This is a genomic window from Prosthecobacter fluviatilis, from assembly GCF_042655725.1.
In the GTDB taxonomy this organism is placed as follows: domain Bacteria; phylum Verrucomicrobiota; class Verrucomicrobiia; order Verrucomicrobiales; family Verrucomicrobiaceae; genus Prosthecobacter; species Prosthecobacter fluviatilis.
In genome coordinates, this window is sequence record NZ_JBHSMQ010000001.1 from 173,015 (window position 1) to 230,685 (window position 57,671).

Annotated in this window: 42 protein-coding genes (1 of these 42 cut by a window edge); 22 read left to right on the plus strand and 20 right to left on the minus strand. The window is 61.7% G+C overall.

From position 1 onward, the window contains the following. The 3 genes from ACFQDI_RS00650 to ACFQDI_RS00660 all read left to right on the plus strand — a co-directional run. Positions 1 to 735, plus strand: partial view of an efflux RND transporter periplasmic adaptor subunit gene (locus tag ACFQDI_RS00650; protein ID WP_377162336.1) — the 3' portion only. 216 nt of this gene lie to the left of the window's left edge; the window shows 735 of its 951 coding nt (coding positions 217-951); the start codon falls outside the window, past its left edge; it ends in the stop codon at positions 733 to 735. Between the two features lie 96 nt (positions 736 to 831). Further along, the gene (thrC, locus tag ACFQDI_RS00655) at positions 832 to 2,202 is read left to right on the plus strand and encodes a threonine synthase (RefSeq protein ID WP_377162337.1); all 1,371 of its coding nucleotides are present in this window, start codon (positions 832 to 834) and stop codon (positions 2,200 to 2,202) included. Between the two features lie 43 nt (positions 2,203 to 2,245). Then, entirely contained in the window at positions 2,246 to 2,824 is a 579-nt protein-coding gene (locus ACFQDI_RS00660; protein ID WP_377162338.1) for a hypothetical protein, read from the plus strand. Here the strand turns inward: ACFQDI_RS00660 and argA are convergent. The 9 genes from argA to ACFQDI_RS00705 all read right to left on the minus strand — a co-directional run bounded on the left by argA (position 2,817) and on the right by ACFQDI_RS00705 (position 14,070). Further along, the gene (argA, locus tag ACFQDI_RS00665) at positions 2,817 to 4,163 is read right to left on the minus strand and encodes an amino-acid N-acetyltransferase (protein WP_377162339.1); all 1,347 of its coding nucleotides are present in this window, start codon (positions 4,161 to 4,163) and stop codon (positions 2,817 to 2,819) included. The genes ACFQDI_RS00660 and argA overlap by 8 nt on opposite strands. A gap of 64 nt (positions 4,164 to 4,227) precedes the next feature. Next, complete coding sequence (locus ACFQDI_RS00670) at positions 4,228 to 5,148, minus strand: ABC transporter permease (RefSeq protein ID WP_377162341.1); 921 nt, start codon at positions 5,146 to 5,148, stop codon at positions 4,228 to 4,230. Further along, on the minus strand, positions 5,145 to 6,113 hold the full coding sequence (locus ACFQDI_RS00675; protein WP_377162343.1) for an ABC transporter permease: 969 nt from the start codon (positions 6,111 to 6,113) through the stop codon (positions 5,145 to 5,147). Before ACFQDI_RS00675 ends, ACFQDI_RS00670 begins: the two co-directional genes overlap by 4 nt. Continuing rightward, on the minus strand, positions 6,110 to 7,906 hold the full coding sequence (locus tag ACFQDI_RS00680; protein ID WP_377162345.1) for an ABC transporter substrate-binding protein: 1,797 nt from the start codon (positions 7,904 to 7,906) through the stop codon (positions 6,110 to 6,112). The genes ACFQDI_RS00675 and ACFQDI_RS00680 overlap by 4 nt, the downstream gene beginning before the upstream one ends. Then, positions 7,903 to 8,820 carry a Kelch repeat-containing protein gene (locus ACFQDI_RS00685; RefSeq protein ID WP_377162347.1) on the minus strand — a complete coding sequence of 306 codons (918 nt, stop codon included), beginning with the start codon at positions 8,818 to 8,820 and terminating at the stop codon, positions 7,903 to 7,905. Before ACFQDI_RS00685 ends, ACFQDI_RS00680 begins: the two co-directional genes overlap by 4 nt. Positions 8,821 to 8,847: 27 nt before the next feature. After that, on the minus strand, positions 8,848 to 10,998 hold the full coding sequence (locus ACFQDI_RS00690; RefSeq protein ID WP_377162349.1) for a TonB-dependent siderophore receptor: 2,151 nt from the start codon (positions 10,996 to 10,998) through the stop codon (positions 8,848 to 8,850). 128 nt (positions 10,999 to 11,126) lie between these two features. Next, the gene (locus ACFQDI_RS00695) at positions 11,127 to 12,329 is read right to left on the minus strand and encodes an MFS transporter (RefSeq protein WP_377162351.1); all 1,203 of its coding nucleotides are present in this window, start codon (positions 12,327 to 12,329) and stop codon (positions 11,127 to 11,129) included. A gap of 69 nt (positions 12,330 to 12,398) precedes the next feature. Next, positions 12,399 to 12,683 (minus strand): hypothetical protein, encoded by a 285-nt coding sequence (locus tag ACFQDI_RS00700; protein WP_377162353.1) that lies wholly within the window; start codon positions 12,681 to 12,683, stop codon positions 12,399 to 12,401. Position 12,684: 1 nt separating this feature from the next. After that, positions 12,685 to 14,070, minus strand: a complete 1,386-nt coding sequence (locus ACFQDI_RS00705; RefSeq protein WP_377162355.1) for an MFS transporter — start codon at positions 14,068 to 14,070, stop codon at positions 12,685 to 12,687. Between the two features lie 202 nt (positions 14,071 to 14,272). Here ACFQDI_RS00705 and ACFQDI_RS00710 point away from each other — a divergent pair, with 202 nt between their 5' ends. Together ACFQDI_RS00710 and ACFQDI_RS00715 are read left to right on the plus strand one after the other, a co-directional pair. Next, the gene (locus ACFQDI_RS00710; RefSeq protein ID WP_377162357.1) at positions 14,273 to 15,001 is read left to right on the plus strand and encodes a peptidoglycan recognition protein family protein; all 729 of its coding nucleotides are present in this window, start codon (positions 14,273 to 14,275) and stop codon (positions 14,999 to 15,001) included. A gap of 5 nt (positions 15,002 to 15,006) precedes the next feature. Continuing rightward, positions 15,007 to 15,933: a hypothetical protein gene (locus ACFQDI_RS00715; protein ID WP_377162359.1), complete on the plus strand. Its 927-nt coding sequence runs from the start codon at positions 15,007 to 15,009 to the stop codon at positions 15,931 to 15,933. A 7-nt stretch (positions 15,934 to 15,940) separates the two neighbouring features. On the opposite strand, the gene ACFQDI_RS00720 is transcribed toward ACFQDI_RS00715, so the two are convergent. Next, positions 15,941 to 16,867 carry a dihydrodipicolinate synthase family protein gene (locus ACFQDI_RS00720; protein ID WP_377162361.1) on the minus strand — a complete coding sequence of 309 codons (927 nt, stop codon included), beginning with the start codon at positions 16,865 to 16,867 and terminating at the stop codon, positions 15,941 to 15,943. A gap of 66 nt (positions 16,868 to 16,933) precedes the next feature. On the opposite strand from ACFQDI_RS00720, the gene ACFQDI_RS00725 reads away from it, so the two are divergent. Then, the gene (locus ACFQDI_RS00725) at positions 16,934 to 18,253 is read left to right on the plus strand and encodes a PQQ-binding-like beta-propeller repeat protein (protein WP_377162363.1); all 1,320 of its coding nucleotides are present in this window, start codon (positions 16,934 to 16,936) and stop codon (positions 18,251 to 18,253) included. 248 nt (positions 18,254 to 18,501) lie between these two features. On the opposite strand, the gene ACFQDI_RS00730 is transcribed toward ACFQDI_RS00725, so the two are convergent. Both ACFQDI_RS00730 and ACFQDI_RS00735 read right to left on the minus strand, forming a co-directional pair. Beyond that, positions 18,502 to 20,706: a M60 family metallopeptidase gene (locus ACFQDI_RS00730; protein ID WP_377162365.1), complete on the minus strand. Its 2,205-nt coding sequence runs from the start codon at positions 20,704 to 20,706 to the stop codon at positions 18,502 to 18,504. Positions 20,707 to 20,744: 38 nt separating this feature from the next. Then, positions 20,745 to 21,347, minus strand: coding sequence for a helix-turn-helix domain-containing protein (locus ACFQDI_RS00735; RefSeq protein WP_377162367.1), 603 nt, complete (start codon positions 21,345 to 21,347; stop codon positions 20,745 to 20,747). 113 nt (positions 21,348 to 21,460) lie between these two features. Here ACFQDI_RS00735 and metH point away from each other — a divergent pair, with 113 nt between their 5' ends. Continuing rightward, positions 21,461 to 25,267, plus strand: coding sequence for a methionine synthase (gene metH, locus ACFQDI_RS00740; protein ID WP_377162369.1), 3,807 nt, complete (start codon positions 21,461 to 21,463; stop codon positions 25,265 to 25,267). A gap of 815 nt (positions 25,268 to 26,082) precedes the next feature. On the opposite strand, the gene ACFQDI_RS00745 is transcribed toward metH, so the two are convergent. After that, positions 26,083 to 28,260 (minus strand): transglycosylase domain-containing protein, encoded by a 2,178-nt coding sequence (locus ACFQDI_RS00745; protein WP_377162371.1) that lies wholly within the window; start codon positions 28,258 to 28,260, stop codon positions 26,083 to 26,085. A 141-nt stretch (positions 28,261 to 28,401) separates the two neighbouring features. On the opposite strand from ACFQDI_RS00745, the gene ACFQDI_RS00750 reads away from it, so the two are divergent. Further along, positions 28,402 to 29,514: a hypothetical protein gene (locus ACFQDI_RS00750; protein WP_377162373.1), complete on the plus strand. Its 1,113-nt coding sequence runs from the start codon at positions 28,402 to 28,404 to the stop codon at positions 29,512 to 29,514. Beyond that, positions 29,511 to 30,515, plus strand: coding sequence for an Ig-like domain-containing domain (locus tag ACFQDI_RS00755; protein WP_377162375.1), 1,005 nt, complete (start codon positions 29,511 to 29,513; stop codon positions 30,513 to 30,515). The genes ACFQDI_RS00750 and ACFQDI_RS00755 overlap by 4 nt, the downstream gene beginning before the upstream one ends. A 16-nt stretch (positions 30,516 to 30,531) precedes the next feature. Here ACFQDI_RS00755 and ACFQDI_RS00760 read toward each other — a convergent pair whose 3' ends face one another. Continuing rightward, positions 30,532 to 31,095 carry a DUF2726 domain-containing protein gene (locus tag ACFQDI_RS00760; protein ID WP_377162377.1) on the minus strand — a complete coding sequence of 188 codons (564 nt, stop codon included), beginning with the start codon at positions 31,093 to 31,095 and terminating at the stop codon, positions 30,532 to 30,534. A gap of 143 nt (positions 31,096 to 31,238) precedes the next feature. Here ACFQDI_RS00760 and ACFQDI_RS00765 point away from each other — a divergent pair, with 143 nt between their 5' ends. Next, positions 31,239 to 32,525, plus strand: a complete 1,287-nt coding sequence (locus ACFQDI_RS00765; RefSeq protein ID WP_377162379.1) for a Y-family DNA polymerase — start codon at positions 31,239 to 31,241, stop codon at positions 32,523 to 32,525. 84 nt (positions 32,526 to 32,609) lie between these two features. Here ACFQDI_RS00765 and ACFQDI_RS00770 read toward each other — a convergent pair whose 3' ends face one another. Together ACFQDI_RS00770 and ACFQDI_RS00775 are read right to left on the minus strand one after the other, a co-directional pair. Next, positions 32,610 to 33,437, minus strand: coding sequence for a PEP-CTERM sorting domain-containing protein (locus tag ACFQDI_RS00770; protein ID WP_377162381.1), 828 nt, complete (start codon positions 33,435 to 33,437; stop codon positions 32,610 to 32,612). Positions 33,438 to 33,806: 369 nt separating this feature from the next. Then, on the minus strand, positions 33,807 to 35,912 hold the full coding sequence (locus ACFQDI_RS00775) for a TonB-dependent receptor (protein ID WP_377162383.1): 2,106 nt from the start codon (positions 35,910 to 35,912) through the stop codon (positions 33,807 to 33,809). A gap of 115 nt (positions 35,913 to 36,027) precedes the next feature. On the opposite strand from ACFQDI_RS00775, the gene ACFQDI_RS00780 reads away from it, so the two are divergent. The 5 genes from ACFQDI_RS00780 to ACFQDI_RS00800 all read left to right on the plus strand — a co-directional run bounded on the left by ACFQDI_RS00780 (position 36,028) and on the right by ACFQDI_RS00800 (position 44,538). Further along, positions 36,028 to 36,669: a response regulator gene (locus ACFQDI_RS00780; RefSeq protein WP_377162385.1), complete on the plus strand. Its 642-nt coding sequence runs from the start codon at positions 36,028 to 36,030 to the stop codon at positions 36,667 to 36,669. A gap of 294 nt (positions 36,670 to 36,963) precedes the next feature. Next, the gene (locus tag ACFQDI_RS00785; protein ID WP_377162387.1) at positions 36,964 to 38,280 is read left to right on the plus strand and encodes a sensor histidine kinase; all 1,317 of its coding nucleotides are present in this window, start codon (positions 36,964 to 36,966) and stop codon (positions 38,278 to 38,280) included. A gap of 607 nt (positions 38,281 to 38,887) precedes the next feature. Further along, complete coding sequence (locus ACFQDI_RS00790; RefSeq protein WP_377162389.1) at positions 38,888 to 41,815, plus strand: DUF2309 domain-containing protein; 2,928 nt, start codon at positions 38,888 to 38,890, stop codon at positions 41,813 to 41,815. A 30-nt stretch (positions 41,816 to 41,845) separates the two neighbouring features. Next, entirely contained in the window at positions 41,846 to 43,144 is a 1,299-nt protein-coding gene (locus ACFQDI_RS00795) for a proton-conducting transporter transmembrane domain-containing protein (RefSeq protein WP_377162391.1), read from the plus strand. Positions 43,145 to 43,152: 8 nt separating this feature from the next. Continuing rightward, the gene (locus tag ACFQDI_RS00800; protein WP_377162393.1) at positions 43,153 to 44,538 is read left to right on the plus strand and encodes a proton-conducting transporter transmembrane domain-containing protein; all 1,386 of its coding nucleotides are present in this window, start codon (positions 43,153 to 43,155) and stop codon (positions 44,536 to 44,538) included. Here the strand turns inward: ACFQDI_RS00800 and ACFQDI_RS00805 are convergent. From ACFQDI_RS00805 to ACFQDI_RS00815, 3 genes are read right to left on the minus strand one after another with little or no spacing between them, the layout of a single operon-like run. Further along, positions 44,532 to 45,146, minus strand: coding sequence for an RNA polymerase sigma factor (locus tag ACFQDI_RS00805; protein WP_377162394.1), 615 nt, complete (start codon positions 45,144 to 45,146; stop codon positions 44,532 to 44,534). The genes ACFQDI_RS00800 and ACFQDI_RS00805 overlap by 7 nt on opposite strands. Next, positions 45,124 to 45,582 (minus strand): Spy/CpxP family protein refolding chaperone, encoded by a 459-nt coding sequence (locus ACFQDI_RS00810; protein ID WP_377162396.1) that lies wholly within the window; start codon positions 45,580 to 45,582, stop codon positions 45,124 to 45,126. Before ACFQDI_RS00810 ends, ACFQDI_RS00805 begins: the two co-directional genes overlap by 23 nt. Continuing rightward, entirely contained in the window at positions 45,579 to 45,854 is a 276-nt protein-coding gene (locus tag ACFQDI_RS00815) for a hypothetical protein (RefSeq protein ID WP_377162398.1), read from the minus strand. Before ACFQDI_RS00815 ends, ACFQDI_RS00810 begins: the two co-directional genes overlap by 4 nt. Positions 45,855 to 45,939: 85 nt before the next feature. On the opposite strand from ACFQDI_RS00815, the gene ACFQDI_RS00820 reads away from it, so the two are divergent. From ACFQDI_RS00820 to mscL, 6 genes are all read left to right on the plus strand, one after another. Further along, positions 45,940 to 46,977 carry a patatin-like phospholipase family protein gene (locus ACFQDI_RS00820; protein ID WP_377162400.1) on the plus strand — a complete coding sequence of 346 codons (1,038 nt, stop codon included), beginning with the start codon at positions 45,940 to 45,942 and terminating at the stop codon, positions 46,975 to 46,977. After that, positions 46,931 to 48,418 (plus strand): phenylacetate--CoA ligase family protein, encoded by a 1,488-nt coding sequence (locus ACFQDI_RS00825; protein ID WP_377162402.1) that lies wholly within the window; start codon positions 46,931 to 46,933, stop codon positions 48,416 to 48,418. The genes ACFQDI_RS00820 and ACFQDI_RS00825 overlap by 47 nt, the downstream gene beginning before the upstream one ends. Before the next feature lie 4 nt (positions 48,419 to 48,422). Then, on the plus strand, positions 48,423 to 49,694 hold the full coding sequence (locus ACFQDI_RS00830) for a thiolase family protein (RefSeq protein WP_377162404.1): 1,272 nt from the start codon (positions 48,423 to 48,425) through the stop codon (positions 49,692 to 49,694). 35 nt (positions 49,695 to 49,729) lie between these two features. Further along, a complete protein-coding gene (locus tag ACFQDI_RS00835; RefSeq protein ID WP_377162406.1) occupies positions 49,730 to 51,766 on the plus strand; it encodes a 3-hydroxyacyl-CoA dehydrogenase NAD-binding domain-containing protein in 2,037 nt (678 codons plus the stop codon). Positions 51,767 to 51,792: 26 nt separating this feature from the next. Further along, positions 51,793 to 53,649, plus strand: coding sequence for an acyl-CoA dehydrogenase family protein (locus tag ACFQDI_RS00840; protein ID WP_377162408.1), 1,857 nt, complete (start codon positions 51,793 to 51,795; stop codon positions 53,647 to 53,649). A gap of 91 nt (positions 53,650 to 53,740) precedes the next feature. Next, positions 53,741 to 54,148, plus strand: coding sequence for a large conductance mechanosensitive channel protein MscL (gene mscL / locus ACFQDI_RS00845; protein ID WP_377162410.1), 408 nt, complete (start codon positions 53,741 to 53,743; stop codon positions 54,146 to 54,148). 4 nt (positions 54,149 to 54,152) lie between these two features. Here the strand turns inward: mscL and dnaB are convergent, their stop codons facing one another. Continuing rightward, positions 54,153 to 55,664, minus strand: a complete 1,512-nt coding sequence (gene dnaB, locus ACFQDI_RS00850; protein ID WP_377162412.1) for a replicative DNA helicase — start codon at positions 55,662 to 55,664, stop codon at positions 54,153 to 54,155. Positions 55,665 to 55,926: 262 nt separating this feature from the next. On the opposite strand from dnaB, the gene ACFQDI_RS00855 reads away from it, so the two are divergent. Then, a complete protein-coding gene (locus ACFQDI_RS00855; RefSeq protein WP_377162414.1) occupies positions 55,927 to 57,642 on the plus strand; it encodes a tetratricopeptide repeat protein in 1,716 nt (571 codons plus the stop codon). The last annotated feature ends 29 nt before the right edge of the window (positions 57,643 to 57,671 follow it).

Consider the following 57,671-nt stretch of genomic DNA (forward strand, 5'->3'; position numbering starts at 1 on the left):
CCCGGCCTGGTCCAGTCGGTCAAAGTCGTCGTCAATCAGGTCGTCAGGGAAGGGGACCCCCTGCTCATCCTCGACGATCGCGAACTGCGCGCCTCCCTCCTCAAGCAGCAGGCCGCCATCGCCATCGCCCAGGCCAATCTCGCCATCAACCGCGCCCAGCTCGCCAAGGTGCAGGACATGCTCGACCGCATGACCTCCATCCCCGATCAGCGTGCCATCAGCCAGGACGATCTGCGCAACCGCACCAACGACGTTCTCGTCGCCAAGGCCCAGTTGCAGGCTGCGGACGCACAGCTCATCTCCGCCAAGGCCGATGTGCAGCAGACAGAGCTCCTCATCGACCGCCTCACCGTCAAGGCGCCCAGATCCGGCACCATTCTGCAGGTCAACATCCGTGCCGGCGAGTACGCCTCTCCGGCAAACAAGCAGCCCGCGCTCGTCCTCGGAGACATCTCCACCCTCCATGTCCGTGCCGATGTGGACGAGCAAAACGCCATGGAAGTGGCTTCTGGCCTCGATGCCAGCTTCTCGCTCAAGAGCGACTCCTCAAAAAAATTCAAGGCCCAGTTCGTCCGTATCGAGCCCTACGTCATCCCCAAAGTCTCCCTCACCGGCGCCAGCACAGAGCGCGTGGACACCCGCGTCCTCCAGGTCATCTACAAGCTCGACAAGCCCAAGGACCAGCCCCTCTACGTTGGCCAGCAGGTGGACATCTTCATCCCCCGCAGAAAGTAGCCCCGCTGCCCGGCCCGCCGGCTGCCCGCCTCCAGGCAAGAGACTCGTTGTGTCTCCGCAAATTCCACGCAAGAATGCCTACCCTCATTCATTCGCATGCACTATCTCTCCACCCGCGGCCAGACGCAGCCGCACACGTTCTCTGAAGCTGTTGAAGCCGGTCTTGCGCCGGATGGTGGCCTCTTTTTGCCGGAGAGTCTGCCCAGCATCGCGGACAAGCTTCCCGCGTGGTCAAAGCTCAGCTACCCCCAGCTCGCGGCGGAGTTTTTCACCCTCTTCGCCCCCGAGATCAGCAATGCCGAGTGGCACCAGCTCACCGCAGAGGCCTACCGCCGCTTCGATTCCCCGGACGTGGCCCCCCTCAAAAAGATCACGGACAAAACCTACGTCCTGGAGCTCTTCCACGGCCCGACGCTCGCCTTCAAAGACTTCGCCCTTCAGCTCCTCGGCCTGCTCTACAAGCGCCAGGTCCAGCACAGCGGCAAGCGCCTCTCCGTGCTCGGCGCCACCTCCGGTGACACCGGCTCCGCCGCCATTCACGGCTGCCTGGGGCGCGATGGCATCACCATTTTCATTCTCTATCCAAACGGCCGCGTTGCCCCCCTGCAGGAGCGCCAGATGGCCTGCACCGGTGCAGACAATGTTTTCGCCATTCCTGTCCCAGGTACCTTCGACGATGCGCAGCGCGTGGTGAAGGACACCTTTGGAGACACCGCTTTCGCAAGTTCGGTCAATCTCTCCGCAGTCAATTCCATCAACATTGCCCGCGTTCTGGCGCAGTGCGTTTACTACATCTGGGCCTGCCTCAGGCTGCCGGAGGATGTGCGTGCCACGGCGGAGTACGTCGTGCCCACCGGAAACTTTGGCAACGTGCTCGCCGGATGGCTCGCGCAGCAGATGGGCATGCCCGCTGGCAGCTTCCGCGTCGCCACCAATCAAAACGACATCCTCCACCGCTTCTTCTCCAGCGGTGAGTACAGCCAGAGTGAGGTGCACCCCAGCCACGCTCCCAGCATGGACATCCAGGCCGCCTCCAATTTCGAGCGCTTCCTCTATTACATCCTCGGTCAGGACTCGGCACGTGTGCGTGAGGTCATGTCGCAGATCAAGTCGGGCGCTCCCTTCACCATTCGGCTCCCGCACACCTCCCTCCGCTCCACCCGCATGGACGACGACACCATTGTCAAAGTCATCGCCCAGATGTGGAAGGACTGGCAGTATGTGCTCGATCCCCACACCGCCTGCGCTTTCACAGACATGGCGCAGGACCGCGTGAGCGTTGTTCTCGCCACAGCCAGCCCGGCAAAGTTCCCCGAGGTCGTCCGGCAGGCCACCGGCAGCGAGCCCACGCACCCCACGCTCGAAGCCCTGAAGTCCAAACCGCTCAAAACCTGGCCCATGGCGGCAGACGTGTCCGCGGTAAAAGACTTCATCCGGCAACAAACAAGTCACGGAACCAAGGCTTGACGCACGGGGCGGCGGGTGGGTTTAATCAGAAAAAGAAACGCCCATGAGTTCGTCGCCCTTTTCTTTCGACATTGCCGGCCTGTTTGACCTCTCCCCCTATCTCGTCAAAGGCGGCTCTGCAGGCAATGGAGTCACGCTCATGATCGGAGACCTCTACTCCTGGCTACTGCTCGGCGGCGGGCCTCTGCTCGTCATCGCCGCCTTGGTCCTGGTGAAGGTCATGTATGGACGGGTGAAGTACTTCGCCCTGGAGTTTGGCAATGGCGGCTTCTTTGGGCGCATCAAGGCCATCGGGCCTTCCATCGTCTTCGGCGCGGCATTGTTTTTGCTCGGCATCGCCGTCACCTGGCTCGGCTGGCAGGTCATGGGCTACTCCGTCACGCTCACCGCCCAGGGGCTCCGCGAGGTCTCGCGCAGCCAGTCCGTCCAGTATGAATGGTCCGACGCCACCAGCGCCTCAGAGCGCATCAAATCGACGGAATTCTGGGTCGCTTTTGCCAAAAACGGCCGCAAGTGCCGCGTGAGCTTTCAGCAGCGCTTCATCGGCGAAAAACTGCAGGACCAGGCCATCGCCATCGCGGAGCACGCGCTCGCCTACTCAAAGATCCCCCGCATCAAGTAGGGCCGCCGCTCTGTTTCAGAGATTTCACCAGTACCTTCGAGTTCCGGCCGCTCTTGTCGTACTTCTCGCGCCGGCTCAGCGGCAGGGCATCCGGCCCCGTCACGGTGTAGCCCATTTTTTCCTCAAAGAAGCGGAACGCTTGCGTGCTCAGCGCCACGATGACCTCGCAGTTTCGCAGGCGCGCCTGCTCCTCGGCAAAGGCCACCAGCTTCCGCCCATGGTTCTTGTTCTTGTGCGAGCGGCGCACAAACAGGCAGGCCAGCTCCGCGATCTTCCGGCCATCCTCTTCGTAGGCATGCACCGCCACGGAGCCGATCGGGTTCCCGTCGAGTTCGAGCACGAAGAAGTCTTTGATCTTTGACTGGATCTGGTCACGCGTGCGCGGCACCAGCGCAGCATCGTCCACGCTCTGCTGCATCATCGAGAGCAGGGCAGGGACATCCGAGGAGCGGGCCTTGCGGATCTGCTGGTAGTCATCCGCGTGGATCATGGTTCCCACGCCCTCGTTGGAAAAGAGCTCCGCCAGCAGCGCTTCATCCTGCGTGCCGTCCACGATGTGCACCCGCGGCACGCCCTCCTGGCAGGCCAGGGCGGCGTAGCGCAGTTTGGACAGCATGCTCACGTCATGCTTGGAGTCCTTGCGCTTGTGCATCTCCCGGGCCTCCGCCACGGAAAGCTGCTCCAGGCGCGTGCCATCTGCGGCCGTGATGCCAGACTCGGCCACAAAGATCACCTTCGCCGCCCGCAGCGCGATGGCGACTTCCACCGCCACAGCATCCGAGTTCAGTCTCAGCGTGGCTCCTCGGCCATCATAGCCCAGCGGCGGCAAGATGGGAATGATGTCGGCCTTCAGCAGGGCGCGCAGAGACTCCTCGTCCACTCGCTCGATCCTTCCTGTGAATTCCAGGTCCACCCCGTCAATCACTCCCGCAGGATGCACCGCCAGCGCATTGGAAATCGCCACCGGCATTTCCAGCGCCGTCAGGTCGGCCATCAGGTCGCTGCACTGCCGCATGATGGCGTCCTTGGCTATCTCGATGCCCGCCGCGTCCGTGCGGCCCATGCCATCGTCGTTGTACAGGGTTATGCCACGCTTCTCGGCCAGCGCCCGCACCTGGGCACGTGCTCCAAAGACCAGCACCACCTCAATGTTCAGGGACTGCAGCACCGCCACATCTTGCAGCAGGCTCGCAAAGCCCGGCTGCGTCATCAGCGCCCCGTCAAACGCGATCACAAAAACGCGCTGCCTGAACTGCGGTACGTAGCGGAGGATGCCGCGCAAGTCTTCAAAGCGCTGCTGGGGTTTGGCGGAGTCGTTGTTCACTGTTTGAGCAGTCAAGATAGCACAACATCAGCTGTCTCGTCCCAAAGTTTGTCATCTTCCCGGTCGGAAATCTCGACGGTCACCGCTCTGAGCCCGGTTCTGGAGCTCTGCGCGGATCAAGCACATCACGCAAGGCATCGCTCACCTCATGCACGGCGGTGGAAAATAGCAGCACCGCCGCAAAGGAGGCGGTCATCTGCCACCACACATGCTGGCCAGTCTCGATCCGGGCTTCTTCCAGCATGGTCCCCCACGACGGTTGATCCACCGGACCGAGACCGAGAAAACTCAGGGAAACCTCCGCACCGATGAAACCGGCCACCCGCAGGCCGAACTCCACCAAAATCAGGTGCGTGAGGTGCGGCAGCGCATGCCTGCGGGCGATGCCAAAGCTGCTGGCGCCAAGCGCCCTGGCCGCCAGGATGAATGGCAGCGAGCCAAGCTTGATCATCTCTGCCCGCACCACCTGGCATACACCAACCCAGCCTGTGAGTCCCAGTGCCAGCAGCATGGCTGGGGCTCCATGCAAAGACACACCAAAAATGCTCTGCTCCCTCAGCAGCAGCGAAAGCGCGAGCAGCAGCAGCAGCCTGGGCACCGTGCTCAGCGTGGTGCAAAGCCATATCACCAGCGCATCCACCCATCCCCGCCTCCATCCCGCAAGCATGCCGAGCAGAAGACCTGTCCCCACGGCAATCGCGGCACCACCGCAGGAAATGATCACGGAAAGACGGGCACCCAGCCAGGTCTTCAAGGCCACCGAGCGTCCGAGGCGGTCGGTTCCAAACCAGTGCTCCCATGACGGCGGTGCAAATGATGGGCCGGCACGACGGGTCCAGTCCTCGTCCGGCCAGCCGAGGGAGCCCAGCAGCGCGGCCATGATGTAGGCCAGCACCACGATCAGCATGACACCCGGCCAGCCACGGAGGCGAAACACCTTCCGCAGCCGGTTCCAGCCCGGAGTTGTCATGGTCGCATTGCTGTAAGATGCCGCGCTCATGAAATCCGGATTCGCGGATCAATTCGCGCGGAGAGAACATCCGCCACGGTTTGTCCCAGGAGATGCAGCACGGCTGCGATGAAGGTCATGACATTGATCACCGGAAAATCACGCGCCGAAATGGCATCCACCATCATGCCCCCGAGACCGGGGATGCCAAAGACACGCTCCAGAAACAGCGACCCGGTCAGCAGAAAGGGGAGACGCGGCAGCCATCGTGCCAGCAAAGGCCCCAGTGCCGGGCGCAGCGAATGCACCGTACACAGCCGCCAGCCTCCCACGCCCTTGGCCAGGGCTGTGCGCATGAAGTCCTCATTCATTTCCTTGAGCAGCACGGCTCGGCAAAAGCGCACATCCGCTCCCAGGCCGATGACTATTCCCAGCAGCACCGGCAGGATCAGTCCACGGCCGCCTGCCCAGCCATGTACCGGCGCCCAGCCCCATTCAAAGGCCACAAAATATTGCGCCGCCAGAATCAGCGCCACCCCGGGGATGCTCATGTTCAGCGTGCAGGCACCGAGCAGCCAGCGGTCCCAGTGCGTGCGCCAGACAAATGCTCCCAGCATCCCCAGCACCACAGATGCCGCGGCAGAGCCCAGCATCACGGGTACGGTGATCGCCAGCGACGCACCCACGCCCTCTCGCAGCATGTGAGACACCGGCCTGAGCGCAGACCATGAGCGTCCAAAGTCGAGCGTGAACAGCTTGCGGCAATGACCGATGAACTGCGTATCAAACGCAGCCGCCATGTTTCCTGACAACAGGCGGTCCCACGCCACAAACAGCGGCTTGTCTAGGCCGTGTGCCCAGCGGATGTCGGCAAGCATCTCGGCAGATGCATGCTCCCCTCCCAAACGCACGGCAAAATCATCCGGCAGCAGGCGTGAAAGGCCAAAGGTCAGCAACAGCACACCAAACAGCACGGGTGCTGCTGCCATCAGCCTTTGGATGATGAAGCGTTTCATGGCGGCGGTTGCTGCTTCCACGGCACCCGGCGCTGCCCATCGATCCGGTGATATTTGATGAGACCCGCAGGGCCTGAGAAGGCATGGGGCTTGAAACTCGTGAGCCAGTCATGACGGACAGAAACCCAGTTGTAGGAGAGAAAGCCGATGCACGGAAGATCCTCCAGCAGAAGGTCCTCCATCTGGTGGCTTAGCTTGATGCGTTCGGGTGAGTCCGGCATGGCGGTCAGTGAATGGTACCACTTGTCGAATCTTTGGTTGTGATAATGAAAGCGGTTGTCCCCACCATCGCTGCCTTGGCTTGCAAAACGGCGGAAGAGGTCGGTCGGGTCCGGGTGCGTCATGCTGTAGCCGTCGCCAAAAAACATGGATGCCGGCCGCTCGTTCATCGTGGCGGCCAGAGAGCGCTCGTCAACGTGGTCCACATGCAGCTCCAGCCCCGCATCGGCAAGCCAGCGTGTGATCAACTGGCCGATCTGCCGCACGAGCGGCGAGGTTCCGCCCATCCTCAGTGTCAGCGGCGGGAGGGGGCCTCCATGCACCTTTTCGGCCTCGATTCGCTGCGCCTGGGCTCGTGGCAGATCAAACGTCATCCACCTGTCGCGCAGTTCCGGCCGGTGCTCTTTCATCCCCGGTGGCAGCAGCGAGCCTGGCAGGCCGCAGCGTCCGCCGAGGAAGAGGTCATTAAACTCCTGCCGGTTCATCGCGAGGCTGATGGCGCGGCGTAGCGGCAGGTTCTTCGCGATCACCGGATCTGCCATGTTAAAGCCGATCCATCGCAGAAACATGGATGGAAAAACATCTACCCGCAGCCCCTTCTGGTTCCAGGCCGGACGCAATTGCCAGTGCGCGTCTAGCACATCGGAGAAATGGTCAGTCGGTATGCCCAGGTGATCGATCCGGCCTTGTAAAAACAGCAGCCACGCAGGTTCGGAGGCTTCGATCACATGGAAATGCACCTCGTCCACCTGCGGCAGACGCCTGCCCGCATCTGCCAGCAACCCTGAAGCCGCATCATCTGGCGCGCCTTCGGCCGGATAGCTTTCCCGTCGGAAGGTTGGCGATTTTTTCAGCACCACACCTGTGCCCGGCTGCCACGAGTGCAGTCGGAAGGGACCTGTGCCCACGGGATGCCGCAGAAAATCCGCACCGTAGGTGCGCAGTGCATCTTTAGGCACAACGGCGGTCGCCGGATGCGCCAGGAGGTGAATGATCTGCGGCCACGCGCTTGTGAGCTGGATCTCCAGCGTGTGCTCGTCCACAGCATGCAGTCCAGGCACCTCCGGTTCCGGCTGGTGCTCGCGCACTGCCCGTCGGTACGCATCCAGACCCACGATGCGGTGCTCAAAGTGCGCCCAGAATGCAGAGGCATTGCGTGGGTCCGCAATGCGTTTCCACGAAAAGATGACATCCTCCGCGGTGACACCACGCCCCCGGCCTTCAGAAAAGCAGGGGTCGTCCTGAAATCGCGCATCTTCACGCAGGCGGATTCGGCACTTCAGCCCGTCGGCGCTCCATTGTGGCATCTCGGCGGCGAGGCATGGCACGACTTCATACGGCCGCTTCAAGTAGTGATATTGAAACAGTGGCTCATAGATGTTCGACGCCACGGCCGCCATGCCCGAGGCGAGACCGCTGACATGGATGGGATCGATTCCGGCCACCCTGTCCCGCAGCACGATGTGCTCGGAATCAGGGGAGGCGGCCTCTTCTTCACGTCCGCAGCCCGCCAGCACGACGGCAATCGCGGCGTGCTGCACCAGCTTCCACAGCGCCTGGCCCTTCCTGGTCACAGGCTGTGCGTCTGCACCGTTGTATGCGGCTCCTTGTACAGCTTGGTCCAGCCGCCGGCGACATGGATATGCCTGTCGATCAAGCCTGCGGCGAAGATGCCGCGTGGGTCCATTTCAAAGTCCAGTGCGGTCCAGCTGTCGATCGTCGGATCATAGAGGCAGACGGACTCCAGGAAACTCTTGTCGGCAGTCACACCGCCGAGCGCCAGCAGCTGTCCGTCCACTTCGATGAGGCTGTGCGCCACTCGTGGTTCCGGCATGGAGGCCACTTCCTCCACCTCGTTCGAGGCCGGGTCAAAACGCCAGACCTTGGCGTGGATGTCACCTTTGTCCCCATTCGGCGACCAGCCTCCTGTCAGGTAGATCAGGCCCCCAGCCTGTGCGGCAGGTGCATGCCGCACACCCAGTGGCAGGTCGGCCACCTTGTTCCATGCATCCACAGCCGGATCATAAGAGACGATGGAGGTCGTGTTCACATCTCCGTGGCGTCCGCCCAGCGCATACAGACGGCCGTTCACCACGCTGAGACCGGGTTTGACACGCGCTTCGGGGAGCGGCGCACAGGTGGTCCAGGTGTCTGTCTGCGGATCATAAACATCGACGCGGTCAGACGGCTCGTTTTCCAGCGGCTGCTCATCTGTGCTGCCGGCAGGAGCCACGAGGCCCGCCACCACATAGATTTTCCCATCGAGCACCGCGGCGACGACATTGTTGCGTGGCAGCGGCATGGGGCGGTGGGGCTTCCATTGGTTGGTCACAGGGTCATAGGACTCCACCGTGTCCACCGGGCGTTTGGCGGAAAGTCCGCCACCGAGGACATACAGCCTGCCGTCTATCACGGCTCCGGCGCAGCCTCCGCGGAGAGTTGGCAGCGGGGCGGCTTCGGACCATGCGGGATAGTTTGCTACTTTCATATGGGGGTGGGTTGGTGTTTGGATGGATCAGAACTCAAAGCCGAGTGTGGCATAGACCGTGAAGGGCTGGCCTGGAAACACACGTGAGTTGGCAAAAGATGACTCATAGTATTTCCGGTCAAAAAGGTTGATGAAGTTCACCCTCGCATAGACGGCGCTCAGCGGGCCGCTGGTCATCTCCCGGCGGTAGAAGAGGGCTGCATCAAAGCGGGTGTAGCCCGGCAGTTTGAACGTGTCATTGTTGTCGCCGGATTTGTTGCTCGCGGCAAAGATGCCGAAGCCGATGCCAAAGCCTCTCAGCCACCCATCCTGCTGGGTGTGCTTCAGCCACAGGCTGCCGCTGTTGCGCGGCACGTTCATAAATCTCGCCCCCACCGGCAGCGTGTCGGACCTGAGCACCCGCGTGTCGGTGTACGTGTAGTTGCCGATGATCTGCAGGCTGCTCGTCAGCTGGCCGGACACGTCAAATTCCACGCCCCTGCTGCGGAGCAGGCCACCGTTGACGGAAAAACCCGGGTTGGCCGGGTCGGCGATGGCGACGTTGTCTCGCGTCAGGTCATAGATGGTCGCGCTTGCCATCACACGCTCGGCGGGGGAGCGCCACTTGACGCCCGCCTCGTACTGCATGCCGGTTTCCGGGTCCAGCAGCCCGCCGCTGACGTTGCGGCTGGAGGTGGAGCTCGGAATGAATGAGGAGCTCACACTGCCGTAGATGCCCAAGGCGTGCACCGGCTGGTACAGCAGCCCGGCCCTGCCGGTGTAGGCCCGGTCAATGCGCTGCAACGTTTGTGGCGCCCCCGTCCGGCTGTAATCCGTGCTGTGGACGTAGTCCATCCGTCCCCCCACCAAAATCTTCAGCTGGTCTTTGCTGAACATCGATATTTCATCCTGCAGATACAGGCCCGACCAGATCCTCCGCGCATCCTGGCGGTTAAGGTCCGGTGTGGCGGGCAGCACTCCTCCATACACAGGGTTGAGAATGTTCACGGCGGTGTAGTTCGCGCGCACCAGACGGATGGTCTGCTTGCGGTCACGGTAGTCATAGCCCGCCATCAGCTTGTGCCGCGTCGGGCCCAGAGCGAACTTCACGATGCCCATGTTCATCCACTGCCAGGAGTTTTCGGAGAAGTCGGAGTTGTCATACAGCCGCGCTACCGTGCCAGCGCCCGAGGTGTTGGCGGAGCGGCGCACCGCGTTCATGTCGATGTCCCAGTGGTGATACATGAAGGCGCTGCGGAAGGTGAGGTTCTCGGAGGGGCGCCACTCGGCTGTCAGCCCCGCGAAGGCATCACGCTGCGTCTGGCCAGGGAGGTTCGGTTCTCCCAGGAAAGTGCTGATCGGCCCCACAGGCTTGCCTGCGGCGCTGAAAGCCACCCCCTCGTCCAAAGTTTTCTCCTTCTTCATGAACGAAGTGTCGAGCGTGATCGTCACCTTGCTTGAAGGCTTCCAAGTGATGCTTGGCGCGAGCCAGTAGCGCTTTTCGAAGACATAGTCTCGAAACGAGTTCTGGTCGATGTAACCACCGTTGATCCGGTAAAGCAGCGTCTTGTCCTTGTTCAAGGCTCCGGTGCTGTCCACGTGTCCCCGATAGCTGTCATAGCTGCCGATCGACTGCTCAACCTGCGTTCGGCTTTCAGCCGAGGGCTGCCGCGTCACCATGTTGATCAGACCGCCGGGCTGCACGACGCCAAACTCCATCGATGCCGGCCCCTTCAGAACCTCAAGCCGCTCCAGTTGCGGCAGATTGATGGAGGACATGCCTTCCACCAGAAAGCCGTTGTAATACATCTGAGTGGTCTGAAATCCGCGGATGACACCGCCGTCATTCGCGCTGTTGAACGACGCCCCCTTGTTCTGATGAAAGCCGCTGACATTGCGCAGTGCATCCTGGGCCTGAATGTCCCCTTGGTCCTGCATCACCTGGGAGGGCACCATCTGCACGGAGAAGGGCAGGTCGAATGCCTTGGTGCCGGACCGTGCCACCCCCGGGGCGTCCTTCACCACATAGCTGCGGTTTGCAGCAGCCTCCACGACGATCGGCGGCAGCTGTGTGCTTTCCTTTGTCTTTGCCTCTTCAGATGTGGGCTTCTTGGCTTTTGCATTTTCCGGAGGAGCGGCATGGAGCCCTGCGCAGGACAGCAGAAGCAGGCACGTCAGAAATCGTTGGGGGCGAAACATAAGGCGCGCCGGTTATAGGCACGCCGCTTATTTTGGCAATCAGCTCGCCTGGAAGAGGGCATTCGGAATAGCACTCCGGACATTTGCTGCCCCCTGGTTGGGCGGCTCTGGACAAAAAGCATCCCCTCTTAGCAGCTCTCCTCCGTGGGGACCGATCGGAACGTCTTGAAAAGCAGCACGTCGTACAAGCTCTTCAATCCGCCCGCGATCAACAACGGGCCCGAAAGCCATGCCGTCGGCGACAGCAGGCCGCCCGCCAGCGCTGGCGAGAGCGCGGCGCTTAATGACCTCACGGTGGCCAGGATGCCGTTGGCTGCAGAGCGTTCTTCCGGCCTCACCAGGCTCATGACGTAGGACTGCCTCACCGGAACATCCATTTGTGAGAGGGTATGCCGTAGCAGCAGGCAGCCGATGGCCAGCCCGGCCGAAGGCATCACCGGCACCAGCATCAGCAGCACATTGGAGGGCAGATGGGTGAAAACCATCGTGTTGACCATGCCGATCTTTTGGGACAACGGCGCTGCCACCAGACCTGAGATGCCTGACAGCAGGCTTGTCGCGAAAAACACCTGCCCCAGCTCCCATTCACTGAGCGACCACCGCGTGGCAAACCAGTAGGCCAGCAGGCTTTGAGGGATGAAGCCTCCGGCAAACGAATCCAGGGCAAACAAGCCGCCCAGCCGCACCACCTTGGAGCGCGACTCTTGCAGCCCCGTCCAGTGCGACTTTGCCCTCTGCGTATTCTGTCCAGGCGCTGTTTCCACTTGGTGCGTCAGCAGCATCGCCAGCACCATCACGGCCACGCCGCTCAGGGCATAGGCCCATAGCACGTGGCTGGCTCCCCCCTGGCTTCCAGCAGTCTTCAGCCATGCCCCTGCACTCAAAGCGCCGACAGCTGTTGCCACAAATCCCGTGACATTGTACCACGCGATCAGCTGTGTTCGTCGCTGCGCGGTCGTGCATTGCGCCAGGCACGCCTGTTCAATCGCCAGAAAGGGGCCCACCTCATTGCCGCCCGGGCTGATCACGCCAATCGTGATCCCGAGCAGTACTACCCACCAAGATTCTCCCACCACCAGCATCATTCCCGCCAGCGCCATCAAAAACCCGCTGAGCATCAGCGTGCGGCGTCTGCCCCATCTGTCCGCATGGGTGGACAGTACCAAGGTCAGTGCCGCATCGGTGAGCAGTGCCAGCGTAAAAAGCAGCCCCACGTCACCCGTGCTCAGCCCGCGTCGTGCCAGATGCAGCGCCAGGATGACCGAGGTCATGCCAAAAGCATGCAGGCGTGTGGCACGCGAAAGAAAGAGGAGGGTGAGATCTCGGTTCACTCCTCATCCATGCATTCTCCTTCCACCGGTTGGCAACCAGCAGATTTCAAACAGGTGCAGAAAAACTCTTCAGGAGAGCACAACTCCCGCGATTTCTTCCCAAAGCTTGTCAATTTCCTTCGGGCCGTGTGAGGGCTTCCCCGCTTTCGCAAACCAGTAGTCCGCGTTCCATTGGTCCCCCTCGATCACGTGCAGCAGCGCATGTATCCACGATCCCATCTTGGTGTGGATGTCCTGCGCGATGTTGTGCGCGGCGTCCCAGTTCCCCTGCTTGGCATGCCACAGCGCCAGCGCCTCCGGAGAGATCGCCTCGGCTGCGGCCTGCGTGCAGCTCTTGAGTTCAGCGGCGGTCATTTCAGTCGTCTTCAGGGAGCGGTTTGCCCTTGGTTTCAGGGGCGAATGGCAGGATGAAAATGCCCAGCAGGAAGATCGCGCACATGGTCATGGCGGCGTAGCGCAGCGGCAGCGCCGGGTCCTGGGCGGCAAATTTGCCATAGATCCCCGAAGTCAGCGTCGCGGAGAAGAAGCTGCCGCCGGCTGCGGCAAAGCGCCCCAGGTTGTAGCAGAAGCTCGTGCCCGTGCTGCGCAGCTTGCTTGGAAAGAGTTCAGGCAGGTAGATCGCAAAGCCCGCAAACACGCTCAGCTGCGCAGTGCCCATCAGGAACATCATCCAGCGGGCGGAGATCGGGTCGCTCATCTTCCAGTACACCAGGAAGGTCGCGGTCAGCGCGGCGCTGAATCCCAGGAAGAAGGCCAGTCGGCGTCCCAGCTTGGCCACGTTGGTAAAGAGCGTCATGCCCACCGCAGCACCCATCATGTTCCAGAGATACGCCACCGAAATCGCGTTGTTCACTTCCGCCGCAATCTTGTCCGGTGCCGTTCCCGCCTTTTCAAAGTACTGTTTGAAGGCCACCTTTTGCAGGTCCACCGCATACTCGCCGATGGCCCAGAGCCCCACCACTCCCGTGCTTGCGATCACCGCCCCCACGAGGAGGTTTTTACGCCAGCGCGCGCTGGCCAGCAGGCTCGCGTAAGGCGCGAAAATGCTGCCTTTGGGCAGTTGGTTCGTGTCCTTCAGGTGCTGCCACGAGGCAGGCTCCTTGAGATACTTGCGGGTGAAGATGATCATCAGCGCAGGTGCCGCTCCGATCAGGAACATCCAGCGCCACCCCGACCCGGCGGTGATGGTGTGGCTCGCCTCCAGGGCGTCGATGCCGATCTTGGCAAAGCCCGCCGTGATGTTGCCGATCGTGGACAAAATCTGCAGCAGCCCCAGGCACTGCGTGCGTGCTCCGTTGGGCACAGTCTCGGCGATCAATGCCACCGCAAGGCCAAACACCCCGCCCACGCCGATTCCGGTCAGGAAGCGGAAAATCGTGAAGTCCAGCTTCGTCCTGCTGAAGTAGCTCAGCCCGGTGAAGGCGGAGTAAATCAGGATCGTCAGCGTCAGCATCCGTGCACGTCCGTACTTGTCTCCCAGCGCGCCAAAGATCAGTCCCCCAACACCCCAGCCGATCAGGAAACAGGCGGTGACCACTTTTCCAAACGCCTGCAGGTCAGGATTCGTTGGCGGCAGCTTCATCAGCTCCACCAGCGCAGGCACACGGGCCAGCGAGAACAGCCGCTGGTCCAGGCAGTCAAAGAACCAGGCGGCTGAGGCGACGATCAGCACAAACCAGTGGTAGCCGGTCAGCTGCTTGTACCAGGGAGCGTTGGAATCGGGAGTGGACGTGGAGCTCATGAGAAGCGCGGATGTTGAATGACTTGGAGGAGGATGACAATCCCGAATTCAAAGGATTCATGCCGCTCCAAAAACGCGGTTCTTTCATCGATGTTCACGCAGGCTGGAAAGTTTCTGTGGGTCTGTCTTCACTGGAGCTGCACAGCATGCAGATGAATGAATATGGGCATTGAATTTTGATCATTGGCCTTTAAACACTCGCATGTGCAAAAACGTCGCACTTCTCCTACCACTGGCGCTTGCGTGCATTGTCGCGGCTTGCGCCACATATGACGGCTCGCGTATCGCACGCTGGGAGTCCCGCTTTGACCCGGTGCCTCAAGGCGCAATGACGCCGGACCAGCTGCTTGCCGAGACTCGCGTCAAGCTCGACATCATCCCTGCCGGCACGGTGGGCCGCCGCTACTACCGGCCCATGACGCCGCGCTACATCACCATTCACAGCACCCAGAACTACACCGGAAACGCCTACCAGCACGCGCTGGCCTTGAAGCGCGGCGCTCTGCGGGCCACCAAGCGCAAGGGCGGCAATCGCATCGGCTTCCTCACCTGGCACTTCACCGTTCAGGATGACATCGCCATCCAGCACCTTCCCTGCCGCGAGCAGGGAGAGCACGCTGACTTTGACGGCGTCGGCAACAACTACAGCATCGGCATCGAGATGTGCGAGCATCAGGGCAATGACCTTGGTCGCACCATCGACCGCACCGCGCGCCTCGCCGCCTATCTCATGCGTGCCTACGACATTCCGCTCAGCAATGTCGTGCCCCACTACCACTGGCCGCGCTACGGCGTCTCTCCACTGCACAAAGACTGCCCGCATTTTCTGCTGGAGCGTGGCAGGCCGGGCCAGACCTGGCGCTGGTTCCAGGCGCGCGTGCAGTTTCACTACAACCGCATGCTGGCAGGGCCTGCGGCCCCGCTGGGCTGACTCTTATGCATTCCTGCCTGCTCCAGTTCGCGCTTGTGCTGACGGCAGTCTCGGCCTGCTGCGGGCAGACCGTGGTGGCTTGGCCGGAAAAGCCCGTGCCCAGCACCAGCAAAAAAGTCGCGACCCTTGAGGACAAACGGCTGAGTGAAAGCTCCGGGCTCGCCTTGGGCATCCGCGATCCCTCGGTTTTCTGGACCATGAACGACTCAGGGGGCGAACCCTGCGTCTTTGCCATCGACCGCAGCGGCAAAACACGCGCCAAAGTTCGTGTGCGTGATGCGGCAAATTTCGACTGGGAAGACATCGCCTCGGGCAAAGATGAAAAGGGCTCGCCATGCCTCTTCATTGGTGACATAGGCGACAATCTCTACATCCGCGCTTCGATTCAGGTTTACCAGATTCCTGAGCCTGCTGTCAAAGCCTCCGGTCAGCCTGTGGAGGAAACTGAAACCGTCGAGCCGCAGATCTGGCGCGCTAACTATCCGGACGGCAAGCACAACGCGGAGAGCCTGCTCGTCCATCCTCAGACTGGCCGCCTCTACATCCTGACCAAAAGCGACGACGGCAAATGCGCGCTCTACGCCTTCCCGCAGCCGCTTCAGCCCAAGGTCAGCATGACATTGGAAAAAATCGTCGATCTGACCTTCCCCAGGCTCATCCGCCCCGGCAAGCGTCCGCACGACAACTGCATGACCACCTCAGCCTGCTTCTCGCCGGATGGCACCCGCATGGTCGCCTCCACCTACAGCAGCCTCTACGAGTGGCAGCTCCCCAAAAACCAAACGCTCGCCGAGGCCCTGGCTCAGCCTCCAGTCCGAATTGAGCCCGAACTTCTCCGCCAGCTCGAAGGCGTCTGCTACGACACTGACAGCCTCACCCTCTGGCTCACCAGCGAGCACCTGCCCGCCCCGCTGCTGCGCGTGAGCCGCTGACCCCGCCTCACTTCACCCATTCAAAGAAGCCCATGGCCTCCAGCTCGCCATGCAGCTTGTCCTTCTGCTCAGGAGTTAGCGTGTTGTTCGGCAGTCGGGCAGGGCCCACATCCACACCCAGCATGCTCATCACCGCCTTCGCCGCGCCCATGTAGCCATGGCTCGCCAGCGTGCTGATGATCTGCACCCCGCGAAACTGCTCCACACGCGCCGCCTCAAAATCCTTCTGCGCAAACGCCGCCAGCAGGCGCGCATAGATCGGTGCTGCAAAGTTGAATCCGCTTCCCACCGCTCCCTTCGCACCCATCGCCAGCGCGCCGAGCATGTGCTCATCGCAGCCAAAGGGCAGATCCCACCCGCCGCCATCCGCGCGCAGGCAGTACTGGTAGGCCATCAGGTCAGGATTGGTAAATTTCACTCCCGCCAGATTCGGAATCCGCTCACGCGCCTGACGCAGAAACTCTGGCACCGGCAGGTTCACTCCCGTCATCGACGGAATGTCATAATAATAGAAAGGCGTCTCCGGTGCAGCTCCCGCGATCTGCGCCATCGTCTCCACCAGCATCTCCACGTTCTTCGGTTTGAAATACATCGGTGTCAGCGCCGCGATCGCCGCCGCCCCCAGTTCCTCCGCCTGCTCCGCCAGCGTCTTCGCATCCGCGACACAGTTCGCCCCCACATGCACCACCACACGCATCGCGCTTCCCTTCGTCACCGCCATCCAGCATTTCGCCAGCAGCAGCCTCTCCTCCAGCGTCAGCGAGTGGCTCTCCCCCGTGCTGCCTCCGATGAACACGATGTTCACTCCCTTGCTCTGCAGAAAGGCCGCCTGCTTCTCCACCACATCAAGGTTGAGCGCTCCATCCGGATGAAAAGGCGTGTGTGTGGCTGTGACGAGGCCATGCAGGCGCTGGGAGTCGGGCAGGTTCAGCATAATGCCCAAACGTGTGGGCTGCCAGATTCTCTGCAACATGAATCCGGGTGGTGAGTTTGTTTGTCCATGCGCATCGTCAGCCTGTTCCTTCTCCTGCTCGCCACTGCAATTCATGCCGACGACTGGCCCCAGTGGCTCGGTCCTCAAAGCGACTCCGTCTGGCGCGAATCCGGCATCATCGACTCCTTCCCATCCGGCGGCCCTCCCATCCTCTGGCGCGTCAAAATCGGCGGCGGCTACACCGGCCCGGCCGTGGCCGATGGCAAAGTCTATCTCATGGACCGCCAGGTCGCGGACAAAGCCAGCATCCCCGGCAACGCCTTCGCACGCGGCCTCATTCCTGGCACCGAGCGCGTCCTCTGCCTCGATGCCAAATCAGGCTCCGTCATCTGGGAGCACCGCTACGACTGCACCTACACCATGAGCTACTCCACCGGCCCGCGCTGCACCCCGCTCGTCAGCGGCGGCAAGGTGTGGACTCTCGGCGCGGAGGGAAATCTCCTCTGCCTCGACGCCGCCAGCGGCAAGGTTCTCTGGTCCCACGACTTCAAATCCGAATACGGCGCCAAGACTCCCATGTGGGGCTTCTCCGGTCATCCGCTTCTCGATGGCCAGCGCCTCATCTGCCTCTGCGGTGGCTCCGGCAGCCTGGCCGTCGCATTCGACAAAGACACCGGCAAAGAACTCTGGCGCGCACTCGACGCACGCGAGCCCGGCTACGGCTCACCCATCATCATCGAGGCCGGCGGTACAAAGCAGCTCATCCTCTGGCATCCGCAGGCCGTCAATTCCCTCGATCCCGCCACCGGCAAAGTCCTCTGGTCCCATCCCTGGGAAGTGCGCTTCGGCCTCACCGTTCCCACCCCGCGCCTCGCGGGCGATCTCCTCTTCTTCACCTCCTTCTACACCAGCTCCAAATGCTTCAAACTCGACGCTGCCAAGCCCGAGGCCACGCTGCTCTGGGAAGGCAAAAGCTTCAGCGAAAAAAACACCGACACCCTCCACAGCCTTATCAGCACCCCCTTCATTCAGGACGGCCACATCTACGGCGTCTGCAGCTACGGCCAGCTCCGCTGCCTCAAGCTCGAAACTGGCGAGCGCCTCTGGGAGAGCATGGCTGCCACCACCGGCGGCCCGCTCGTCCGCTGGGCCAATGCCTTCATCATCAAAAACGCCGACCGCTTCTTCCTCGCCAACGAACAGGGCGACCTCATCATCGCCAAGCTCTCTCCCAAAGGTTACGAGGAAATCAGCCGCGCCCATCTCCTCAAACCCACCACCACCGACCCCCGCCGCCCCGTCGTCTGGTCCCACCCCGCCTTCGCCAGCCAATGCGTCTTCATGCGCAACGACGAAGAAATCATCTGCGCCTCCCTGGCGAAGTGATCAGCTGCCGATGGGCTAATCACCCACAGCCTCCGCAAAGGGCGCCAGCATAGTGGTCCGCACAGTCCTCTGTGCGGCTCGCGACACCCAGCGCCCTCTCTCCTCCCCAACCCTCCGCGCGAGCCATCGAAACAGGCCAGTCTCACAGGCAGTTCACCCTCCCCACCTGTGATCCTATCCAGCCCTTCCTTCAGCGGCTCATGGCCCGGCCATTCGGCATTCGGATTTACTCATTCGTCATTTAATCTTCACAGTCCCTTCGGCATCCACACCTCCATCTTCGCCACCTCCGCCTTCGCCGCTGAACTCACCGGAATCCCCCACGCCTCAAAAAACGGCCCCAGGTTCTTATTCGCGATCTTCGAGTAGCGCACCAGAAACTGGTCACGCCTTTCATCGTCCCCCTTCGGCGCAGGGCCAAACTTCGGATCGTCAAAGCTGTACAGATACTTGCGCCAGCTCTCCCACCCAAACTCCTGCACCAGCTGAATGTAGGTCGTCAGCGCCGTGAAGGGATCGCTCTTCCACACCTGCCATTTGTTCGAGGCCTTCTTGATCTTCTGGATGTGCTCCTTGCGCGCCTCTTCGGAGATCGCTCCATGCCCGATCAGCCAGTCCTTCTTCAAAACCGCGTCATAGCAGTACATCCCGATGACGTTGTTCGTCACCTCGCCCGTTCCATCAAAGGTGAAATCACCGCGCTGATGATTGTGTCCGATCTCATGGTAAAATCCCCAGCCCGGAAACTTCAGTTTGCCAAAGGTCGTCATCTCCGGCGCCGCGCTCGTCGGGATCATGATCGGGTACCCGCTGTGCATGTAGCCCGCGCTGATCTGCACATCCGCCACGATTCGCTCGGGCCGCTTGCGTTCGGCCGTCTGGTTCGTCACATCATCCTGCGCCTCCACCACCTGCTTCCAGAACTCCATCAGCTGCGTCGGATTGTTGATCGCACGCGCCACCTCCGTCGGGCAGCTCAGGATCAGTTTGTCACACGCCAGCTCCGCCCACGGGGCAGGGCGCTTCTTGATCTCATTCCACTTCGCATCATCATCCTGCCCCAGCACAAACAGCGGCGCAGCCACCGCATGGGAGATTGCCACCGTAAATGCCTCGTCATCCTTCGCCCGTCCCGGTACTTCGATATAGATCAGCCCGCCAAAGGCGCTCGCCGTCTTCGTCGTCGCCGTGGCCAGCGGCACGCTGCGCGTGATGTCCGGCGCACGCTCCCACTTGTCCAGGTGGTAAAGCGTGTCGCTGTGGCAGCCTATCCGTACTGCATACCCTTTGTCCGCCAGCTTCTCCGGCAGCGTCACCGTGATCGTCTCTCCAGCCGCCGCATACAGCCCCGTGCTGGTCCAGCCCGGGATGCTCGGCGTCACACGGATCTCCCCGTTCACCCGCGGCGCATCCGCCGGCACTTTCCCCGGAAAAACCGCATGCGCAGGATGCGCCGCCACCCCTTCACCCGAGGCCAGCTTCAGCACCCGCGTTTCCATCCCCAGCCGCAGCCTCTGCGCAGCGTGCTTCTCCGCGGTCAGCGGAGCCTGGGCCGTCGGCACGGCTGCATCCGCTCCCGCATTGCCCAGCGCCGCCAGCACGGCCGTCTTGAGATTGCTGCGGTCCGGTGGCTGCGCCGCCATCGCGATCTGGATCGCATTCGTGCCCTGCTTCATCTGTTCCGCCGTCAGCGCCGGTCCGCCTTCGCGTTGCTTCTTGATTGCTGCGATCGCCTCGGAGGCATTCATCATCGCCGGCAGTTCCGTGCGTGCCTCAAAGCCTCTCAGTTGGTCAAAGGCGCTCATGTCCGTGATCGCCACGCCCGCAGGCATCAGCGCTTGGTTCAGCCCATGGGACACCGCCAGATCCTTGCCACCGCTCGTCTGGCTGAAGGCCCATCCCGTCATCCCGCCGATGAATCCACCTCCGCCCTTCACATACTCCGCCACCACCGCGCCTTCCTCGGGGCTGATGATGCCCTGCATGTTCACGATCACCACGTCGTAGTCGTTCAGGCTCTTCTTCTCGATCTTGTCAAAAGTCTCCGCATTAAAACCCCGCTGCTTGTACAGATTCACCGCATTCACCCCCTTCAGCCCCACGCGTGGCTTCTCCTTGTTGCCCGCCCACTTCACGCAGTTCTCCATCAGCTTCGCATGATCCCCACCTTCACCGCCTGCCAGATAGCTGTTGTGTCCAAAGAGGATGATGCGCCCCTTGCCATACCCCGCTGCCGCCGCCACCGCGATCTCCACCCCGTCCTTGTCCGGGGCCGACAAAATCGGAAACGCCATGTTCCCCCAGATCCCCACCGGCCCCGGCGCTCCCGCCTTCGGCACCGTTTTGACCCCGTCGAGAATCTTCCCCCGCTCGCCATTCACGAGCGCTGATGGCATCTGGGCTTTGAGAACCCCGGCAAACGCCAGGAGGACAAGGAGGGTGGCTGATTTCATGGTTGGGTTGGAAAAAAGTAAATGGGTTGAGAAAGCGGTTATCGATAAATCACCACCAGAAACACCAGCGCATCTCCCTTGCCGGTGTTCACGATCGCATGCGGCACATCCGCGCGGTAGGTCCCTGAGTCCCCCTTCGCTAGCTCCTCGCTGTTGGCGTCAGACTCGACCCGCACACTGCCCTCCTCCACGGTCAGAAACTCGCGCGTTCCTTCAAAATGCGGCTGGCTGCGCAGCGTCCCACCCGGCCTCAGCGTCAGCTCATAAAACTCCACATCCTTCTCCAGGTTGATCGGCGAGAGCGTGCGGATCTCGCACTGCTTGTCGCTGCGGTACACCTGCGCCCGGTCATTCGCCCGGATCACCTGGATCTTTGACGCACTGGCCTCCGCGCTCTCGATCAGTTCCTGCAGCGTCAGCCCAAATGCCCGCGCGATCCGGAAGGTCACCGTCAGCGTCGGGTTCGCCTTCTCCCGCTCGATCTCGCTCAGCATCGACCGGCTCACCCCGCTCGCCGTCGCCAGCTCCTCCAGCGACCACCCCCGGTCCCCGCGCAGCTTCTTCACTCGCTTCCCCAGATTTTCATTGATGGCCTCAGGGCTGGATTCGATGGGGGAGGGGACTTTGGGTTTGGCGGGCATGCGTGCCGGTATAACGGATGGGTGTCTTGTAAATTAGAAATAAAGTCACATGCTCAAATCATGATGCGTTCATATGACGGTTGACCCGTCCATCTCCGGCGCTAGTTTCCACCATGCCTTCACGTCCCAATGTCCGCCCCGAACTCGAAGCCGCCATGCGCCAGAGAATCCTGGTCATCGATGGTGCCATGGGCACGACCATCCGCGGCTACGGGCTCAAGGAAGCCGACGCCCGCGGCACCCGCTTCCTCACCAACGAAAAGGACCTCCTCAATAACGGCGACATCCTCAGCATCACCCGCCCGGACATCATTGAGGACATCCACCGCCGCTTCCTGGAAGCCGGGGCCGACATCATCGAGACAAACACCTTCAGCGGCACCAGCATTGCCCAGGCCGAGTTCTTCAAAGACGTGCCGGAAGGCCACCGCAAAGACCCCGAGTTCTTCCAGACTGTCATCGAGGACAAGTTTCTCAATGACCTCGCCTGGGAGATCAATTTCGAGTCCGCAAAGCAGTGCCGCAAATGGGCCGACCTCGTGGGCGAGAAAACCGGCCGCAAACGCTACGTCGCTGGTGCCATCGGGCCGCTCACCGTTTCCCTCTCCCAGTTCCCAGACCTCTCGGACCTCAGCTTCCGCTACGTCACCTTTGATCAGGTAAAGCAGGCCTACAAGCACCAGGTGCGCGCCCTCATCGCTGGTGGGGTGGACACCCTGATGGTCGAAACCATCTTCGACTCCCTCAATGCCAAGACCGCCCTCGTCGCCATCCGCGAGGTCTTTGAGGAGGACAAAGTCGAGCTCCCCGTCCAGATCAGCGCCGCCGTCGGCCCGGGCGGCGAGACCATGATCTCCGGCCAGGTCACCGAGGCCTACCTGAATGCCATGCGGCATGTGAAGCCCCTCTCCATCGGCCTCAATTGCTCCCTCGGCCCTGATAAGATGCGTCCCTTCCTGGAGGAGCTCTCTACCAAGGCCGACTGCTTCGTCTCCGCTTATCCAAATGCCGGCATGCCCAATCCGCTGGCCCCCACCGGCTTCGATCTCCTTCCGCCGGACATGGCCAATTTTGCCAAAGATTTCGGCGGCAGCGGCTTCGTCAATATCATGGGCGGCTGCTGCGGCAATACCCCCGAGCACATCGCCGCCATCGCCAAGGCACTTGAGGGCCTGCCACCACGTCAGGTGCCGCAGGACCCCCACACCATGCGCCTCAGCGGCTCCCAGCCCTTCGTGCTGAGAGGTGCCACACCGGAAGAGCGCCCGCCCTATCTCATGATCGGCGAGCGCACAAACGTCGCCGGGTCACCGAAGTTCGCCAAGCTCATCAAGGAGGGCAAGCTCGAGGAGGCCGTCGCCATCGCCCGCCAGCAGGTCGAGAGCGGTGCCAATGTCATCGATGTCTGCATGGACGAAGGCCTCATCGACGGCGTGCCCACGATGACCAAGTTCCTCATCCTGCTCCAGACCGAGCCCGAGGTGAACAAAGTCCCCATCATGGTGGACTCCTCCAAATGGGAGATCATCGAGGCCGGTTTGAAGTGCCTGCAGGGCAAGGGCATCGTCAACTCCATCTCCCTCAAGGAGGGCGAGGAAAAGTTCAAGGAATACGCCCGCAAGATCAAGCAGTACGGTGCCGCCACCGTCGTCATGGCTTTCGATGAGCAGGGCCAGGCCGCCACTTACGACGACAAGATCCGCATCTGCGAGCGCGCCTACCGCATCCTCGTCGATGAAGTCGGCTTCCCGCCCGAAGACATCATCTTTGATCCCAACATCCTCACCGTCGCCACCGGCATCGAGGAGCACAACAACTACGCCCTCGATTTCATCAACGCCACGCGCTGGATCAAGCACCACCTGCCCCACGCCAAGGTCAGCGGCGGCGTCAGCAATGTCAGCTTCAGCTTCCGTGGCAACAACAAGGTCCGCGAGGCCATGCACAGCGTCTTCCTCTACCACGCCATCAAGGCGGGCATGGACATGGGCATTGTCAATGCCGGCATGCTTGAGGTCTATGAGGAGATCCCCAAGGAGATGCTGGAAAAGGTGGAGGACGTCATCCTCAACCGCCGCCCCGACGCCACGGAAATTCTCGTCGATTACGCCGAGCAGTTCAAAGGCCAGGCCGGCACCACCAAGAAGGCCGAGATCGACATGAGCTGGCGTCAGGCCCCCGTGGAGAAGCGCCTCGAGCACGCGCTCCTCAAGGGCATCACCGACTTCATCAATGAAGACACCGCCGAGGTCTTCGCCAAGCTCGGCAAGCCCCTCTCCGTCATCGAAGGCCCCCTCATGGATGGCATGAGCGTCGTCGGCGACCTCTTCGGCGCAGGCAAAATGTTCCTGCCCCAGGTCGTCAAAAGCGCCCGCGTCATGAAGCAGAGCGTGGCCTACCTGCAGCCCTTCATGGAGGCTGAAAAAGCCGCCAACCCCAATCAGCGCAGCGCTGGCAAAGTGGTGCTCGCCACCGTCAAAGGCGACGTGCACGACATCGGCAAAAACATCGTCGGCATCGTTCTCGCCTGCAACGGCTTCGAAGTAACCGACATGGGCGTCATGGTCCCTTGCGACAAGATTCTGGAAAAGGCCCTCGAAGTCGGCGCGGATGTCATCGGTCTCAGCGGCCTCATCACCCCGTCGCTCGATGAGATGGCGCACGTCGCCAGCGAGATGGAGCGCCGTGGCTTCAAGCAGCCCCTCCTCATCGGCGGTGCCACCACCAGCCCGGCTCACACCGCCATCAAGATCGCTCCCAAATACAGCGGCAGCATCGTCCACGTGCTGGATGCCTCCCGCAGCGTTCCCGTCACCACCGCCCTTCTGAGCGAAGACCAGCGCGAAGGCTTCGTGAAGAGCAACGAGGAGCGCCACGCCAGGCTCCGCGAGGAATACGGCCGCAAAAAAGACCGCACCCTCCTCAGCCTCGCCGAGGCACGCGAAAAGAGCACCAAGTTTGACTGGGCCACGCAGGACATAGCCACCCCCTCCTTCCTCGGTACCAAAACCTACGAAGGCCCCGAACTCGTCGCCACCCTGCGCCAGTTCATCGACTGGTCGCCCTTCTTCCATTCCTGGGAGCTTCGCGGCCGCTGGATCGCCGCCGAGCAGCGTTTCTCATCCGCCCACGAAGACCCCGAGATGAAGACCAAGGCCGAAGCCGAGGCGCTCAAGCTCTACAAGGAGGCCAACGACCTCCTCGACCGCATCATCGCCGAAAAGCGCTTCACCCCGCGCGGCATCATCGGCTTCTTCCCTGCCAACAGCACCGGCGACGACATCGAGGTTTACACCGACGAATCACGCGCCGCCGTGCAGACCACCTTCCACACCCTGCGCCAGCAGGTCATCAAGAAGGACACGCCCAACTACGCTCTGAGCGACTACATCGCCCCCAAAGGCAGCGGCCGCGCCGACTACATCGGCGGCTTCGCCGTCGGCATCCATGGTGCGGACGACTTCGCGCACGAGTTTGAAAAGGCGCACGACCCCTACAGCGCCATCGTCGTCAAGGCCGTCGCGGACCGCCTCGCCGAAGCCTTCGCCGAATACCTCCACAAGCAGGCCCGTCTGGCCTGGGGCTATGAAAAGGAAGGGGACTTCGCCAACGAGGATCTCATCAAGGAGCGCTACCGCGGCATCCGCCCCGCACCTGGTTATCCCTCCCAGCCCGACCACACCGAAAAGCCCATCCTCTTCAGCCTGCTCGATGCCACCGCCAGGACCGGCGTCGAGCTCACCGAAAGCATGGCCATGCATCCCGGCAGCGCCGTCAGCGGCCTCTACTTCAGCCATCCCGAGGCCCACTACTTCGGCATCAGCGTCGTCGCCAAAGACCAGGTCGAAGACTACGCCGCCCGCAAAGGTATGACCCTCGACGAAGCCGAAAAATGGCTCGGTCCCTGGCTCGGCTATTGAAGCATTGAAGTACGACAGGCACTCATGCCTGTCGATCAGCGCACTCATCCTCCCAGGTCATTCGCGCGAGCCCCTGCATAGGGGTCCGCACAATGCGAAGCCGGCCGAAGGCAAACCTCTGTGCGGCGCTCCGCATTTCCCCCCCCGGAGGATAGCCGTCCCGGCTGTCCACGGCAGACAGGCCTCTGGCATGTCCTTTCCACCCCAGCATTCCGACTGCCAGGAAATGTCATCCGCGCAGCAATGTCCCACCCACGCAAACTTAGCGCAGCCTCATAAGTACGACAGGCACTCCTGCCTGTCGATCAGCGCACTCATCCTCCCAGGACCCTCGCGCGAGCACCAGAGCGCCAGCATAGGGGGGCGCACAACGCGAAGCCGGCCGAAGGCAAACCTCTGTGCGGAGCTCCGCATTTCCCCTCGGAGGATAGCCGTCCCGGCTGTCCATGGGAGACAGGCCTCCGGCCTGTCCTTTCCACCCCAGCATTCCGACTGCCAGGAAATGTCATCCGCGCAGCAATGTCCCACCCACGCAAACTTAGCGCAGCCTCATAAGTACGACAGGCACTCCTGCCTGTCGATCAGCGCACGCATCCTCCCAGGACCCTCGCGCGAGCACCAGAGCGCCAGCATAAGGGGCCGCACAACGCGAAGCCGGCCGAAGGCAAACCTCTGTGCGGCTCGCGCCACCCATCACATCCTTTCTCCCAGCTCCTCCGCACACCCCACCCCTCCGGAGGAGAGGGATCGTCCCGATCCCTCACGCCTCCGCATCGCCCAGCACTCCCGCATACCCTCCGCCAGTCTCCCCCCAGTCACTGAAACCAGCTCCGAATCCGATCAAACAATCCCCGCCCGCGACCATGTGATGCCGGACGCGGCGCCGGCGCATGATAGCCCTGATGCTCCGAACAAAAATTCTGCGGCACCAGATCATACGGCAGCGCATCCTCATACGCCGTTCCCGCCTGCGCACACCCATCCGTCGCCAGCTGGCTGCTCACCCGGCACAAAGACACCCGTGACAGCGGCAGCGACACCTTCGGCACCTCCGTCTTGTACCCAAGCGCCACCGCCTTCTTCATCACATCCGCCCAGATCGGCAGCGCCAGCGTGCCCCCATACCCGCCCTCCACAATCGTCTGCGGCTTGTCCAGCCCCACCCAGATCCCGCAGCTCACGCGGTCCGTATAGCCCGCAAACCACGCATCCTTGTAATCATTCGTGGTCCCCGTCTTGCCACCGCCCGGTTCCTTGAATCCATACTCGCTGCGCAGCGTGGCCGCCGTGCCTCGGTCCAGCACCTGCGCCAAAATGTTGCGCATCAGAAACGCCACGCTCGGCGTCATCACCTCGGACTCCAGCACCGGCGTCTGATAAATAACGTTGCCCGCCTTGTCCACAATCCGGTCGATCAGGAACGGCCGGCGCCGCAGCCCCTGGTTCGGAAACACGCTGATCGCGCTCGTCAGCTGCCGCGGATTCCCGCCAATGTTACCAATGAAAATCTGCGGCGTCCGCTCCGCAGGTTTAGCAAAGCCCGCATTCGTCAGCAGGTCGATCACCCGGTCCACTCCGGCGTAGTTCCCCAGTCGCAGCGTCATCGTGTTGCGGCTCTTCACGATCCCGTCCGTCAGCGTCGTCGGCCCCAGAAACTTGCCGTCCGAGTTCTGCGGATTCCATCCTGGCGAGGCACCCTCAATCTCACCCGGCTGGATCGGCGCATCATTGATCAGCGTCCCCGGCATGAAGCCGGACGCGATCGCCGCAGCATACACAAACGGCTTCACCGTGGACCCGATCTGTCGTTCTCCCATCGTGGCACGGTTGTACTTGCTGTGGCGGTAGTCGCGCCCGCCCACCAGCGCCAGGATGCCACCGGTCGTGTTGTCCTGCATCATCAGCGCCGCCTGCAGGTACGGCGTCGAGGCCACCTCCTGCGTGCCGTCCCACGTCTTGTCAAAATCGGCCTTTTTCGGGTGCGCGTAGCCACCCTGCTTTTCCACCGCCGCCAGCCGCTTCTCCACCGCTTCATCAGCCGCATCCTGCAGCTCCTTGTTCAGCGTGGTGTACACCTGCAGCCCGCCGTCCTCGATCTCCTGCTGCTCCAGGATCAGGTCCAGATCCCGCCGCACCGTGTCCAGTGCGTAGCCCCCCTGGCTTTGAAACAAAGGCTGCGCATGCAGCGCGATGTCCGCATACTTCGCCGCGATCTCCTCCTCCGGCGTGATCATCTTCAGCTCCAGCATCCGCTTCAGCACCGTGTCCCTCTCCTTCAGCGCCCCCTCATAATTCCGGAAGGGCGAAAAGCGCGCCGGACTGCGGATGATCCCCGCGATCATCGCCGCCTCGCTCAGGCTCAGCTGGCTCGCATGCTTGCCAAAGTACACCTGGCTTGCCCGCTGCACCCCGTAGATGCCCGGCCCGTAAAAGATGCGGTTCACGTAATGCTCGATGATCTGCTCCTTCGTGCACGCTTTCTCGATCCTCCGCGCCAGCATGATCTCCACCAGCTTCCGGTTCAGGCTCCGGTCATCCAGGTCCGGGTAGCTGTTGCGCGCCAGCTGCATCGTCAGCGTGCTCGCCCCCTGCACCACCCGCAGCTCCTTCACATTGCGCACCATCGCTCGCGCCACCCCGAGGTAGTCCACCCCGCCATGCTTGTAAAAGCGCGAGTCCTCTCGCGCCAGCAGCGCCTTCACAAACCACGGAGACACCTCGCTCAGCGGCACGATGATCCGGTTCTCCCCGTGCATCCGTCCCAGGATCACCCCCTTCGCATCCATCACGATCGTTCGCTCCGGCATGTCTCCCAGCTTCGTCAGATCATACGCCTTCGCCCTCTCACTGTAATACGCGATGATCGCCGCTGCCCCCAGCGTGCACACCAGCGATCCACCCAGAACAAAAATGATGCAAAACCGCTTCAACGATTGCCAGAGCGACAGGGAGGACTTCGTCGGCTTGCGTTCTTCGGTTGGCTTCTTTTTCATGGGCGCGTCGCATCGGGTCGCTGGTTTTCGACCAAAGATCAAGCCTCAGACGATGAACTCGCCGTGAACTTCAATTTCACATTCGGGCGTGACATTCGCCTTGCTGGTTCCGTACCATAGCCCACCACCAGTTCACCGGCCATGAAAGCACTCTGCCTCTCCTTCCTCCTTGCCTCCACCCTCGGCGCTTCCGCGGCGCTGCTCGAGTCGCCCCAGAAAGGCGGCCTCAAAATCCAGTCCCTCAGTTCCATCAGCTTTGGGCCGGAGGGCCTCCTGCTCGTGGCTGAGCCCGGCACCGCCAGCGTGCTCGCCGTTCAGACGGGCGATGTAGGCCCTCAAAAAGAAAAGCTCGCCAAGCCCGTCGCCGACATCGGTGCCCAGATCGCCGCAGGCCTCGGTGTGAAGAAGGAGGACATCACCGTCAAAGACCTCGCGGTCAATCCCGCCAGCGGCCGCATCTACCTCGGCGTTCAGCGCCGCCCGGACAACGCCGTGCTCATCGTCAGTGTCGGCTCTGACGGCAAGATCACTCCGCTGAACCTTGAGCCACTCTCATGGGCCCGTGTCACCCTGCCCGGCGGCACCGCAAGCAAGGTCACCAACATCACCGATGTCGCCTTCGACAAAGATCGCGTGTTCGCCACCGGCACCTGCAATGAGGAGTTCGCCTCCCGCATCTTCACCATCCCAGTTCCGGTCAAAGACGGCGCCACCGCTAGCGTCTTCAGCGCCGAAACCTACCACGTCGCTCATCGCAAGTGGGAGACCAAGGCCCCCATCCAGAGCTTCATTCCCTATCAGTCACAGGAGGGTACCTTTGTCGTCGGCGCCTTCGCCTGCACCCCCGTCGCCAAGTTCAAGGTGGACGACATCCAGAGCGGTGCCCAGGTCAAAGGCGTCAGCATGGTCGAGCTCGGCAGCGGCAACCGCCCGCTCGATCTCTTCAGCTACACTGACAAAAGTGGCAAGGAATGGCTTGTCGTGCATACCCAGCGCTTCAAGCAGAACGCCTTCGGTCCCAGCAAGATGTGGGGTGCCCGCATCAGCATGGACTACCTCGACTCACAGGCCCCCGACAAGACCAACGAGAACGCTGCCCGCCGCGACGAAAAACAGCACGACGGCCCCCAGGGGATCGAAATCGTGGACGCGCTCTTTGGTGCCGTGCAGGTGGACAAGCTCAGCGACACCGAGGCCGTCGTCCTCCGCGATGCCGAAGGAACGCTGACCCTCGAAGTCGCCGCCCTGCCGTGAAGCGCTGGCTCATGCTCTTCGCCCTCCTTGGCGCCACCGCCTTTGCCGCAGAGGCAAAGGTGGACCCCTCCGGTCACATCGAGTCCCCGGGGGTGGACATCCGCGTGTTTCGCACAGGAGCCACAGAGCCCCTGTTTGGCAGCATTTCAAAATCCGCTGCCCACGTCCGCTTCGCCGCCACCCTGCCGCTCGTCCCCGGAGAGACCTATCGTGTGGAAGTCCAGTCCCCCGACGGTCACTGGACCACCCAGCAGCTGCACTTCCAGCGCCCCGCCGCCGCCGCTCCTGCCGCCAGCATCTCTCCCGCTCCCACCAGTCTCCCGGCCAATGCCCTGAAGCTCTACCTCCACTTCAGCCAGCCCATGGAGCAGGGCGTGTTTCTCGATCGCATCACCCTCCTGCGCCACGACGGCAGCATCGTTCAAGGGGCCTTCCGCGAGACCGAGCTCTGGTCCCCCGACGGCAGACGCCTCACCCTCTGGCTCCATCCTGGCCGTCAGAAAACCGGCGTCAACCTCAACCAGGATGAAGGCCCCGTCCTGCAGGAAAACAGTCCATACACCCTCAAGATCGCCTCTTCCTGGCGCTCCACTGCCGGTGTGGCTCTCGGAAAGGACATCACCTTTCCCATCACCGCAGCAGCGCCAGACCACACTTGCCCTGATCCTCTCCGCTGGCAGATCACGCCACCCAAAGCCGCCACCCGCGATCCTCTGACCATTACCTTCGACGAACCCCTTGACCCCGCGATACTCGTTTCCGCGCTGACGGTCAAAGCTCGCGCCGCCACAATCACCGGCTCAGCTCACGTGGCCTCGGACGCTCGCACCTGGTCATTCACGCCTGCTTCAGTTTGGCCATCAGGCGCAGGCCTTGTCGAGATCGACCCCCTGCTTGAAGATCTGGCCGGCAACAATTTATTGGGACCTTTTGAGGTCGATCGCGACGCGCCGGAAAATGTCGCAAAAAAGAGCACCCTGGACTTCCAGTTGGGGGATTAGGAAGGCTTCAAGCCGCTCAGGAAATGGCGGAGCACGCGCGGCTTGTGCTCGCGTTCGGACTTGTCCCTGCGGCAATGGCTGACAGCAGGGTGGTCGTGGGCGGGTGCGGCGCGCACACCTCGCTCGGCGGCGGCAGGATCTCCAGATTGGCATTGCGCTGCAGCCAGGCATTGCTGAGCTTGTGGACCAGTGTGTCGATGTGGTTGATCTCTTTGGAATGAATCTGCAGCATGGGAATGCCGAAGGTCGAAAAAATGTCCTTCACCAACTGGCGGTCACGTGCCTTGCGGCTGGCCTTGCCGGAACTCCCGTCCTCAAACTCGATCGCCACCATCGGCAGCCAGTCCCCTTTGCGGTAGATCAGGAAATCGGTATGCCGCTGGCAGATCTTTAAAAACCCCGCAGCGTTTTCAGCATGAAGGATTTCGAAGAGCCGGGGTTTGCATTGAATGTGGCAGCGCTGGGCGGTCAGGTTTTCCAGGCAGGCATGGAACAGGGCTTCGTCGGAGGAAAGAAGGGGATAGGGTGTGGGGGATGCTTCAGATGAGGAAATGGATGCCGTAGCAGGTGAAGGCTGCATGTTTTATTGGTTATAAAAATTATTGTGGCGATCAACTTAGGTCTGGTAAGAACCCTGTAAGATCATGTGAATTGGACTTTATTCGGCCCTAAAAGTGTTCTAATGAACACATGTTGAAATCACAACCAATTTGGCCTCCTTCAATGATCTCGCCCGATGCTCCTTCTCATTCCCAGCCCCTGGTGGACTGGCTGTTTCTCGACCTGAACAGCTACTTCGCCAGCGTCGAGCAGCAGCTCAATCCCGCCCTCCGTGGCAGGCCCGTCGCCGTCGTTCCGGTGGACTCAGACACCACCTGCGCCATCGCCGCCAGCCACGAGGCCAAAAAATACGGCATCAAGACCGGCACCAACATCGGCGAGGCCCGTCGCCGCTGCCCGCACCTCATCACCGTCATGGCCGGGCACGATCGCTACGTGGAGTTTCACCATGACATCATCAAGGAGGTCGAGCGCCATTTCCCCGTTCATCAAATCTGCTCCATCGACGAAATGGCCTGCAAGCTCGACGCTCCCCGCCGCCCCCTCGAGGTGGCCACCGCCCTCGCAAAGCGCATCAAGCAGGGCCTGCGCGAGCACATTGGCGAATGCATCACCTGCTCCATCGGCCTCGCTCCCAATCGCTTCCTCGCCAAGGTGGCCAGCGACATGCAAAAGCCCGACGGCCTCGTCGCCCTCCTCCAGGAGGACCTGCCAGGCCGCCTTCTCGATCTCGAATTGCGAGACCTCTGCGGCATCGGCCGCCGCATGGAGCCCCGCCTTCACGCCTGCGGCATCCGCACCATGGCAGACTTGTGGGCCGCAGATCGCGAGACGCTCCACCGCGCCTGGGGCGGCGTGGGCGGCGACCGCTTCTGGCACGGACTGCACGGTGGCATCACGGAAGATGACGTTCCCCCTGCGCATCGCACCATCGGGCACAGCCATGTGCTCGCCCCCGAATTCCGCACCCCTCCCGCCGCAGGCATTGTCGCCCGCAGGCTCCTCCTCAAGGCCGCCAGCAGGCTGCGCCGCATGGAGTACCGCGCCAGCCATCTGCATCTCAGCATACGCTTGGAGGACGGGCCGCGCTGCGAAGCCCAGGCCAGATTTGACGAAGGCTCGGACAGCATCGCGCTCGCACGTGTGCTGGCGGATCTTTGGCTGCGGGTGATGAAGCAGGCCCGCTGGCAGCGCGTCAAAAAGGTGTCGGTGACCCTGTTCGGCTTGGTGGCAGAGGCCTGGCCGCGCCAGCTTGAGCTTTTCGATCTTTCCGGCGATTCCGCACCGAAACAGCAGCGCGAGCTCCTGAGCCGTGTGATGGATGACATCAATCAGAAGTACGGTCGCGACTCCGTCGTCATCGGTTTCACCCCAGACGCCGTCCGCACCTTCTCAGGCACCAAGATCGCCTTCACCCGCATTCCCGACCGGGAGGAGTTCAAAGAATAACACCCGCAGCCACGCAGCATAAAAAAGCCGTGGGAAACCAGGGTTCCCACGGCGCATCGCACACAGCGGCAGATCAGGCTCTCGTCACTTCGCCCAGAGCAGATCCCGGTGGCGGCGGCGGGTGATGATCAGCGCGCCGAGTCCCGCGCTCAGGATCAGGAAAGCCGAGCCAGGCTCCGGCACAGAGGCGCATTCGCAGCCAGTCACCGAGACCAGGTAATAGGCATTGCCGCTCACGTCCATCAGGTTGCCGCCTCCGTTGCGCAGGTCCGCTCCCAGAGTGAAGCCGGAGACCAGCACATTCGGGCCGATCAAGGCGTCCAGATTGAGCTTCCACAGGTCGGTGTTGGTGATCGGGTCGTTGCTGCTCAGCAGGCTCAGCGCATTGTCAGCGATGATGTCTGCGGCCGAAAAGTTGCCGAGCAGCAGGCCCCCGGTTCCATAGATGGAAACGGTCGGCGCCACATTGCCCGTGCTGAAGTCTGTGGACAGGTTCGCAATGTCAAAGTCCCCCAGCGTGGCGGAGAGGCCATGGCTGGACACCAGCTGGTCAAAAACAATGTTCAGCCCCGTGGAGGCTACCTGGATGCCCGGCGCGCAGCTCGCGTCATACAGGCCGATCCCAAAGTCCGTCAGCCCCCCATATGTATTCGTGTAGCGCACACCAAAGCCACCCTGAAACTCCAGGTTGATGTTCGGGTTCGCTCCCAGGGCAGTGGCGCCGTCCAAGGTCAGAGGCGTGAGATTTTGCAGCGCCGTGATGGTGTAGTTTTCACCGGCAGGCTTGAAAGGCTCGCTCAGTTCGATGGTCGTGGCAGCAGAGCCAGCGCCGGTCAAAGCGAACAGCAACGCAGCTGCCTGAGCCAGCAAAGGCAGCTGCCGCAGCTTGTGAGCAGGAGAGGGAAGTTTCATGGTTGAAAACGTTAGCATTTTCGACACTCAAAATAGACTCAATGAATCCAAGTGAATGCTTATTTATAAACTATAATTGAAACAATTCTCTGTAAAGCGTTTCAATTATGAATTTTTTATTCAACTTGGCTTGAAGGGTCACGTCATTAAATAAAAAGACGTCATATTTGCATTTCATTTACAATAAATGACTCATTTCTGACATGTCTGAGCAAATCCTGACAAACTCAGGCTGTCTGGGCATCTGGCCTCCACCATTTCAGGCACAAATTTTTCCGGCCCACATGGCCACAAAGCGCCATTTTACCCCCGGATCTCGCTCAAAAGAGCTCGGCACTGGTGGCAAAAAGCCGCCGGCAGTCCGCTAGATTAGAAGCGCCAGGTCACCGAAAGGCGAAACATCCGCGGCTCGATCGGGTGCACATGCACCCCGTCCACCGGCGCGGCATCACTTTTAAGCTGGGACGCATAGTAGTACGCCACATCGTAGTCGCTGCGGTTGAGCAGATTGAGGCAGTCCACCGCGACTTCCCAGTTGTTCTTCCGATACCCCAGGCGGGCATTCACCTGCAGCGACTCGCGCGTTTTGACGTCCACCACCGAATCCAGGGGCCGTGGCGCAAAGTATCGCGCACGCAGCGAGCCGAAGAGGCCCTGCGCGCCCCCCAGAGTGATGCCAGCATTGAGAGTGTAGGGAATCGAGTTGGGGATCTTTTGGTTCGGCGGATCCGTGTTCACCAGATGCGCATCGGTCAGTGTGGCCTCCACATCCACCATCACCCAGTCCTCAGGACGCCAGTAGCTGGAAAGCTCGATCCCCTTGCGCATCGAGGCCGCCCCCGGCTCCGTCGTGCCGGCATCCCCCGTGTAGATCAGCTCCGAATCGCTGTGCAGCATCCAAAACGAGAGCGTGTTCACCAGTTTGGGAATGGACTCGTTGCGAATGCCGAATTCCGCCCCGTAGGTCCGCACCAGCGGATTGACCCGGTCTGCCGGGAGGCCCGTGTTCGGATCCGTGGTGATGTTCACACCTCGTGCGTCATTGCTGTGAAAGCCCATGCCGGCGTTCACATAAAATTCTGTCTTGGCCCATGGCCCGAAGACCATGCTGAGCTTCGGACTCACGATCCCCTTGGTCAGCGACCCCGCATTCTCCGGGAGGTTGCTCTTTTCCACGTTGAACTGAAACACGTCGCCGCGCACCCCGGGGATGATCCGCAGCCAGCGCGCCGGTTTCAGCTCAGCCTCCGCGTAGAGACCGTACGTGGACTGCGTGATGTCGTCCTCCCTCACGGTGTTCCAGCGCTGACGCTGAGCGGTGTTGTACAGCCCCAGTCCGGTGATGATGTCGGTCCGCAGCTGCACGCCCAGGGTGAACCGCTGCTCCTGCCCCAGGGCATCAAAGCGCCAGTCTCGCGCCAGCTCACCACCGAGGAACCATCGGTGGTCCCTCTGCTCAAACTGGTCGCCCAGCGTGTCCCCACGGGCAAAGCTGTCCATGTAGAAGGTGAAATTGGAAAACAGATCCAGGTCGTAAAAGCCCGCATACGCATTGGCGCGCGTGGTGGTGCGGCCTTCATTCCGTACCCAGTCAAACGAAAGGCTGTAGCGCTGTGAGTTGCCGCCGTCGGTGGGGTCCAGGTTCCCATATCGGCCCACCAGGCCGCTCTCCATGGCACGCAGGGGCACCTGGTCGGTGGACCTCCATTTGCCGTGGTAGCCCATCAGGGTCAGGTTGATCTTGTCCTTGGCGTTCTCCCAGTGCCAGCGCAGAAAGCCGTTCAGCCGCGTGGCGTCTGAGGGCAGCTCCCAGGGCCCGTTGTAATACTGGTGCTCCAGCGCCACGGTCAGCTGCCCCGCACCGGCTTGGATCGTGTCTGCAATCAGCGTGCGCGTGTAGTCATATTCTCCCCAGGTCGTGGACAGGATGCCCTGCGGCAGCGCATCCACCAGCTTGAAGCGCGCCGCCCCGGTGGAGCTCAGATCGCCATGCTGCGCATAGTACGTGCCCTTCCAGTACTCCAGCTCGCCCACCAGTTCCGGGATGATGAAGTTCGTGTCCGCATACCCCTGGCCATGCGCATGGTTGCGCAGGTTCACCGGCATGCCATCCACGTAGATCGCAAAGTCCGTCCCATGGTCCAGGTTCGTCCCCCGCAGGTAGTACTGGTTCGCCTTGCCATCCCCGCTGTGCTGCGTGGCGATGAAGCCCGGAATGCTTTCCAGCAGCTCACCACGCCGCGAAAAAGGCCGCGCCATCAGCTCCTTGGCGCTGGTCTGGCCCTTAGAGGCCGAGGTCGCGATCCCGATCAGACTCTCCGCCTTGCCCTCAATGACTATTTCCGGCAGCTCCAGTTCCACCGCCTCTGCCAGCGAGCCCTCCGCCTCCGGAGCCTTCACCACCGCCTGGGCGTGACCGGACAAAGGCAGCAAAGCCAGGCTGAGGAAAATCTTGGATAGGCGAAAAACGGACATGGAATGGGGGAGGAGGGGCGGCGTCTCTAGGACGACCCTCCCTCCTCCTTGCCCATAAAATCACCGCAGTTTTTGCCCTTTGCCGCAGGCTCCGGCCTGCTATGGTGCGCCTCTCATGTCCGCCAAAGCAACACGCATTCTTCTTGCCGATGACCACGCCGTCGTGCGCAACGGCTTCCGCATGATCCTCGCCGCCCAGTGGGACATGGAGGTCGTCGGAGAGGCCTCCAACGGCCGCGAGGCTGTGGACAAAGCCATCGACCTCCAGCCAGACGTCGTCGTGCTCGACGTCACCATGCCCGAGCTCAACGGCATCGAGGCCGCACGCCAGATCTCCAAGGCCGTGCCCAAGGCGCGCATCCTCGCCCTCTCCATGCAGAAGGACTCCGTCTACGTCCGCGAAATGCTCCGCGCCGGCGCCAACGGCTACCTCCTCAAAGACAGCAACGAGAGCGATCTCCTCGCCGCCGTCCGCGCCGTCGCCAACGGCAAAGGCTTCCTCAGCCCCGAAGTCAGCGACGCCGTCCTCGACGACTACCGCAAGCACGTCACCAATCCCATCGACCTCCTCTCCCCCCGCGAGCGCGAAGTCCTCCAGATGATCTCCGAGAGCAAGACCAACAAGGAGATCGCCTCCGTGCTCAATCTCAGCGTTTACACCGTCGAAGCCCATCGCGGCCGCATCATGGAAAAGCTCAATCTCCATTCCATCGGCGAGCTCGTCCGCTTCTCCATCCGCAACGGCCTCATCGACTGAGAATACACTCACGAGCTCTTCTATAGCCGTGATGGAGCCCGGCAAGTTTCCCCTCTCCCCGCCCAGGATAAGTTCGTTCATGCAGTGCCCTTCGGGGTGAGGCCGGGTGCGATCAGTGCCGCTTCCATCGGGTTCTCATCTCTGGTCCTGTTTCACCAGTACCTTGACAGGCTCGTTCAGGTGAGGAGGCTGCGCCTTGTGGTAGCTCTCCATCACATCCAGCCCACGGGGTCCGGGAGGACGTCGTTGACGGCTCCTGCTGTCATGGTCGTCTGAGCCCCGCACCCTCCCTTTATGTCCTTCACGTTCCTCCGGATCACAGAGCGCTACGTCATGCGCGTCTTGGCGCTCGGTTTCCTGTTGGTGATGGTCCTCCTCGGCACGGCCGGCCTCGTCGCCGTGCGTCAGAGCCAGGGCATTCGCCGCGGCGTCGAGCAGCTCGCCCGCGATCAGTTCCTCATCGCCCGTCTCCGTCAGGACGTCCAGTCGGAGGAGAACACCATGACCGCCGTTCTCCATCAGTTCACTCAGATCAATCATAAGCGTGATGACCTCGTCAGGCTGCTCGCCGAGCTCGATGAAAGCGACCGCCAGGTCTCCCGCCTCAGTGGCGAGACCCGCTCTCTCGCAGACGCCGAGCTCTGGACCGAGCTCGACAGGCGCGTCAAAGCCTTCTCCCGTGAGTCCCATCGTCTTCTCGAAAGCCAGGAGCCCGTCCAGCGGGACAAGATGGAAATCCTCTTTCAGCATCATGGCCGCGTCTTCGAGCTCGTGGACAAGCTCATCAAAATCAGCTCCGACCACCTCTCCAAGACAGAGCACCTGCTGGAGCAGCAGTCTCAGGAGCTCAGTGACGACTCCACCCTCCTCCTCGGTTCCAGCACCGTCCTCGCCGCCATCTGCGCCATGCTCACCATAGCCTTCGCCCGCAAAAGCATCCAGCGCATCCGCTGGCAGTCAGAGGAGCTCAGCCGCGTCTCCTGGCACATGCTTCAGACCCAGGAGCAGGCCGCTCGCAGGTTCTCCCATGAGCTTCATGATGAGCTCGGCCAGTCTCTCGCCGCCGTTCGTGCCAACCTCACCAAAGGCTCCACCCAGGACCTCCCCTCACTGCGCGCAGACTGCCTCCACCTCGTGGACGAATCCATCGCCAACGTCCGCGAGCTCTCCCAGCTCCTCCGCCCCGTCATTCTCGACGACTTCGGCCTGGACGCCGGCCTGCGCTGGCTCGCGGAAAAATTCGGCCAGCGCACCCGCATGAAGGTGGACTACGAGTCCGACTTCACCGGTCGTCTCCCGGATGAAACAGAGACACACCTCTTTCGCATCGCCCAGGAGGCCTTCACCAACATCGCCCGTCACGCCGAGGCCACCGAGGTCAAGATCAGCCTCATGCACCGGGAGCAGACCATCCGGCTCACCATCGAAGACAACGGCAAAGGCCTTCCCCATCAGGGCGGAGACATCATCTACAGCCCCAGCCTCGGCATGGTCGGCATGCGCGCCCGCGCCCGCCAGTCTGGCGGCGAGCTCACCGCCACCAGCAGGCATCCCAGCGGCCTCCGCATCGAAATCGTCGTCCCCCTCCAAACTCCGCCAAAAGCAGAATAGCCCTCCCGGCTAAGCACGATGGCACGCTTGCCCGTCGATCAGCGCATCAATCTTCCCTAGGTCTCGCGCGCTTCCCTTCCACCACCTCCCCGGCGAAGCCATCCCGTTGGCATCACACATCCTCGATCCCGGACAGCTCTCCTGGCAAGGCAAAGTAGCCTTGTTCCTGCGGAACAAGGACCGCTCCGCTTCACCCCAGGCGCTTGGACCTGTTCTTTGAAGATAACAGGCCGGCGACTAACGCATCCAATCGGGCCGCTCCGTCTTCCAGGCAATATGACAGGCTTTTCGAGAACAGGTCTGATACCGTGCACAGTTGAAAACGGGTTCACTCTTCGTTTGAAGCATGCCCGTGACGTTCTGCCAGCGCGTCAGAGCTCTGGAGGAGTGGGATCGTCCCGGTCCCATACGCTCCCGCATCGTTTTGCTCTGGATGATTGCTCTTCCAGCCAGACGGCAGTGCCGCCCCGCATATCGCCGCACCATTCGTCATTTTCCCTCCGCGCTTTCCTAAATCCGCGCCCCCGCGCTCCGTAGCGGAATACCCCCTGATCAAGGGATGGCGCAGCCATCTCCTCAGCCTTATATAATAGGCTTTTGATCTTCAATGAGTACCCGCACCCATGCCAGCACCTGTGGCTGTCACGACTCCAGGCAGGAGACTCAGCCGGCAGAGGGGCGGCTCGAGCATCTGCGCCAGGTGGTGGATCATGCGGCTCGCTTCCTGCCCATCCAGGGGCCCCTGGGGGTTTTCATTCATTACAACACCCTCCTCTCCCTCCAGCACCGCAGATTTGAAGACGCGGTCATTGAAGGCGGCACGCTCTTCAAGGCCGAGCCCTTCCTCTCCGAGGAGGCCTATCAGACAGAGCGCGCCAAAAGCCGCATCCTCGATGAAGACCTCGACGCCGTCCTCTCCTGCGAGCCCGATGCCGAAATCCTCCCCGGCAGGCTCCGGCGCCGTCAGCTCCGTCGCGCCATGCTCGCTCCCGGCGTCCGCCGCGTGAATGGCATCAACATCTCCTGGCAGATGGAGGAGGGCGGCTGGCTGGACTCCTTCCGCACCGACCTCCCCCCATCCTCCGCCTCCGCACTCCGCGCAGATTCCCCCTCGGCGCTCTGGGCGGCATGCCTCGCCCGGGTCAAACCCCAGCCCGTCCCTCCTCCCGTCCCGCCAAAACGTCCGCGTGAGGTCGTCCTGGCGCAGCAGGGCATCGACTTGGACGCCCTCATCCACCCGCCGCTCATCCGCCTCACCGCCGCCTATCTGGACCAGGGCATTGCCTACTGGCCCATGCCGCATCGCGACAAAGGACTCCTCCGTGCGGCTCGCAAGATCATGCCTCAGGCCTTCGCCATCTTCCCGGCCCATCTCAGCGGCGTGCATGCTGAGTTCTTGCGCCAGGAGGCGGCCAATATGGACGCAGACGCCGTCGTGCTGGAGGCCCTCGCTCGGCTCGGTGTGCCCTTCGGCCAGTGGCAGGAATTCATCACCGAGGAGCTCCTCGCACTGCGTGGCTGGGCGGGCATGGTCCGCATGCTTGAGCAGGATCCCACGCTCGCTCCCCATGATCGCGTGCGCTGCTCCGTCATGGAGTTTCTCGCGCTCCGCCTCACCTACACCATCGCGGCTCTCACACACGTCGCCGGAGACACCGCCGCATGGCGCTCCACCCTCCTCCCTGTGCCGCGTTTTGATCCGCTGACTCACACGGCCCGTGTGTTTGACGTGGCCCAGCTCCTGGGCATCAGCAGCCATGACTTGATGGCTTTCCCGGACGCGGAGATGGCCCGCCTCGCACAGGAAATTCTCGCCTGTCATGAAATCGAGCGCCGCCGTCTGCTTCACCTCGCCTATGAGCGTCGCCATGAGCGTCGCGTGCTCATCCCGCTCGCCAGGCATCGCACCATGCCCTGCGTCTTTCCCAGCAGCAGCCGCCTCGTCGCCCAGGTCATCTTCTGCATGGACGACCGTGAAGAATCCATGCGGCGCGCCCTCGAGGAGGCCGACCCCGGCATCGAAACTGTCGGCGTCGCCGGCTTCTTCGGCGTGGCCATCCATTATGCCGGCATCGATGACCCTGGCGGCGTCTCATACTGCCCCGTCGTCGTCGATCCCGAGCATGCCGTCCGCGAGGTCCCGCTGCAGGATCAGGCGCATCTCCACAAACAGCGCCAGGGGCTGCGCCGTGCCTGGGCTGGCGTCGTACGCCATGGCTTCATCTCCTCCCGCACCCTCGTGCGCGGCTGGGTCAGCACCGCCTGCCTCGGCTTTTTGAGCCTTTTCCCGCTCGCGCTGCGCGTGCTCACCCCGCTGTCCTACGGCCGCTTCATCAAGTGGCTGAACCGCTCTTTCCTGCCCGAGCCCAGGACCGAGTTTTCCTTCATGAGCGATGACGCAGCCTCCCGGGGCGCCACCACCGGCCTCATGACCGGCATCACCTTTAAGCAGCAGGCAGACTGTGTGTATGAGGTGCTCGGGCCCGCAGGTCTTCACAAAGGGCACGCCAGACTGGTCGTCATCCTCGGCCACGGCTCCACCAGCCTCAACAACCCCTACGAGTCCGCCTACTGCTGCCAGGCCTGCGGCGGCCACAGCGGCGCGCCCAACGCACGCCTCTTTGCCATCATGGCCAACCGCCCCGCTGTCCGCGAAGCCCTGCGCGCCAGGGGCGTCGTCATTCCGGAGGACACCTGGTTTCTGGGCGGTTATCACGACACCTGCAACGAAGACATCCACTTCTTCGACCTGGATCTTCTTCCCGAAACCCATCGCGGCGATCTCCTGCGCGTCCATCAGTCGCTCGACAAGGCCCGCACCCTCAATGCCCATGAACGCTCACGCCGTTTTGATGCTGCCGCTCATGACATCGCTCCGGACTCCAGCCTGCGCCATGTCCAGGAGCGCGCGGAACACATCGGCGAGCCCCGGCCCGAGTACGGCCACTGCACCAATGCCGTTACCTTCGTCGGACGGCGGGAGATCACCAAAGGCCTCTTCATGGACCGCCGCGCCTTCCTTGTTTCCTACGACGCCACCAAGGACCCCGGCGATGAGGCGCTCGCTCAGGTGATCGGCGCGGCTCTCCCCGTCTGCTGCAGCATCAATCTCGACTACTACTTCTCTGCGGTGGACAACGACGTTTACGGCAGCGGCACCAAGCTCCCTCACAACATCAACGGCCTCCTCGGCGTGATGAACGGTTACCAGAGCGACCTCCGCACAGGCCTCCCCGCGCAGGCCGTCGAGATTCACGAGCCGGTGCGCATGCTCTTCATTGTCGAAACCACGCCGGCCCGTCTCATGAAAGTCATCAGCGCGGACCGTGAGCTCAACGAAATCGTCTGCAACCAGTGGCTCCGCATCGCCACCATGGACCCGGATGACGGTCACGTGGAGGTGTATCGTGACGGCGTCTTCAAAAGGCTGGAAGGGGATGAGGAACCGCTTCCTGTGGCTCCCAGCTCACAGGCCTGGTATCGCGGTAAAAGGGAGCACCTCCCCCTGGCTCGCATTGACCCCCGGGCCGCTTAACTCTGACTCTGCCACATCCAGCCTTTGTCCATGCCTCTTAAAACCCTGATCCCGATTCTCATCGCCACGCCCGGCGCGCTCTTCCTCGGGCTGAGCCTTGTCTGGCTCCTGGGCGGCGGCGTCGCGGAGCGCGTCATGGCGCGGATTACCAAGTCGGCTTACTTCCTTCTTGCCCTCCTGGCGGTGGTCATCGGCTGGGGCATGAGTTCGCAGGGGCTTCATTCCATTCAGGTCAGCTTGGGGGACTGGTTCACCGTCGGGCACTATGGCTATCCGCTCTCGTTGCTGGTGGACGGGCTCTCCCTGCCGCTTGTGGGCCTGACCGTGGCGCTCGTCAGCATTGTCGCCTTCTTTTCTGTGCGCTATCTGCATCGGGACCCGGGCTTCCTCCGCTTCTTCCTTCTCCTGCACCTCTTCACCTTCGGCGCGCTGCTCGTCTTCACCGCTGACTCGCTGGATCTCCTCATCGTCGGCTGGGAAACGATAGCCATCACCTCCGTGCTCCTCGTTGGCTTCTTCCAGTATCGGCCGGAGCCTGTGCGCAATGCCCTCTGGGTCTTTGCCTCCTATCGTGTGGCGGACTTGTTCATGCTGCTCGCCATCTTCCTGGCGCATCACTGGTTCGGCACCACCTCATGGGAGGGCCTGCTCGGCGCAGAGGGAGCCCCCGGCATCCATGGCGCGGTCGTCGCCGTGCTGCTGGTGATCGCCGCCGCCGGGAAATCTTCCCAAGGTCCTTTCTGGGGCTGGCTGCCTCGTGCCATGGAGGGTCCCACCCCTTCCAGCGCCGTTTTCTATGGGGCCATCTCCATCCACACCGGTGCTTATCTGCTGCTGCGTATCGAGCCGCTCATTCGCCATTCATGGATCGCCACCGGCCTCATCATCATCACCGGTCTGGCCACCGCCTTCCTCGGCACCCTCGTCCATCGCACCTGTGCCGATGCCAAGACCTCCCTTGCCTATGCAGCCCAGACTCAGATCGGCCTCATCTTTGTCGAGATCGGCCTCGGCTGGTCCACCTTCGCTCTCATCCATCTCGTCAGCCACGCCATGCTGCGCACATTGCAGTTCCTGCGCACGCCCTCCATGCTTCGCGACTACCATCGCGTGCACGCCGCTGCTGGCGGCAGGTTCAGCCCCACCGGCAGCCACTATGAATCCCTGCTGCCTCAATCTGTGCAGGTCTGGCTCTACCGTCTGGCTCTTGGGCGCGGTTTCTATGATGCCGTCGTCGAGCGCTGGATCGTCGCCCCTGTTCAGGCTGTCGCACACTGGCTCGCCCTTTTCGAACCCAAAGCTTCTGCGAAGAAGTCGTCAGATCACTGATCAAATTCATGCCCTACCTTTCACTGCCATACCTCACCGTCGCCCTGGCTTCATTGCTCGGTGGCGTGCTGGCATCCTGGAAGGCATCCCATCCACGCCGCGTCGCAGCGGTGGCCGCAGCACTCGCTTTCATAGCCTTCCTGGCTGCCGCGTGTGAGTCACGCGCCGCAGGGCAGGGGAGTCTGCACGATCCTTGGCTGCCCTTCTTCCAGGCCGATGGCCTCAATGCCGTCCCCATGGCCTTCTATGCCGCCCTGACCCTTGCCGTCATGGTGATCGCTCCCAGGCGTGACGCGGCCGGGCAGGCCCCCGCCGGCATGCTGCTCATCTCCCTCTCCGTGCAGACCGCCTACGCCGCCGCCTCCTGGGTTCCCATGGTCGCTGGCTGGTGGCTTTCCTGCCTGCCATTTGCATTAGGCATGTTCGGCAGTCAGCGGGAGACCCGCCTCACCATCGGCATCCGTTTGGCCAGTTGTGTCGCCCTGACCGCCGCCGTGATTGTTCTGAGCGCCTCATCAACCGCTGGTTTTGCCAAATATGGTACACTCTGGGCCGCTTTTCTCACCATCGCAGTCATCTGTCGCAAGGGCCTTTTCCCCCTCCACGCAGGCGTAGTGCATGCCTTCGAGCATGGCCCCCTCCTGCCCAAAGCCCTCCTTTTCAACGGCCACCTTGGCGTCGTGCTTGTAGCGCGCGCAGAGGTCGCTTCTCTCTCAGAATCAGCACACAATGCCTTCGAATTCCTCAGTCTGGCGGCTGTTGCCACCGTAGGCATCGCCAGTCTGCGTGCCTTCACAGAAAGCAAGCCCCGGCGTCTCCTTGCGTTCCTGTGCATCAGCCAGGCCAGCTTCATGCTCGCCGGCATCACCAGCGCCAACATCGAAGGAGTCACCGGTGCGCTCACCCACTGGCTGGTGGTGGCTGCTGCCTCCACCGGGCTCATCTGCATCGTTCGTGCGCTGGAAGTGCGGGTAAGTTCCAGTGAAGACCCTCTGATGCATCTCGGCCTTGCCGCCAAAGCACCACGTCTTGCCACCTTTTTCCTCATCTGTGGCCTCGCCCTTGTCGGCCTGCCCGGCACGCTGGGTTATTGCGCTGAGGAGCTCATCTTCCACGGCATGCTGCAAAACCACCTCAGCGCCGGCATCGTGCTGCTGGTTGCCACGGTCTTCAATGCCATCAACCTCCTGCGTCTCTACAACACCCTGTTCCTCGGCGTGCTGCCAAAGCACGTCATCAACATCCCCGACGCCCTGCCTCGTGAGCGCTGGCCGCTGACCGTCTGCATCCTCTTTCTGGTCTTGGGTGGCCTCATGCCACGTGTGGTCATCGGCTGGCGCTCAGATGCCGCAAACAGCCTTGAAAAGGCGGTGCGTGGTGCTTCAGCTCACTGAACTTCCTCATTCCACCACTGCAGCAGCATCTGCCGCGCGCGGTAGATCCGCCCTTCGGTGCCGCGCACGGAGCAGTTCAGCACCTTGGCGCACTCCTCATGGCTCAGGCCTTCCATGGCGCTCAGCATCAGTGCTGTACGCAGCTTTTCCGGCAGCAGCGCCAGCCCGCGCTCCAGCTTCTGCATCTCGCTCTGCCATTCCGCGCTTTCATCGGGGGAGTTTTGCGGACAGGGCAAAGGTTTTTCGAGTTCGCTCAGCGTCGTGGTGCTGTCTCGCTGCCGCGAAGCCCGTGATTTGGCCCGGTCACGGCAAAGGTTCAGCGCGATCTGATACAGCCAGGTTGAAAGCTTCGCCCGCCCCTCGAATTCAGGCAGCGCCTGCCATGCACGCACAAAAGCATCCTGGCAGACTTCACGCGCATCCTCGGCACAGCGCAGCCAGCGGCAGCAGAAGCCGAACAGCTTTTCTTCATGCTGTTTCACGATCCATTCAAAGGCGGCCATGTCGCCTGCCTGGGCGGCACGCAGGTGGGCTGCTTCCGCCGCATCTTCGGCCGCAGCTCCGGCCTGCGGAAGGATCAGGGGATCAATCGCGGGCAAGGCTGTCATGAGTCCACTCCAGGAGTCTGGCTGCCTGCGCAGGCCGCAGATAGCGTTTCATTGCAAAAAAATGATCCAATGTGGCCCGCTGCAAGGCAGCCTGCGCCTTGTTCAGCCGCTCCAGGGCAGCATTCATGGCTGCTTCGTTCATCTGGGGATCTCGGATGGTTTCGGCCAGGGATACATCCGCCTGACGCAACTCGTCTTTGAGTTTCACCCGAAGGGTTTCAAATTCGGCTTCAATGGGTTCGAGCTTCTCATGCTGCTCCGGGGTGATGTCGAGGTGCTCATGCATCCACGCATGCAGATCTGTTTGTGCGTGATCATGCGCGTGGCTTTCGCCATGACGGTGAAGGGTCCAGTCTGTGACCAGCCATGCGGTTCCCCCGGCCAGAGTGGCGGAGCAAAACACCGAAATCAGCATCCATTTGAGCCTTGAGGTCATTGTGGCTCTCCTGTGCGAAACAGCTCCATGGCGGGTGGTGTGGTATGGATGGTGTCACGTGATGCCATGGCCCAGCCCACCATGCCTGCAGTCACGATCCCAGCGATGGCGGTTACGATCAGCAGCCATCGCACAAAAGACTGCCAGCGCCTTGCCCGGCCATCATCGACGCGGACGCGAGCCATGATGCCTGCCTCCAGTGCGTGCGGCACAGCCACAGGTGGGGCGGCTGCGGCATGTCTGAGCATGCGATTGAGGTCGGAGTCGTTCATGGGAGCCATTTATGCATAAAAAATCGCTAATTTTGAATTATTTTCTCAGAGCGGGGGTCTAAAAGCATAACAACCACCGCAGGTCATGAACAACCAGCTCCAACTTCCCTTCCAGGGATGGAGACGTGCCGAAGAAAGTTCAAAGCACGGCTCAGGGGGAGGGAAGGCACCAAGGATCGGGCTCGCTTTGTCCAGCGGCGGTGCGCGTGGTCTGGCACATGCCGGGGTGATCCAGGTGCTCGAAGAAGAGGGAATCCCGATCACTGCCATCGCCGGTTGCAGCATGGGGGCGTATGTGGGTTCCCTCTGGGCCGCCGGCCTCAGCGGTGCTGACCTCGAGGAACGAGCACGGGAGATCAAAGACCGCGCCACGCTGAAGTCGCTGATGGATTACATCATTCCTCCTTCGGAAGGGCTGATCCGCGGTGAAAAGCTGCGCAGGCACCTTGAGAGAGATCTGGGTGAAAAGACCTTTGCGGATCTGGACAAGCCCCTGATCGTCATAGCCACAGATCTGGACCGTCTGACTCCGCATGTGTTTGATTCCGGCCGTGTTTCGCATGCGGTGCATGCCAGCTCGGCCATTCCGGCGGTCTGTGCTCCGGTGAGCCTGAACGGCCGGCGCTACACCGATGGCGGTGCTTCCGAGCCCCTTCCGGTGACCATCCTGAAAAAACGCTTCCATCTTGATGCGGTCATCGCGGTGAACGTGATGCCTGCGCCGGATGACTTCGAGTCCAAAAGCGACCGCGGGTTCATGTCCGAGGACAAACCTGCCTTCCAGGTTTTTTCACGCATGTTCCGCACCTTCTGGCAGAAGGTGAACCTGCTCGCCTATGGGAACGTTCTGGACACCTTCCGCCGCGCTCTGATGGCCGCGCAGCTGCACCTCATCGCCAAGGAGGAAGCTGCTGCGGATGTGGTGATCCATCCGCACTTTGTCACCTCGACGTGGCATGACTTTGAAAATTTCGGGCAATATCTGCAGGCCGGTCGTGACGCCGCAACCGCCGCGCTGCCTGCCGTTCGTGCCCTGCTAGAGACAGACACCAACCTCAACCAGGAGACAATCAGCCATGAAATTGCTCCGTCACACACCCGATTGGAACGCCACGCCGCCTGAGGCCTGGCGAGAGTGGCAGCTCACGCAACTGCGTGAGTACCTGAGCCGCCGCGTCGTGCCCTTCAGCGCGCATTACCGCCGCGTTTTTGAAGAGCATTCCATCCAGCCTTCAGACATCAGATCCTATGAGGACTGGAGCCGCGTGCCGTTTACTTCAAAGAAAGATCTCGCCAACCCGCGTGACTTTGTGCTCGTCCCGGATGAAACAGCGCTCCGCCATGAGCCCGGCATGCTGCTGACAGCGCTGCTGCATGGCCGGGCTGCTGCAAAGGAGAAGGCAGAGGCCGAGTTTCGTCCCATCCTGCTCACCAGCACCACGGGGCGCTCCTCGGATCCCGTGCCGTTTCTCTATACCAAGCACGATCTGGAGAACCTTAACATCAGCGGCACGCGGCTGATGCTCGCGGGGCGCTCGCAGCGGGATTTCAAGCACGTCAATCTCTTCCCGTACGCGCCCCATCTTGCGTTCTGGCTGGCGCATCACGCCGGGCTTGGCTTTGGCACATTCATGCTCAGCACCGGCGGCGGCAAAACACTCGGCACCGACGGCAACATCAGGCTCATCGACAAGATCCAGCCGGACATCCTCATCGGCATGCCCACCTTCATCTATCATGTGCTGCGTGAGGCCTATGAAACCGGCAGGCAGTGGCCCAATTTGAAAAGGCTTGTTCTTGGGGGTGAAAAAGTGGCCGATGGTCTGCGGGCGCGTCTTCGGGAGCTGGCCACATTGCTTGGCAGCCCTGACACGCACGTCATGGCCACCTACGGCTTCACGGAGGCGAAGATGGCCTTTCCCGAATGTGTCGGGCAATCCCTTGATGCCAGCGGCTATCACCTGAGCCCTGACCTCGGCCTGGTGGAACTGATCAACCCGGAAACTGGAGATGTTGTTCCCGACGGACATCCGGGTGAAATCGTCTTCACTCCTCTCGATGCGCGTGGCACGGTGGTGGTGCGTTACAGGACGGGAGACATTGCCGAGGGGGGGATGACCTGGGAGAAGTGCCCCAACTGCGGACGCACCTGCCCGCGGCTGCTGGGCCCGATCTCGCGGGTCAGTGAAGTGCGCGAGCTGCATGTGGACAAGCTGAAGGGAACGCTGGTGAACTTCAACCTCCTTGAACACCTGCTGGATGACCAGAAGGGCATCGCCGCCTGGCAGATCGAGCTGCGCAAACGCCACGATGACCCATTGGAAATGGATGAGGTGCATCTGCATGTCACCGCTGAACCCGGTGTGCGAGAGTCCGAACTGGAGCTCGCCGTTTCCCGCCGTTTCCATGAAGCCACGGAGATCACGCCGAACGGTCTCCACTTTCACACACTTGCCGAACTCCGTGATCAACTGGGAGTCGGCCGCCTCCTGAAGGAGGAAAAAATAGTCGATCACCGGCCCAAAAACCAACCTGCCGCCGCCAGTGTGGCACTCAGCTCCTAAAGCCATGAAAACTCCCTCTCTAGTCATTGTATCCGCCGTGCGCACGCCTTTCTCCCGCGCCGGGTCTGATCTCGCCCACCTTGATGCGGTCGAACTGGGCCGCCATGCCGTCTCATCACTGCTCACCCGCACGGGGATCGACCCCATGCTGGTGGATGAAACGATCCTCGGCTGCGTCGGCCAGCCTCCGGAGGCCATGAACATCGCGCGCGTGATCGCGCTGCGTGCCGGGCTTCCGGAAGCAAAGCCGGCCATGACGGTGCACCGCAACTGCGCCTCCGGCCTGGAGGCCATCACACTGGCGCATGCGAAGATGTGCGCGGGTCAGGGCGAGGTCTTTGTGGTGGGCGGGACGGAGAGCATGAGCAACATGCCCTTCTATTTTTCCCGCCCGGCGGTGGAAAAGTTCACCGCGCTGAGCCGTGCGCGAGATTTCGCCGGCCGAGCCAAAGCCGCGCTGCATTTCCGCCCGGCGGATTTTGCGCCCGTGATCGGGCTGAAGGTGGGGCTGACGGATCCGGTTTCGAGCCTGAACATGGGCCAGACCGCCGAGGTGCTGGCGCGTGAGTTTGGCATCTCCCGCGAGATGCAGGACGCCTTTGCCATGAGGAGCCACCTCTGCGCCACCCGTGCCAATCACCTGCTGGGCCAGGAGATCGCGCCGGTGCTGGGCGCGCACATGGTGGAGGCGGACAACGGCATTCGCTCAGACTCCAGCCTGGAAAAGCTGGCCAAACTGAAGCCCCTTTTTGACACCGTGACCGGCAGCGTGACGGCGGGCAATTCCAGCCAGATCACCGACGGGGCCGTGGCTCTGCTGGTAGCGACGGAGGAAGCCGCCGCCGCGCACAACTGGAAGCCGATGGGCCGCCTCGTCAGCTATGCCGCCACCGGGTGTGACCCTGCACGCATGGGACTTGGGCCGGTGCGCGCTGTGGATGCTGCGCTGCACCGCAGCGGCTGGAAGCTGGATGATGCGGATGTGTTCGAGATCAACGAGGCCTTCGCCGCGCAGGTGCTTGCAGTGATGAAATGCCTGGCTGATCCCGCCAGTGCTCGCAGAGCGGGGCTGGAGGCTCCGCTGGGCGAGCTGGACCCCGCGAAGATCAACGCCTGCGGCGGTGCCATCGCGCTGGGGCATCCTGTCGGAGCCACGGGTGCGCGTCTTGTGCAAACTGCGCTGAACCAGCTGCATGCCACCGACACGAAGCGCGCTGTCGTCAGCCTCTGCGTCGGAGGCGGGCAGGGGATGGCGGCGTGCCTCGAAGCCTTGTGAATTTATGTCCGTGAAATCTCATCCAACCCAAAGCCATGAAAACACTCTTTCACAACTGCCCTTCGATCATCCACGATCCTCCCCATGTGCTGGAGGACATCATTCACGGTCATCCGGTGCCGCCGAAGCATTTCCGGCTGGACATTGATCACGACGGAGTCGCCTGGATCACTTTTGACACGCCGAAGTCATCTGCGAATGTCTGGAACGAGGAGACTCTGCGTGAGTTCAACCATCTGCTGGAAGTCATTGAGCATGACACGCGTGTCAAAGCCCTGGTTTTGCGAAGCGCCAAGGAGCGAATTTTCGTCGCGGGTGCTGACATCAAGGCCATTCGCAGCATGCAACCTGTGCGGGTGAATGAGCTCATCTGGCTCGGGCAGGCTGTGTTTGACCGGCTCGCACGTCTGAACAAGCCCAAGGTCGCAGCGATCCACGGCGCCTGCATGGGGGGAGGATTTGAAGTCACTCTTGCCTGTGACTGGCGCATCGCCAGCGACCATGAGAGCACCAAGATCGGCCTGCCGGAGACTCAGCTGGGCATTCTGCCTGCGTGGGGAGGCTCCACGCGGCTGCCGCGCATCATTGGTGTGCGCAAGGCGCTCGATCTCATCACTTCAGGCAAGCTGCTCAATGCCAGTGCCGCCAAACGTGCTGGGCTCATCAGCCATGTGGTGGCGGCAGAGCGTCTGGAGGTTCTTGCCCGGCGTCTGGTGCAGGGCAGGCGTCCGGAACCGATATACCGCTTTGAAAATCTGTTTTCAGCCATCATCGGGCGCATGGCGAAGCGCAAGGTGCTCGAAAAGACCCGCGGGCTTTATCCGTCGATCCTGAAGGCCGTCGAGGTGGTGACGCATGCGGTGCATGGTGAGATTGAAAAAGGACTGCTGCTGGAACGCAACGCCGTGGCTGAACTGATCGAGAATCGCGACTCGGCCCGGCTGATCGATCTTTTTTTCAAGCGCGAAGAAGCCAGCAAACGTGCTGTGACGGGCGGCACAGCGCTGCCTCTCACCGATGCCACTGTCATCGGAGCCGGGGTGATGGGGGCTGGCATCGCGCATACACTCGCTTCGCGAGGCGTCCGTGTTCTCATGACGGACGTCTCCAACGACAGCCTCGCGCGTGGACTGGAACGGATTCATGGCCTCGTTTCAGACGCCACGCGCCGCAGGCTGGTGACTCAGGTGCAAGGCCGTGACACGCTGGACCGGATCAGCACCACGCATGTGAAGGTGCCGCTGAGCCGGCACCACCTCATCATCGAGGCTGCCACGGAAAACATGGAGCTGAAGAAGAAGATCTTTGGCGATCTGGCGGCCCGTGTTTCTGATGACACGATCCTGGCGACAAACACCAGCGCGCTGTCGATCGCGGAACTGGCGCACAGCGTGCCTCATCCGGAGCGCGTGATAGGGCTGCACTTCTTCAATCCGGTGCACCGCATGCCGCTGGTGGAGATCATCACACTTCCTGAAACGTCCGCAGATGTGCTGGCCACGGCGGTGAGCTTTGTGCAGAAGATCGGCAAGACGCCCGTGGTTGTGAAGGACAGCCCCGGATTTCTGGTGAACCGCATCCTGGTGCCTTATCTCATGGAGGCGGTGCGGCTGAACCAGAGCGGGGTGCCGGTGAAGGACATCGACGACGCCATGCTGGAATTTGGCATGCCCATGGGGCCGATGCGCCTGCTGGACGAGATCGGGCTGGATGTGGCGGCGCATGTGGCGCGTACGCTGGCCACCGCCTTTCCAGACCGCTTTCCGAACAGCGATGCGCTCGACAAGATGGTCAGTGCCGGGCAGCTGGGCAAGAAGAGCGGCCAGGGCTTCTACCGATATGAAAAGGGGAAGGAGATCGCGCCTGCGAGACATGCGGACCTGCCGAAGCACGAAAGCATACAGACCAGGCTGGCGCTGCTGATCAGCCAGGAGGCGATGCGCTGCCTCAAAGAGGGAATCGCGCGCAACGCAGATGACATCGATCTGGCCATGGTGCTCGGCACCGGCTACCCGCCGTTCCGCGGCGGCCCCATCACTTTCGCCCGGGATACGGGCATCATTGATTATTGACCCAACCTCAACTGGAGAACCAAGCCATGAAAACCACTCTGGAAGAACCCAAGTCCGAAGCCCGGACCCACATCGACACCTCCCGCATGAATGCGGGGCAGCGTGCCGCACTCGAAATGGCGGAGGCCGCCCGAGATGAACGCCGCAACAACGGAATCGCCGCCGGCATCTTTTTCGGCGAACCGGATTTCAACAAGCTGCTGCCGTTTCCTAAACAAAGCGTCGAGGACCACGATCAGGGAGACGCATTTCTGCACCGGCTCGAAGAGGTGCTGGACAAGCATGCGAACCCTGATGAGATCGACGCGACAGGCGAAATCCCTGAAGTGCTGCTGAGCGAGCTGGCGCGCATTGGCGCCTTTGGCATCAAGATCCCGCTGCGGTACGGAGGTCTGGGACTATCGCAGACGAACTATTCGCGGGCGGCGATGCTGCTGGGCAGCCGCTGCGGCAACCTCGCGGCGCTGCTTTCGGCCCATCAGTCGATCGGGGCGCCGCAGCCGCTGATCCTGTTTGGAACCGAAGAGCAGAGGGCCAAGTATCTGCCGCGCTGTGCCAAAGGTGAGATAAGCGCCTTCGCCCTGACTGAGAACGAAGTGGGCTCTGACCCGGCACGGATGAAGACGGAAGCCAGACTCGATGAGAGCGGTGAAAACTACATCCTCAACGGGGAAAAGCTGTGGTGCACGAACGGCACGAAGGCCGGGCTGATTGTGGTTATGGCGAAAACGCCGACGGCGGAAAAGCCGCATGCCACGACCGCATTCATTGTGGAGACGAGCTGGCCCGGCGTCGAGGTGCTGCACCGCTGCCGCTTCATGGGACTCAAGGCGCTGTACAACGGGGTCATTCATTTTGACAACGTGCAGGTGCCTGTGGCGAATGTGCTGGGCGGAGTGGGTCGAGGGCTGAAGGTGGCGCTGACGACTTTGAACACGGGCCGCATCACGCTGCCCGCCGCCTGCACCGGTTTGTCTCAGCGCTGTCTGGATATCAGCAAACGCTGGGCCCGCTCGCGTGAGCAGTGGGGCCAGCCGATCGGCCGACATGCCGCCGTGGCTGACAAGCTCAGCCGCATGGCCGCCGACACCTTCGCGATGGAGAGCATCGTGCGCTATGTCTCGGCCCTGGTGGACCGTGACAAGCATGCGGACGTGCGGCTTGAGGCTGCCATCGGCAAGCTGTGGGGCAGCGAGAAGTCCTGGCGCATCATGGACGACACGATGCAGATGCGAGGGGGGCGGGGATTTGAGACGGCGGCTTCGCTGAAAGCACGAGGAGAAGTGCCCGAACCGGTTGAGCGGCTGTTCCGTGACTCACGGATCAACACGATCTTTGAAGGCAGCAGCGAGATCATGAGGCTGTTCATCGCGCGCGAGGCGCTGGAGCCCCACCTGAACCTGGGGGCGGATGCGGTGAATCCGACCCTGCCGTGGAAGGTGCGTGCCAAGGCCGCCTTGCGGGCCGCGCGGTTTTACGCCGGGTGGTATCCCAGGAAGTGGCTGCCGCTGGGGGCCGGAGATGTGAAGGAGCTGCTGCACCCGGCTTTGCAGTTTGAGCTGGATGCCATAGCGCGGCAGAGCCGAGTGCTGGCGCGGCGCCTGTTTCTGGCGATGGCGCTGAACGGCCCCAAGCTGGAAAGGCGGCAGGTGCTGCTGGGGCACTTCGTGGATGTGGGGGCCGAACTGTTTGTGTGGGGCTGCACGCTGGCGCATGCGCAAAGCCGGGTGAATGACTCATCCATGCCAGACGTGGAAATCGACCGGCTGGTGAGGCTGGTGCGGTTCTTTGGCCGGATGGCACGTGAGCGCATCGCCAGCAGCTACCGCCATCTGAAAGAGAACCTGGACCAGGAGAGCTGGCAGGTCGCGCAGGAGGTCTGAGCGCATTTTATGCTGGCCTGATGCCTGCTGAAGGGGTTAAAACGTGGCTGGTTTCAAAACCGGCCACGTTCACTTCACCCTCCACACCGCCATGCTTAAAGAATTCAAAGCTTTTATCCTCAAAGGCAATGTCGTTGATCTCTCCACGGGGGTCATCATTGGAGCCGCGTTTGGCACCATCGTCACCGCTTTCACCAAAGGCATCATCGAGCCGATTCTCAAAGCCATAGGCGGCAATCCGAATGTCTCGCTGGGCATCAAGATCGGCGAGTTCATCAATGAAAAGGGGGAGAAAACGGCGAACATGCTCGACATCGGCATGATCATCAATGCGGTGATCGGATTCCTGATCACGTCTGCGGTGATCTTTTTTGTCATCGTGAAGCCGGTGAACACACTCCTGGCCAAAATGAAGAAGGAGGAGGCGGTCGCGCCGCCACCTCCGCCTGCCGCAGACATCGTGCTGCTCACGGAAATCCGAGATCTGCTGAAGAAGTAGGCCTTTAAGGAGACTCTGGCTCCTCGAATCGTTCGACGAAACGCATGGCGTGGTCGATGAAGCGGAGGAGAACGTCGTCGGTGGGGCCGTTTCGGTTTTTGGCGAGGATGAGCATGGCCTCGCCCTTCTTTTTCTCTTCGGCCTCCTCGTCTTCGACCTCCATCTTGGCGCCGGCGTAGTCGGAGCGGGTGAGGAGGCCGACCATGTCGGCGTCCTGCTCGATGGAGCCGGACTCACGAAGGTCAGAGAGAACGGGGCGCTGGCCTTTGCGGGACTCGACGGCGCGGTTGAGCTGGGCGAGAACGATGATGGGGACATTGAGCTCCTTGGCGAGGCCTTTGATACCGGCGGAAATTTCGGCGATTTCAATCTGCCGGTTGTCCTTGGCTCGGCGGCTCTGGGAGGTGACGAGCTGGAGATAGTCGATCATGATCATCTGGATGCCGTGCTGCTTTTTGAGGCGGCGTGATTTGGCGCGCATTTCCATGATGTCGAGGCCTGGGGTCTCATCGATGAAGATGTGGGCTTTCTGCAGGTCGCGGGTGGCCTTGGCCAGGGCATCCTGCTGAGCTCGGGAGAGCAGGCCGCGGGAGAGATCCTGCATGCTGAGGCGCGCCCGGGAGACGAGAAGACGACGGACGAGCATGGTGGCGCTCATTTCCAAGCTGAACACGGCGCAGGGGATGTTGCAGTCCACGGCGATGTGCTCGACGACGTTCATGGCGAAGGAGGTCTTGCCCATGGAGGGACGGGCGGCGATGACGAACATTTCACCGCCCTGGAGGCCGGAGCTCATGGCGTCCAGCTTGCTGTAGCCGGTGGAGAGGCCGCGCAGCTGGCCGGGATGCTCGAGCATGTACTGGATGCTGTCGATGGCATCCATGACATGGGTGGAAAGCGTCTTGATGCCCTCTTTGGCGCCGACGGATTCGCGGACGGCGAGGATGCGCTGCTCGGCGTGGTCGATGAGTGTGTCGATGTTTTCATCCATCTGCTCCTTACCATGCTCATAGGAGTGATGGATGTTGAGGGAGCTGGCATGGATGAGCTCGCGGAGGATGTGCTTATCCAGTACGATCTTCTTATAGTACGGGAAGTGGGAGGGGATGGGGACGAAGGCGAAGAGCTCTGAGATGGCAGCGGCGCCACCGACTTTGTCGAGGAGGTTTTGCTCACGCAGGGCGTGAGTGAGGGTGACGGGGTCGACGGGGAGGTTCTTGTCGTAGAACTCAAGGAGCTTCTCATAGACGGTGCGATTGGCGTCATGATAGAAGGCGAGAGCGGGGAGGTTGACGCGGCAGTCGCTGAGGCGCTCGAGGGGGTCCTGAAGGAGGCAGGAGAGGACGCCTTTCTCAGCTTCGTCACTGAAAGGGAGGGCGCGGTTGAAGGAAGCGAGAAGCTCTTCTGCAGAGGGGACTTCGTTGCGTTTTTTGAAATTCTCCCGCTTTTTGGCAGGCTCGGCACCACTTTTAGGCGGTGTGTCTGATGTCGCGGTGGGAGTGGAATTTTCGGCCATGGAGAGCGGGCAGGATGGAGGGCTGAGGATTTGCGTCAATGACGTGCTCAATCGTGACAAGGCCGAATTTTGCCTGTTTTGGGATGATTTCGGTCGTTTTGAAAAAACCGCGTCAACGACACCCCCTCAGAAATTTGTGTGTGAGATTTTGTGCGACCCAATAATATACTTTTATCAAAAGCTTGATGTGTCTGTGGTTCCTGGTGAAAAATGAACATATCCGGAACGACCGGATCAAACGCCCCTCTCAATAACAACCAATATGCTACTTACAGCCCTCAAACTTAAACTCGCGGCCCTCGTCGCGGTCGCTGGCATCGACACTGCCGAAATGCCCGGAGCATCCAAAGAGTTCACCGACATTCTCACAGCTCTCAAGGCTGATCAGGACAAGGTTCAGGCCAACCCAGGAGCAGGCCCTGACGTGAACAAGTCTTTCAACGACGCCGTGGCGAAAATCCGCGAACTGGCGCAGAAGGATGACAAAGACGCCATCTACGCGCTGGCCCATTGGGGAGTGCTCAGCGGTGCGAACATCAATGAAGTCGCCGCTCTTTTCCGCAAGGCTGCGGACAAAGGACAGATCCTTGCCAAATCCGAACTCGCCCAGGTGCTGATGCAGGCCGGTGCGCAGAACCCGGACGCAGTGAAGGAAGCCATCAAGCTGATCAAGGAAGCTGAAGCCGCAGACAACAAGGTTTCCCGCCGCATGCTGGCCCAGCTGCATCTGCAGGGCGTGACCGAAGGTGACAAAGGCCTCGTGGTGGTGGAGAAGAGCCCGGTGAAAGCCAAGGAGCTTCTGGAAAAGGGTGAGAAAGCCGGTGACGGTGAAGCGACCCTCGGACTGGCCCAGATCTACTCCGCCGGAGTGGAAGGCGTCCCGCAGGACCAGAAGAAGGCTCTTGAGTACCTCATCGAAGCCGGCAAGCAGGGCAGCGCAGTGGCCCTGAGCACCTATGGTGCCCGCCTGCTGAACGGCGACCCTGACACGAAGGAGAGCCCCAAGCTTGTGGCCAAGGACGTGCAGGCTGCACTGAAGATGTTCAACGAGGCTGCTGAAAAGGGCCTTGCTGCTGCGAACCGCATCCTCGGTCAGATCTATGAAAACGGTGTCGGTCAGGACGGCGCTGATGTGAAGCAGGACGTGGTCAAGGCATTCGACTACTACACCAAGGCCGCCAACGGCAACGACCCGCAGGCTCTCTTCCGCCTCGGCAATGCCTTTGAAACGGGCATCATCAAAGACCCGAAAGGCAAGCGTGACGACAAGGACAACATCCTGATCCAGCCCAATCCGAAGAGCGCCCTGGACCTCTACCGCCTCGCCGCCCAGAACAACCTGGCCGAAGCCTTCTACAACGTCGGCGTTTACTATGAAACCGGCACCGTGGTGGACAAAGACCCTGCCAAGGCATTCACCTTCCTGATGAAGGCCGCCACCGCAGGCATCGCCCAGGCCATGAACCGCCTTGCCGGTCTCTATGCCAACGGCACCGGAGTGACCCAGGACGTGGTGGCAGCCGCAGGCTGGTACCAGCGCGCCGCAGACATGGGCTTTGCCCCTGCGCAGATCGCTCTTGGCATCCTCTATGAGCAGGGTGCAGGCGTGCGCCAGAGCCGCATGGTGGCCGCTGGTCACTATGCAGATGCAGCCCAGCAGGGTGTGGCCCTGGCGATGCTTCGCCTGGCCAACCTGTATGCCGTCGGTGTGGTTCCTGGCACCCCAGAACTTCCCCGTGCCTGGGCCTACGCCATGCAGGCTGACGAAGTCGCCCAGAAGAGCGGCAACAAGGCCGACATGGATGTCACCGCAAACGTGATCAAGCAGCTCGAAGCTAAGATGAAGCCCGAGGAAGTCACCGAAGCGAAAAAGATCTATGACAAGCTGCCGAAGCCCCAGGCTGCAGCCGCTCCTGCCGCCGCAACGGTGCAGGATCCCGTCCCCACCAAGAGTGGTGATGCAAAGAAGAAGAAATAGCACTTGTCAAAGCACCGCTCTTTGCTAGT

Excerpts from the sequence above, each read along its gene's own strand:
- ACFQDI_RS00690 (WP_377162349.1), bottom strand. The coding sequence starts at position 10,998 with ATGTTTCGCCCCCAACGATTTCTGACGTGCCTGCTTCTGCTGTCCTGC.
- ACFQDI_RS00700 (WP_377162353.1), bottom strand. The coding sequence starts at position 12,683 with ATGACCGCCGCTGAACTCAAGAGCTGCACGCAGGCCGCAGCCGAGGCG.
- mscL (WP_377162410.1), top strand. The coding sequence starts at position 53,741 with ATGCTTAAAGAATTCAAAGCTTTTATCCTCAAAGGCAATGTCGTTGAT.
- ACFQDI_RS00675 (WP_377162343.1), bottom strand. The coding sequence starts at position 6,113 with ATGAAACGCTTCATCATCCAAAGGCTGATGGCAGCAGCACCCGTGCTG.
- ACFQDI_RS00800 (WP_377162393.1), top strand. The coding sequence starts at position 43,153 with ATGCCCTACCTTTCACTGCCATACCTCACCGTCGCCCTGGCTTCATTG.
- ACFQDI_RS00810 (WP_377162396.1), bottom strand. The coding sequence starts at position 45,582 with ATGACCTCAAGGCTCAAATGGATGCTGATTTCGGTGTTTTGCTCCGCC.
- ACFQDI_RS00720 (WP_377162361.1), bottom strand. The coding sequence starts at position 16,867 with ATGCTGAACCTGCCCGACTCCCAGCGCCTGCATGGCCTCGTCACAGCC.
- ACFQDI_RS00785 (WP_377162387.1), top strand. The coding sequence starts at position 36,964 with ATGTCCTTCACGTTCCTCCGGATCACAGAGCGCTACGTCATGCGCGTC.
- ACFQDI_RS00745 (WP_377162371.1), bottom strand. The coding sequence starts at position 28,260 with ATGAAAAAGAAGCCAACCGAAGAACGCAAGCCGACGAAGTCCTCCCTG.
- ACFQDI_RS00840 (WP_377162408.1), top strand. The coding sequence starts at position 51,793 with ATGAAAACCACTCTGGAAGAACCCAAGTCCGAAGCCCGGACCCACATC.
- ACFQDI_RS00685 (WP_377162347.1), bottom strand. The coding sequence starts at position 8,820 with ATGAAAGTAGCAAACTATCCCGCATGGTCCGAAGCCGCCCCGCTGCCA.
- ACFQDI_RS00760 (WP_377162377.1), bottom strand. The coding sequence starts at position 31,095 with ATGCAGCCTTCACCTGCTACGGCATCCATTTCCTCATCTGAAGCATCC.
- ACFQDI_RS00660 (WP_377162338.1), top strand. The coding sequence starts at position 2,246 with ATGAGTTCGTCGCCCTTTTCTTTCGACATTGCCGGCCTGTTTGACCTC.
- dnaB (WP_377162412.1), bottom strand. The coding sequence starts at position 55,664 with ATGGCCGAAAATTCCACTCCCACCGCGACATCAGACACACCGCCTAAA.
- ACFQDI_RS00775 (WP_377162383.1), bottom strand. The coding sequence starts at position 35,912 with ATGTCCGTTTTTCGCCTATCCAAGATTTTCCTCAGCCTGGCTTTGCTG.
- ACFQDI_RS00780 (WP_377162385.1), top strand. The coding sequence starts at position 36,028 with ATGTCCGCCAAAGCAACACGCATTCTTCTTGCCGATGACCACGCCGTC.
- ACFQDI_RS00790 (WP_377162389.1), top strand. The coding sequence starts at position 38,888 with ATGAGTACCCGCACCCATGCCAGCACCTGTGGCTGTCACGACTCCAGG.
- ACFQDI_RS00750 (WP_377162373.1), top strand. The coding sequence starts at position 28,402 with ATGAAAGCACTCTGCCTCTCCTTCCTCCTTGCCTCCACCCTCGGCGCT.
- ACFQDI_RS00705 (WP_377162355.1), bottom strand. The coding sequence starts at position 14,070 with ATGAGCTCCACGTCCACTCCCGATTCCAACGCTCCCTGGTACAAGCAG.
- ACFQDI_RS00670 (WP_377162341.1), bottom strand. The coding sequence starts at position 5,148 with ATGAGCGCGGCATCTTACAGCAATGCGACCATGACAACTCCGGGCTGG.
- ACFQDI_RS00710 (WP_377162357.1), top strand. The coding sequence starts at position 14,273 with ATGTGCAAAAACGTCGCACTTCTCCTACCACTGGCGCTTGCGTGCATT.
- ACFQDI_RS00835 (WP_377162406.1), top strand. The coding sequence starts at position 49,730 with ATGAAAACACTCTTTCACAACTGCCCTTCGATCATCCACGATCCTCCC.
- ACFQDI_RS00855 (WP_377162414.1), top strand. The coding sequence starts at position 55,927 with ATGCTACTTACAGCCCTCAAACTTAAACTCGCGGCCCTCGTCGCGGTC.
- ACFQDI_RS00805 (WP_377162394.1), bottom strand. The coding sequence starts at position 45,146 with ATGACAGCCTTGCCCGCGATTGATCCCCTGATCCTTCCGCAGGCCGGA.
- ACFQDI_RS00815 (WP_377162398.1), bottom strand. The coding sequence starts at position 45,854 with ATGAACGACTCCGACCTCAATCGCATGCTCAGACATGCCGCAGCCGCC.
- thrC (WP_377162337.1), top strand. The coding sequence starts at position 832 with ATGCACTATCTCTCCACCCGCGGCCAGACGCAGCCGCACACGTTCTCT.
- ACFQDI_RS00770 (WP_377162381.1), bottom strand. The coding sequence starts at position 33,437 with ATGAAACTTCCCTCTCCTGCTCACAAGCTGCGGCAGCTGCCTTTGCTG.
- ACFQDI_RS00830 (WP_377162404.1), top strand. The coding sequence starts at position 48,423 with ATGAAAACTCCCTCTCTAGTCATTGTATCCGCCGTGCGCACGCCTTTC.
- ACFQDI_RS00730 (WP_377162365.1), bottom strand. The coding sequence starts at position 20,706 with ATGAAATCAGCCACCCTCCTTGTCCTCCTGGCGTTTGCCGGGGTTCTC.
- ACFQDI_RS00735 (WP_377162367.1), bottom strand. The coding sequence starts at position 21,347 with ATGCCCGCCAAACCCAAAGTCCCCTCCCCCATCGAATCCAGCCCTGAG.
- ACFQDI_RS00765 (WP_377162379.1), top strand. The coding sequence starts at position 31,239 with ATGATCTCGCCCGATGCTCCTTCTCATTCCCAGCCCCTGGTGGACTGG.
- metH (WP_377162369.1), top strand. The coding sequence starts at position 21,461 with ATGCCTTCACGTCCCAATGTCCGCCCCGAACTCGAAGCCGCCATGCGC.
- ACFQDI_RS00820 (WP_377162400.1), top strand. The coding sequence starts at position 45,940 with ATGAACAACCAGCTCCAACTTCCCTTCCAGGGATGGAGACGTGCCGAA.
- ACFQDI_RS00715 (WP_377162359.1), top strand. The coding sequence starts at position 15,007 with ATGCATTCCTGCCTGCTCCAGTTCGCGCTTGTGCTGACGGCAGTCTCG.
- ACFQDI_RS00725 (WP_377162363.1), top strand. The coding sequence starts at position 16,934 with ATGCGCATCGTCAGCCTGTTCCTTCTCCTGCTCGCCACTGCAATTCAT.
- ACFQDI_RS00825 (WP_377162402.1), top strand. The coding sequence starts at position 46,931 with ATGAAATTGCTCCGTCACACACCCGATTGGAACGCCACGCCGCCTGAG.
- ACFQDI_RS00795 (WP_377162391.1), top strand. The coding sequence starts at position 41,846 with ATGCCTCTTAAAACCCTGATCCCGATTCTCATCGCCACGCCCGGCGCG.